Source organism: Corynebacterium sp. HMSC076D02 (assembly GCF_001813815.1).
Taxonomy (GTDB): domain Bacteria; phylum Actinomycetota; class Actinomycetes; order Mycobacteriales; family Mycobacteriaceae; genus Corynebacterium; species Corynebacterium simulans.
The window spans coordinates 142,620-184,505 of the sequence record NZ_KV814044.1 but is presented as its reverse complement, the minus strand read 5'-3'; the positions used below and the strand labels follow the sequence as shown (position 1 = coordinate 184,505).

Sequence of the window (41,886 nt, the reverse complement as noted above, 5' to 3'; positions counted from 1 at the left end):
GTAAAAGAAGCGGAACTAAACCCAGGACGCTTCATGCAGGTTCTGTCCGGTTTTGAGCAGGAATGGGGCTTTCGATGGTTGTTTTGGAGTGGGCCCCGCTTGGTTATAGCGCTTGTGGTGCGTAAAGTAGAGGTTTCTGTCTTGTCCTTTATGGCCTGTAAACTAGGCCGGTAGTAACGGACGAGTTTTAATCAAGAAGAGAGTAAGGCTAGATGTCTGAGCGCAGTTTCAACGATCGTAAGGGCGGCTCCGGCCGTGGGAACTACGGTGACCGCAAGAACGGTGGCCGTGACAACCGCCGTGGTGGTGGCCGTGGCTACGGTCGTGGTGAGGACCGCGATAGCCGTGATAGCCGTCGCGGCGGCCGCGATGGCTGGGATGGGGACCGCCGTAATGGCTTTCGTGACCGCAACGATCGCGGTGGCCGTGGAAATCGCGACGAGCGTCGAGGCAACGACCGTCGCAATGACGCACGCGGCAATGATCGCCGTGGTGGCGGTCGCGGACATGGCGGTAAGCGCTTCGATAAGGCACATCCGCAGAGTTCCGGTTACCGCGAAGAGCGCATTAACCGTCGTATGACTGACCCCGATCTGCCTTCCGATATCAACATCGAGGACCTGGATCCGTCGGTGCTGCAGGACCTGCGCTCCTTGTCCAAGGAGAACATGGAGGCCGTCGCCAAGCACCTGATTATGGCCGGCACCTGGATGGATGATGATCCAAAGCTGGCACTGCGTCATGCGCGAGCCGCCAAGGACCGTGCCGGCCGCGTTGCTGTTGCACGCGAGGCCAATGGTGTCGCGGCGTACCACGCGGGCGAATGGAAGGAAGCCCTGTCGGAGCTGCGCGCAGCGCGTCGAATCTCCGGTGGTCCAGGTCTGCTGGCTGTGATGGCCGACTGCGAGCGCGGGCTGGGTCGGCCTGAAAAGGCGGTCGAGCTCGGTCGCAGCGAGGAAGCACGCGAGTTGGATGGCGATTCCGCGATCGAGCTCGCCATTGTCGTCGCCGGCGCACGCATCGATATGGGTCAGGCAGAGTCTGCCGTTGTCACCATGCAGCGCGCTAACCCCAACAAGGAAGACCGCGGTGTTTCCGCATGCCGCTTGTCCTATGCCTACGCCAATGCGCTGCTGGAAGCAGGCCGCAAGGAGGAGGCCAAGGAGTGGTTCAAGCATGCAGTCAAAATTGATGAAGGAGACTGGACCGACGCCGCCGAACGCCTAGCAGAGATTTAGCTATGAATATTCTCAAAGCCCACGATTCGTTGTTGCTTGACCTTGATGGCACCGTTTGGGAAGGCGGCCAGCCGCTGCGCTGCGTCGTGGATGTTATTAACTCCTGTGGCGTTCCCGCCGTTTACGTCACCAACAATGCCTCCCGGAGCCCGGAGGCTGTGGCTTCGATGCTTTCTGAGATCGGTCTGCTAGCCGATCCGGAACACATCGTGACTTCCGCTCAGGCTTCTTTGGTGCTCATGGCCGTGGAAATCCCGGCTGGCTCCAAGGTTCTCGTTATCGGTGCAGAGTCCTTCCGCACGCTCACGCGTGAAGCTGGATACCAGGTGGTAGACAGCGCCGAGGATAAGCCCGCAGCAGTGGTCCAGGGAATGGATAAGGCGATTGGTTGGAAGGAGCTATCCGAAGCTGCTTACGCCATCAACAACGGCGCTAAGTTCTTCGCCACCAATCTGGATACCTCGTTGCCCACCGAGCGTGGCTTCGCCGTGGGCAATGGTGCCCTCGTGGGGGCAGTCGCGGCGTCGACTGGCGTGGAGCCCATCTCCGCCGGCAAACCGGAGCCTGCAATGTTTACCTACGCGGCGAAAAAGGTCGGGTCGAAGAAACCTCTTGCCGTGGGCGACCGCCTAGACACCGATATTGCCGGTGGCAATGCAGCGGCGATGGACACTTTCCACGTGCTCACCGGTGTATCGGGAGAGCTGGAGCTCATCGAGGCCCCGGTAGCCCAGCGCCCGAACTTCATCGGTGCGGGCTTCCACGAGCTGTCGCTGCCCGTTGCGGTGGCAAAGCCCGGCGCACAGGGCGATTTCCGCGCCCGCTGCGACGGATATGACATTGTGCTGCAGGGCGGAAACGAAAAATCCACCTCCATCCAGGCGCTGCGCACCGTTCTTGAGGTTGCCTGGGCCATGCCTGAGCCGCCACGCTATATCCAGCCGCGCAGCGAGTTTGCTGAGAAGGCAGTAGCTGCATGGCGATAAAGCCACACGATCCGCGCGCCGTCATGGCGACCGAGGAAGTCGACGCCGCGATGTCTGAAATCCTGGGCCAGCCCGCGACGTCGCTCAGCGAAGAAGTAGCCCAACTAGATAACGCCCACGCCGTGCTGCGTGAGGCCTTGCAGGAGAACTAATGCCACCACAACGGCGTCGTTTGGATGCAGAACTCGTCCGCAGGAAGATCGCTCGTTCTAGGGAACAGGCCGTCGAGATGATCAAGGCCGGCCGCGTTACCGTGGGCGGATTCAAGGCCAGCAAACCCGCGACCGTCGTAGAGCCGGAAGTCTCCATCAAGGTTGAGGCGGCTGACAATGATGACTGGGCTTCCCGCGGAGCACATAAACTGCTCGGGGCGCTTGAGGCCTTCGACGTCGACTTGAAAGATAAGCGTGTTCTCGACGCCGGCGCCTCCACCGGTGGTTTCACCGACGTGTGCCTGCGAAAAGGGGCTCGCGAGGTGCTCTCCGTCGACGTGGGCTACGGACAGCTGCTGTGGCGCCTGCAGAACGACGAGCGCGTAAAGGTACTCGACCGTACCAACATCCGCAATCTTGATCTAGACATCACCGAGGGGCCTTGTGATGCCATGGTGGGTGATCTTTCCTTCATCTCTTTGAAGCTGGTCTTGCCCGCCATCGTCGATGTGATGGCAGAGGGCGCATGGCTGCTGCCCATGGTCAAGCCGCAGTTTGAGGTCGGCAAAGACCGTATCGGCGCTGGCGGCGTCGTTCGTTCGTCGGAGCTGCGTCAGGAGGTCACTGAGGAGGTGGCGCGCTTTGCGCAGACCTTGGGGGTTAGCGTCAAAGGCGTGGCAGCCTCACCGCTCCCGGGACCTAGCGGAAACGTGGAGTATTTCCTGTGGCTGGTCAAAGACGGCCAGGTAACCAAAGATGAAGATATCGCTGAGATGGTGCGCACCGCCATTGAGGAAGGGCCACAGTGAAGCGCGAAATTCTGCTTGTCCCGCACGCCAGCCGTGCAGACAACCTCGAGTCCACTATCCGCGCTGCTGAGATTCTCCAGGAGGCCGGCATCACGGTCCGCGTCAGCGCGCCGGAACACGTGCTGCCAGAGTTGCAGCACGTTGAGCACACCCCGGCTGCGGCCGCAGGCTGCGAGCTCGTCCTCGTCCTAGGCGGCGATGGCACCTTCCTGCGTGCTGCCGACATGGCTCGCGCAGTCGATGTCCCGGTGTTGGGCATCAACCTGGGCCACGTGGGCTTCCTCGCGCAATGGGAAGCGGAATCCTTGGAGCGCGCGCTCGTGCGCGTTATCGATTGCGACTACGAGGTAGAGGACCGCCTTACTCTCGACGTCGAGGTCACTGACCGCTCAGGCAAGCTCATCGAGCGCGGTTGGGCACTCAACGAGGCCTCCATTGAAAACCTCAACCGTTCCGGTGTGCTGGACGCCATCTTGGAAATCGATGGCCGCCCGGTATCTTCCTTTGGCTGCGACGGCGTGCTAATTTCCACGCCGACTGGTTCCACCGCCTATGCCTTCTCCGCCGGCGGCCCGGTTCTCTGGCCATCCCTGGACGCACTCCTCGTGGTTCCCAACAACGCCCACGCGCTGTTTACCAAGCCGATGGTGGTCTCTCCACTGTCCAAGGTCGCGGTAGAGTCGGCCTCGGCTACCTCTCCGGCAATCGTCATCTTGGATGGTTTCCGCGAAATCGCGATGCCGCCTGGTTCGCGTGTGGAGGCGGTGCGCGGTGCGCATCCGGTCAAGTGGGTGCGCCTGGATGACCAACCCTTTACGGATAGGTTGGTATCTAAGCTCCGATTGCCAGTGCACGGCTGGCGCGGCCCGCAAAGCTAGGCTTTTTAAAAGAAAGGCAGGTGTGGCACAGACATGCTCGTTGATATCACTATCGAGGACTTAGGCGTCATTGAGCGCTCTGCGGCGGAGTTCGCGGAAGGCCTTACCGTCTTAACCGGCGAGACCGGCGCTGGTAAGACCATGGTTGTCACCGGCCTGCGCCTTCTGGCTGGCGGCCGTGCCGACGCCTCCCGCGTGCGTGACGGTGCACAGAAAGCAGCAGTGGAGGGGCGCTTTGCCACAGGTCGTGCGGCAGCCGCCGAGGTCGTGGAGTCCGTCGGTGGCGTCGCTGACGAGAATGGCGAATATATCGCCTCCCGAACGGTGTCGGCGGCTGGCCGCTCCCGCGCCTACCTGGGCGGGCGCGCGGTGCCTGCTGCAACGCTGGGTGATTTTTCTTCCCACGTTTTAACGGTGCACGGCCAAAACGATCAGCTGCGTCTTCTTGCCCCCGAACAGCAATTGGCCGCGGTTGATCGTTCGGAGCCTGCAGTTGCTAAGGTCCGCGAGACCTACACCGAGGCTTTTCGCACCTGGCGCGACCTAGCCAAGGACTATAAGCGCCGCACGGAATCGCGCCGCGAGCTGGCGCAAGAGGTAGATCGCCTGCAATTTGCAATCAATGAAATTGGTGAGGTCGCCCCAGAACCGGGCGAGGACACCGAGCTTGTTACCCTCATCCAGCGCTTGCAGGACGTTGATACCTTACGCGAGGCGGCAGCGACCGCGCTTTCGGCCGTAGACGGCGATGATTCTTTTGGCGAGGCCGAGGCTGCCTCCGCATTGTTGGGCCGTGCCAGCACCGCGTTGGTGGGCTCTAGCGATAAGGAGCTCGCGGCATTGGGTGAACGCTTGAGCGATATCACCAGCCAGGTCTCCGATATCGCCGCTGAGCTGGGCACGTACCTAGAATCGCTACCTGCCGACCCAAACCTGCTCGAAGAATCGCTGCGCCGTCAGCAAGATCTGAAGCAGCTGACCCGCAAGTATGCCGCTGACATCGACGGCGTTTTGGCTTGGCGTGACGCCGCGGCAGAAAAACTCGACTCCATGGATACCTCCGCCGAGGTTTTGGAAGAGCTCAAGGCTAAGGTCATGGAGGCCGAGAAACAAATGGTAGCTAAGGCCAGCGCGCTGACCAAGGCCCGCAAGAAGGCCGCGAAGAACTTAAGTATGCAGGTCACCGAGGAGATCCACGGACTTGCCATGCCGAATTCCGCGCTCAACGTGGAAATCCGGGAAGCGAAGTATTCCAAGACCGGTGCCGACGAGGTGGAGTTTCAACTCAACGGCAAGCCGCTGGCAGGCGCGGCCTCTGGCGGCGAGCTTTCCCGCGTCATGCTGGCGCTGGAGGTCGTGCTGGCGGATGGAGATGGCGCGACCATGGTCTTCGACGAGGTCGACGCCGGCGTGGGCGGCCGCGCCGCGGTAGAAATCGGGCGTCGCCTAGCGCGTCTAGCTACCTCCAACCAGGTCATCGTGGTCACCCACCTGCCACAGGTTGCCGCCTATGCAGATAGTCACCTGCATGTCTCGAAGGAGAAATTCACCTCCGGTGTCAGCGATCTCAGCGCTAGCGAGCGGGTAGAAGAACTTGCCCGCATGCTCGCAGGTCTGGATGATACTGAGACTGGCCGCGCGCACGCCCAGGAATTATTCGATCGCGCCCAGGCAGAAGTGGCAGCGTTCCGCGCGCCTTCCACAATTTAAGTTTGTGACGGGGGACAATGGCAAGTATGAGTCTGTTTTCCCGTAACTCCGATCTGCCTGGTGAACACGGTGCGCTGCGTGACTGCACCCCGGGCGGAAAGGGCATGAAGAAGTTCGTCGAAGGTGACTTTGCCGTCATCAATGCCGCCAATATTTCCCGCCAGGAAGCGCAGATGCTGGTCGATATCAAGCCTGCAGCTGTCCTGAACGTCGCAGAATTTACCACCGGGTCCATCCCGAACTACGGCCCACACATGCTGTTGGACGCTGGTGTGACCCTGATCGAGGGCGTGGGCGAGGAATTCGTCTCCAGCTTTAAGGACGGCAAAAAGGCGCGCATTAATGAGGAAGGCGCCGTCTTCATTGGCGATACCGAGGTGGCCACGGGCAAGGTTGTGAGCCGCGAGAAGGCCGAGAAGAATTTTTCCTCCGCACAACGCGAGCTGATTGACCATATGGAAGCTTTCTTCGGCAACTCCATCGAGTTCATCCATTCCGAGGGCCCGCTGCTTATCGACGGCCTGGGCGTTCCGGATTCCGGCACCGAGATGGCAGGCCGCAAGGTGTTGGTTGTCTCGCCGTCCACGGACCATCGCAACAAGGTGAAGCTGCTGCGCAACTTCATCCGCGAATACGAGCCGATCATCATTGGTGTGGATTCTGCAGCAGATACCGTGGTGGATTTGGGCTATAAGCCGCATTTTATTGTCGGTGATCCTTCCGAGATTAGCTCCGAGACTCTGCGCTGCGGTGCGCGCGTTATCTTGCCTGCAGATCCAGACGGCACCGCGGAGGGCCTTGAGCGCATCCAAGACCTAGGCATCGGTGCGATGACCTTCCCGGCGGCAACAGACTCCGCCACCGATCTTGCGCTGCTGCTGGCTGATTATCACGGCGCCCAGATGATTGTGCAGGTCGGGCGCTCCCTGGACCTGGACGATATCTTTGCTAAGCAAGAGCACGCTACTCCGGCTGCGATGCTTTCCCGTATGAAGGCGGGCACGCGCCTGGTGGATGCCGATTCCGTCATCAACCTTTACACCAACCCGAGCTCCGGCGGCATCGGATGGCTCTGGGCTCTGCTTGGCATCCTGGTTGCGCTGGCCGTGATAGTCATCATCGTGGGCTTGGGCGGCGACGCTTCCTTCGGTCAGAACCTCATCGATACCTGGAATAACTTTGCTTTGAGCGTGCAAGGATGGTTTAAGTAATGGCGGGGAAGTCACTTCTTGTTGCTGGTCTTGGTTTCGGCACCGCCGTGGGCGTGGCCTTGGGAGCGCTGGCGATTGCTCCGAATATGCCGTCGGGCGGCGCCGGGGGCGATTCATCGCTACGCGAGGAGTTCCAGAAGAAGGCTCAGAATGAGGAAGTGCTCAAGGCACAGGCAGACTCTAGCGACTCCGTCCTTGACAAACTGGCTCCCGTCGTAGTTGATGGCAGCTTGGCGCAGCGTCCCGTGCTAGTAATCTCGACTGGGGAAGCCAGCGAGGGCGACGTGCGCGCAATCCGCAGCTTGCTCAAGTCCGCGGATGCCGAAGATGCCGGCGAGATCAAGCTAACGGACGAGTTCTACCGCCAGGAGGGCGCGGATAAGCTGCTTTCTTTGGTTACTAGCGCATTGCCGGCGGGTGCCAAGCTTGATCCCAAGAAGGTAGATGCAGGCACGCACTCCGGCCAGGCCCTGGCCGCGGCCTTGCTGATGGATCCAAAGACCACCGAGCCACTGGCTTCAACCAAGGACCGCGCGAACCTGCTGCAGGCGCTGCGCGATGCAGGCTATATCGACTATGAAGACGGCACTATTTTGCCTGCACAGGCCGTGGTTTACGTCGGTGGTAAGGGCTTTCCTGGTTACTACACCGATCAGACGGTCAATTTCCTAGAGGCCCTAGACGCGGCCGGCGGAAACACTGTGGTGGCAGCACGCGTAGAGCAAGCTGCCGAAGGTCGCGTCATTGGCAAGCTGCGTGAGGCCAAATCCGCAATCTCGACGGTGGACTCCATCGACCGCACCACCTCGCGCATGGCCGCGGTTATGGCGGCAAAGGAGCAGCTCGACGGAGGCAAGGGTGCCTATGGTGCTGCTTCCTCAGCCGATGCGGCGGCGCCGAGCCTGCCGGAGGATCTCTAAATGGCTCATGACTTCGAGGTACGCAGCAGTGAGCTGCTTCTCGACGCCCCGATTATCGCAGTGCGCCGGGACGAAGTAGTGATGCCGGGCGGGACCACCGCCTACCGTGAGGTAGTAGAGCACTTTGGCGCTGTGGCTATCGTCGCGGTGGATGATGAAGAGCGCATCGCCATGGTCAATCAATATCGCCGTAGTGCGGATAGGCGCCTGTGGGAGCTTCCTGCTGGCTTGCTCGACATCAAGGGGGAGGACGAACTCACCGGAGCGAAGAGGGAACTGCAGGAAGAAGCCGGGTTGGCCGCTGAAGACTGGTCCGTGCTTGCGGATATAATCACCTCGCCGGGCTTCTGCGAGGAAGCCGTGCGCGTGTTTTTATCCCGTGGGTTAAGTGCTGTCCCGCGAATGGATGCTGAAGGCGATGAGGAAGCCGACATGGACTTCGCGTGGGTGCCGCTTGATGAGGCGGTCGATCGAGTGATTTCTGGTGACATCGTCAATTCGATAGCGGCCACCGGCATCTTGGCGGCCTATGTTGTTTATCGCGGCGGCCGCAAGACGCGTAGCGTGGACGAGCCTTTCGAGCTGCGCCCGACCGCGATGGCTGCGCGTCGCCCTGGCCCTGACTTGAAGAAGCTGTGAAGGCGGAGGGACTAGCTGCGACGTGGCTCAACCACCTAGCGGTGGAAAGAGGCGCTTCGGCCAATACCTTGAGCAACTATCGCAGGGATGTGCGTCGCTATTTGGGCTGGCTGGCTGACAATGGGGTGGATGATTTAGCGGCAGTCGACCGTGGCATGGTTGAAAACTACCTGAAGTTTTTGCGCGGCTCGATGGCCGCGTCGTCGGCAAGCAGGGCTCTCATCGTCGCCCGTGGGCTGCACAAGTTCGCCGTGGCTGAGGGCATCCTCGATGTGGATGTGGCTAGTGAAGTGACTCCTCCGAAGAATGCGCAGCACCTGCCGGAAACCCTGCAGATTGAGGAGGTAGAAAAGCTACTCGATTCGGTGCCTACGGGGGAAGTGGCCACTCCGATTGATATTCGCGACCGTGCGCTGCTGGAATTGCTCTACGGCACGGGTGCACGCATCACGGAGGTCACCTCTTTAACTGTTGATGATGTAACCGAAAACGATGGCATGTTGATGCTAACCGGTAAGGGCGATAAGCAGCGCTTGGTTCCGGTGGGATCACAGGCGCAAAAGGCCGTGGAGGAGTACTTGGTGCGGGGCCGGCCGGTTCTGTCGAAGGGCAAGTCCCATGCACTATTTCTCAATACGCGCGGTGGGAATCTGTCTCGCCAAAGCGCATGGGCGGTGTTGAAACAGGCCGCCGCGCGGGCCGGGATTAAAAAGTCAATCTCACCGCACACGCTGCGCCACTCCTTTGCCACGCACCTATTAGAAGGCGGTGCGGACGTGCGTACCGTGCAGGAGCTGCTGGGGCATTCCTCGGTGACAACGACTCAGATCTATACCCACGTCACTGCGGATTCTCTGCGCGAAGTCTGGCGCACGGCGCATCCCAGGGCTTAGGCTTAAACGAATTTAAAAATAGACAGGAAAGTAAGTAGAACATGCTGAAAAATCTTGCCGGTGTAACGCGCGGGGCAAAGCTGGCTGCCGCAACAGCGGTAGTGGCGATGGTGCTGGCGGTAGCGCCTGCGCAGGCACAGGACGCCTCAGTCTCTGTCCCAGCGGGCCAAACTTCGACCGTGTCTTTACCGGTCCCTGTGGACGTAAGTTATGCCGGTGAGGGCTGGAACATCAATGCCTCCGGCGGATCAGCCACGATTACCGCACCGCCCGAAGGCGGCCAAGTCACGGTGCCGGTAACCTACGAAGGCACGACCATTAGCCTGACGCTCGTGGCCGATGGTTCGGTCACCCAGGAAGACCTGAATAATGCAGGCGAGGACATCGCCAATGGCGGAGACGGCGGGGCAGTGCTGCATGGCGGCGGTGCTGGTGACGGTAGCGGTGAGGGCGCTGGCGGCGGTGATAACGGCGACGGTGGTTCTGCTGGTGAAGATTCTAGTTCCGGGACTGGCGCTGATGGTGGCGCTGCTAGTGACAATGGCGCCCAGGGCGGTGTGCCAGGCGGTGACCCTGCGAATAATCCGGCGGCAGCAGGTGGAGTCGATGTGTCGCAGGCGGAGTACATCAACCTGGACGCAACGATTGAAGGCCAGACCATCACGGCGCAGATGGGCGTGATGCAGGCGCTGGATCTGTATAACCGCTTCAAGGACACTGACGAGGCTGGCGTTACGTTGCGCTACCTCAATGCAAAAGGCGAGTTCATCAAGGGCGTTCAGTGGAAGGTAGATAAGTCCTCGCGCACGCTTGAACTGACCTATCCGGAAGGCCAAACCCCGGATAACCCGTTCATCATGGAGCTGGTCCGCGATTCCGATAACGCGGCGGTGCTCGTAGTGACGCTGACGGACCCAAATAAGGAAACTGCCGGGGAAGTGCCCAACCCTGACAATGGCTCCGGTGAAGGTGCCAATGCGGATTCGAAGAATGGTTCTTCGATTCTTCCGTGGGCTATTGGTGCCGGCGGCGTTCTGCTCTTAATTGTGCTGGGATGGCTGCTTTCGCGTCGCCGTAAATCAAGCCAAGAGGCTGGATAGGTACGCTTTATCGCGACAAAAGGGTCAAAGCGGGTACTCTATAATCACAACGTTGTAATCAGCCACTCGCATCGGGTGGCATTGGTGATCGATTTGTGGTCAAGGAAGCAGGTGTGACTGTGGGCGAAGAGGGACTGTTTGCAGCCTCTGAAGCGCAGGTAGGGCTGACCGGGCGTCCAATCCGTGAGCTGCCAGATCCAGCTCCGTTGGAAAAGCACGGGCCAGCAACCATCATTTCGATGTGTAATCAAAAAGGTGGCGTTGGTAAGACCACCTCGACCATCAACATGGGCGCGTGCCTTGCAGAGTTGGGCCGTAAAGTCTTGCTCGTTGACTTGGACCCGCAGGGTGCACTGTCCGCAGGCTTGGGCCTCACCCATGACCAAATTGAGGACACCATCTATGACGTGATGTTGGATAGCCAGACTTCTATCCACTCCGCCATCCAGCACACTGGTGTGCCGAACCTCGACCTTGTGCCGGCCAACATTGACTTGTCGGCCGCTGAGATTCAGATGGTCAACGAGGTTGGCCGTGAGCACACCTTGGCCCGTGCGCTACGCCCGATTCGCCGTGATTACGACTTCATCATCATTGATTGCCAGCCTTCTTTGGGCCTGCTTACGGTCAATGCTTTGGCCTGTTCCCAGGGCGTCATCATCCCGATGGAGTGCGAGTTCTTCTCCTTGCGCGGTCTGGCTCTTTTGACCGATACCGTGGACAAAGTTTCCGAGCGCATTAACTTCGACCTTGAGGTCATGGGCATCCTGGTCACCATGTTTGACCGCCGCACCAAGCATGCCCGCGAGGTCATGGACCGTGTTGTCGAGTACTTCGGTGACAAGGTCTTCGACACCGTCATCACGCGTACGGTCCGTTTCCCGGAGACTTCCGTGGCCGGTGAGCCGATTACCAGCTGGGCACCGAGCTCCCAGGCGGCGCAGCAATACCGCAACCTCGCTAAAGAGGTTATTGAGCGCTCCACCGTCTAGGAAGTTTATCCGTGACCCAACCGGAGATTACGGGCTTTCGAATTGCATTGCGCAACTTCGAGGGCCCTTTTGATCTGCTGCTCCAGCTGATTCAGTCGAAAAAGTTGGACGTAACTGAAGTGGCGCTTTCTGAGGTCACCGATGAGTTCGTCGCGTACACCCGCCAGCTGGGGGCTACCGCAGATTTGGATGAAACCACCGAGTTTCTTCTCGTGGCTGCCACTTTGCTCGATTTGAAGGCGGCCCGCCTCTTGCCACGCGGCGATGTCGACGATCTGGAAGACCTTGAGCTGCTCGAAACGCGCGACCTTCTCTTCGCCCGGCTTCTGCAGTACAAGGCTTATAAGCAAGTCGCCGACCAATTCGCCCAATGGCAGCGACAGGCGCGGCGTCGCTATCCGCGTGCTGTCTCCATGGAGAAGGCTTTCGTGGAACTTCTCCCACCCGTGCGCCTAGGGCATACGCCAGCCTCCTTTGCCGAGCTGGCTGCCAGCGTCTTCCGCCCCAAGCCACCGGATGAGGTGGCCACGGGCCATATTCACCAGGTTGCTGTCTCTGTCCCAGAGCAGGCCGGCAAGATCCTCAGCACACTGAAGTTGCTGGGCGAGGGCCAGTGGATGAGTTTTGCTGCTCTCACGCGTGATTGCACCGTCTCGATGGAGGTTGTCGGCCGTTTCCTGGCATTGCTGGAGCTCTACAAGGCCAAGGCTGTCGACGCCGAGCAGCCAGAGTCCCTCGGGCCACTGGAACTTAGCTGGACCGGTCTCGACGTGGACCCTGCCGTGGTGGCGGCTTCCAACTGGGATTAGACCGGTGGAGTAATTCCCGGCCTGGGATTAATGCCGGCTCGCAGTAGGCCAGCTGTGTCGGTGCAGTACAGTATCCGGCATGGAACTTCCGCTAATCTCGCAGCAACGTTCGCGCCTTGAATCGATTCTTCTGGTGATTGATTCGCCGGCCTCCGTTGAGTCTTTGGCTCGCGCGCTCGACCTAGAGGAGTCCGTGGTCAGTGATCACTTGCGGGCGATTCAGCGCGAGTTTGATTCCCGGGGCTCAGGCATTGATCTGCGCGAGACAGCGGAGGGCTGGCGCTTTTATACCCGCCAGGAGAATGCCGATGCAGTAGAAGAGTTTCTGCTTGATGGCTCGCAGACCAAGCTCTCCCGTGCGGCGCTGGAAACCCTTGCTGTGGTTGCCTATCGCCAGCCGGTCACCCGCGCCCAGGTTGCTGCGGTGCGTGGCGTCAACGTCGATGGTGTAATGCGCACGCTCACCGTGCGTGGTCTCGTGCGCGAGCTGCCGCAGGAAGGCCTAGCACACCGCTACGAAACCACCGAGCTTTTCTTGGAGCTGCTGGGCATTGACTCGCTGGAGCGTTTGCCGGATCTCGCACCGCTTTTGCCGGACATGGAACAGATCGATTCCGAGTATTAGGTATTCGCACGGTTCGCGGCAGTGGGGTAGCATTGCGCAGGTAACTTCATAACTTCTACTGATAAGGACACTTATTGTGACCCCACCCGCTCGCCGAGACGGCACACCGGAAAAGAAGCAGCGAGACAGCGAGATGCTTGTCTCCAATGCGAAGCCGGCCCGCCATCAACACGTCGACAAGCGTGAACGCGCAAATAGGAAAAAGAAGGCCACCGCAGATTCCGTCGCCCGCGAACTGGGCGCAGATTGGCTGACCGAAGGCAAGTCGAATAACTCCAAGGGCGAACGCCTCCAGAAGGTCTTGGCCAAGGCAGGCGTTGCCTCCCGCCGTCACGCCGAAATCATGATCGATGCCGGCCGCGTTGAGGTTAACGGCAAGATCATCATGCAGCAGGGCGTACGCGTCGACCCAAACGTGGACATCATCCGCGTCGACGGCGTGCGCATCAACGTCAATGAGGAAACCCAGTACTTCATCCTCAACAAGCCTCGCGGTCTGCAGTCCACCATGAGCGATGAACTGGGCCGCCCCTGCATCGGCGACCTCATCGGTGAACGCGTGGCCGCAGGCCAGCGTCTGTTCCACGTCGGCCGTCTGGACGCCGATACCGAGGGCCTAATCCTCATCACCAATGATGGTGAGCTGGCCAACCGCCTAATGCACCCGAAGTACGAGGTGCGCAAGACCTACCTCGCTACCGTTTTAGGCGAGGCTGGCAATGGCTTGGTACGAACCCTGAAGGAAGGGGTGGAGCTCGAGGACGGCTTGGCAAAGGCCGACTATGTCCAGGTCGTGGACAAGAACCAAGGCTATTCCTTGGTTCGCGTTGAACTGCACGAAGGCCGCAAGCACATCGTCCGCCGCATGCTCAAGGAAGCTGGCTTCCCAGTCCAGCGTCTGGTCCGCACCAAGCTGCACACCCTGCAGCTGGGCGAGATGAAGCCAGGTATCTTGCGTGCGCTCAACTCCAGCGAGTTGGCCAGCCTTTACAAGGCGGTGGGGATGTAATGGAAGGAAACATGATTTCAAACATGCCTGAAGGCGGCCTCATCCTGGCCGTCGACGGTCCCTCCGGCACCGGCAAGTCCACCACCTGCCGTGCTTTGGCTAAGCGCCTCGACGCAAAGTACGTCGACACTGGCGCCATGTACCGCGTTGCCACGCTCGCAGTTCTGCGCGCTGGCATCGACCCAGCTGACACGGATGCGGTCATCAAGACCACTACAGACTTGCCGCTGGAGGTCTCCGATGATCCGGATTCCAAGCAGGTCCTCTTCGACGGAGAGGACGTCTCCCGCGTCATCCGTGAGGACGAAGTCACCCGCAACGTTTCCGCAGTTTCGGCGGTCCCCGAGGTTCGCCAGAACTTGGTGGAGCTGCAGCGCAAGCTAGCCCGGGATGCGCACCGCGCCATCGTTGAAGGCCGCGACATCGGAACTGTGGTGCTTGCCGACGCCCCGGCGAAGGCATTCATGACCGCCTCCGCTGAGGTACGCGCCCAGCGCCGCCACGATCAGAACCTCGCCGCAGGCTTGGAATCTGATTTCTCCACCGTCTTGGCAGACGTTGAGCGCCGTGATGCCGCGGATTCTTCCCGCGCCACCTCGCCGCTGCGTCCAGCTGAAGACGCCACCCTCGTCGATACCTCTTTCATGAGCCTGGAAGAGGTCCTCGACGTTCTCACCGAAATTGTGAAGGAGTCTGCACATGTCTAAGGATTTTGCAGGTCAAGAAGACAATAACGCCGCAGGCGACTTCGATACCCAGTTCCACTACCCAGTGGGCAAGCTCGAAGAAGAAGTAGCCCGTGACCCGCACGGCGGCTGGGCCCCGAGCGATTTCGATGCCGAAGAATTCGACTACGAATTCGACGAGTCGGAGCTCGAGAACGGTGAGTTTGATGATTCCGAGTTCGGCGACGCCGACTTCGGTGAAGACTATGAGTCTGATGGCGAAGAGCCAATGAGCGAGGAGGAATGGGAAGAACTTTCCCGTGCCTTCGGCGTGCAGGATTCCCACACCGAGGAAAACCTCTGCACCGTGGCTGTTGTTGGTCGCCCAAACGTGGGCAAGTCCTCCCTCGTAAACCGTTTCTTGGGCCGCCGTGAGGCAGTGGTGGAGGACCACCCAGGCGTTACCCGTGACCGCGTTTCCTATATCGCGGACTGGAACGGCCAGCGCTTCCTCGTCCAGGACACTGGCGGCTGGGACCCGAACGTCAAGGGCATCCACGCTGCTATTGCTCGCCAGGCAGAGCAGGCCATGGCAACTGCAGATGTCATCGTCTTCGTGGTCGACACGAAGGTCGGCATCACCGAGACTGACTCTGTTATGGCACGCAAGCTGCAAAAGTCCGAGGTTCCGGTCATCTTGGTCTCCAACAAGTTCGATTCTGAGACCATGTACGCCGATATGGCCGAGTTCTACGCTTTGGGCTTGGGCGATCCTTGGCCGGTTTCCGCGCAGCATGGCCGCGGTGGCGCGGACGTTCTCGATGAGATCCTGCGTCTTTTCCCCGAGGAGCCGCGCCATTCTTCGATTACTTCCGGACCACGTCGCGTGGCGCTGGTGGGTAAGCCGAACGTTGGTAAGTCCTCGCTGCTGAATAAGCTGACCTCCGAGGAACGCTCCGTCGTGGACAATGTGGCGGGTACTACGGTCGACCCAGTTGACTCACTGGTGCAGCTTGACCAGCGTCTCTGGAAGTTCATCGATACTGCTGGCCTGCGCAAGAAAGTCAAGAACGCGCAAGGGCACGAGTATTACGCTTCGCTGCGTACCCGCGGCGTCATCGACGCTGCTGAGGTGTGCATCATGCTTATCGACGCCTCCGAGGAGGTCTCTGAACAGGACCAGCGTGTGCTTAACATGGTTCTCGAATCCGGCAAGGCTCTAGTCATCGCGTTCAACAAGTGGGACCTGATGGACGAGGACCGCCGCTACTACCTGGATCGTGAGATCGACGAGCAGCTGCGCCACCTGCCATGGGTTACCCGCGTCAACATCTCCGCGCAGACTGGCCGCGCGCTGCAGCGCCTGGAGCCGGCGATGATTGAGGCTCTGGAGAGCTGGGATCAGCGTGTATCCACCGGCCAGCTCAATAACTGGCTGCGTGAGGCCATCGCTGCGAACCCGCCGCCGATGAAGAACAACCGCCTACCGCGCGTGCTCTTTGCTACGCAGGCATCGACGCAGCCGCCAACAATAGTGCTGTTTACTACTGGCTTCTTGGACGCTGGTTATCGTCGCTATCTGGAGCGCAAGTTCCGCGAGCGTTTCGGCTTCCACGGTTCTCCGGTGCGCATCGCGGTGCGCGTGCGCGAGCGTCGCGGTAAGAACTCTAAGCGCTAACGCGATCAAAAGGCGAGCTATTTTCCACCCCCGCAAGGTGTGACGAATAGCTCGCCTTTTTGGTTCTGTGATGTTATGCCCGTTCGAATAATCTAAATATGTGTAATTGATTTGGTTTTCCGAAAGGCACGACATGTTAGCCTCAGTTCTCGATCCCGCCTCAGTAGTGGCGATCGTTCTTCAAGTCATCGTCATTCTCTCCGCGCTGTTGCTCGGCACCCGCTACGGCGGCCTCGGCTTGGGCCTTATCTCCGGCATCGGCCTTATCGTCATGGTCTTCGTCTTCGGCCTGGCTCCGGGCGAGCCACCGGTGGACGTGATGCTGACCATCATCGCCGTCATTGGCTGTGCGGCTACGCTGCAGCAGGCGAGGGGCCTCGAAGTGATGATGCAGTTCGCGGAGAAATTCCTGCGTGCGCATCCAGAACGCATCACCATCTTGGCTCCGCTTACCACCTGGTTCCTGACCGTTCTATGCGGTACCGGCCACGTGGTCTACACGATGTTTCCCATCATCGAGGACATCGCCCTGAAGAAGGGCATTCGCCCGGAGCGCCCAATGGCGGTTGCTTCGACCTCTGCGCAAATGGGTATCACCGCCTCGCCAGTTTCCGTTGCTACGGTGTCCCTTGCCTCCATTATTGCTGAGAACGCTGGTATCACCGGCACGTCTTATTCCATCCCGCAGATCCTCATGGTCGCCATTCCGGCATCGCTTTCCGGCGTCTTCCTGGCTGCCCTTTGGTCGCTGCGTCGCGGTAAAGACCTTGATAAGGACCCGGTCTTCCAAGAGAAGATGAAGGATCCAGAGTTTGCCAAGACCATCTCCGCCTCCAGCCACTCCCTGCTGGACGAGGTATTCCCGGCGTCGGCAAAGCGCTCCGTTGCGGTCTTCCTATCCGCCATTGCCATCGTGGTCATCTTGGGCGCATTCGACGTCCTGCGTCCTTCCTTCCCGAATGAGGACGGTGAGTTGAAGGCCCTGTCGATGAACCTGGTCATTCAAATGGTCATGCTGGTCGCCGGTGCAATCATCCTGATTTTCTGCGACGTCGACAACAAGAAGATCGCCTCCACGCCAGTGTTCAAGGCGGGCATGACCGCAGTGTTCTCGGTCTTCGGCGTGGCCTGGATGGCCGATACCTTCTTCGAAGCCCACATCGACTCTCTGGAATCTAATCTGGGCGGAATTGTGGAGTCCGCTCCGTGGGCTTATGCCATCGTCCTGATCGTCGTGTCCAAGCTGGTCAACTCCCAGGCCGCCGCTCTGGTAGCCATTGCGCCGATCGGACTGTCCCTGGGCATTGACCCAGCCATCATTGTTGGCTTCTACGGTGCCGCCTATGGCTACTTCATCCTGCCGACCTACCCTTCGGACCTTGCCTGCATCGGGTTCGACCGCACCGGCACCACGCACATCGGCAAGTTCGTGGTAAACCATTCCTTCATCATCCCCGGCGCGATCTCGGTGTTTACCTCCTGCGTCGTGGGCTCCCTGCTGGCGACAGTACTTCTCTAGTTCTAGACTCTTCTGGTTCTAGTGCGCTCGGCGCAGCAAAAAGGCATCCGTGCGATACGGGATGTCGATTAGCTGGCCGGGTGCAAAGCCCATGTGCTCGAAGAGGTACCAATTAAGGTTATAGGTCATGCGCTCATGGATCTTTTCTCCGTTGCGCAGCCAATAAGAGCGGGTGTGCATCAATTGATGTAGCTGTTCCGGGGAGAGCGTATGCGCCCAGTTAAGCCGCAGTTCGCGCTCGATTTCCCAGGGAGGGGCAAGCTCGGGGAGAAAGCCGGGGCGCTGGATATCGCCGGAGTGCATGATGCGGGCCAGGCGCAGGATCCACGGGTCGGCGCCGACGTCGAGGGTGTTCCACACTAGAAGCTCCTTGCCGCCTGGCCGCACGATGCGATCGAATTCTCTACAGGCTTTTTCCACTTCGACCCAGTGCCAGGTCTGGGCGCAGGCGACAGCGTCCACGGAGGCGTCGGCAAGCGCAGTGCTCTCCGCCACCGCCCGCCAGGCTGGAATACCAAGCTGGGTGCGCAACACACGCGTCATGTCGGGGGAAGGGTCGCAGGCCAGAACGACGGGATTGTGCAGCGTCTGCGTGAGCTTGCCGGTGCCAGCGCCGATATCGACCACCGTGTGGGCATCCGCTATTAGTGCGGCTACTTCGGCAGGGTAGCTGGGGCGCACGTCATGGTAGTTATCGGCACCCTGCACGAAGGCACGTGCGGAGGCTGCACGATGCTCCGCCCCCTTGAAGGTAGGGGTTTGCTTCTCCGAGGCCTTGCGGTAACTCGGATAGTGCGCGGGGTTGGGCAGTTGAGAAGTCATATGGACTTATAACCTACCGTGTTAGACGGTTCCGGAAAATTATCCAAGCTGAAATAGAATGGGTCACCATGTCGAGACTTCCCGTACCTCAGGATTCACGGTGGCTTTTAAAGACCGTGTTTTCTCGGCGCGAAAAGACGATCCCTGCGGCCGTATTGATGTCCGTTTCATTCTTGTGCAACGGCATGACCCCAGTTGTTGTAGGAAACGCTATCGATGGAGCGATTGCTTATCAGTCCTTTTCCTCTTTGCTGCGCTGGTTGGGGATTTTGCTTGCTATTTTTGCGTTAATGCGTCGGCGGCATGGTGCGCGCGCGGAATGTTTTCCCGAGCCATGCTGGAGGTTGGCCATGACTTGCGCATGGCGGTGACGGATCGCATTCAGGATCCCCGTGGGATTGCCGGTGCTAAACATACGGCGGGCGAGTTATTGTCCATCGCGTCCTCAGATACCAAGCGCGTGTCTGATGCGGTCATCATGACTGTCTTTCCCGTGGCGGAAGTTAGCGCCATTGTCTACGTCGCGGTGATGACTTCGCGCGTTAATTGGGCGCTGGGAATTGCCATCTTGCTCGGGGGACCGCTGGTGGTTTGGTTTTCTCTGCGTGCGGCAAAGCCTTTGCGGCAGAGCTCGGGCGCGCGTCAGGCCGCCCTAGCACAGGCTTCCGCGATGGCCACCGATGTGGTTCAGGGTCTACGCATTCTGAAAGGCCTAGGCGCTATCGCGACGGTGCGGGGCCGTTATTCGCAGGTATCGGACACGGCCTATACAAAGACGGTTTCTGCCAATGGCGCCCGCGCGCGGCTGAATGCCACGACCGAAGCTGTCGGTTCCATTTACGTCATCGTGGTGGCTCTGGCCGCCGGCGCGATGGCGGTAAAGGGCGCGATGAGCGTTGGACAACTCATCACAGTGGTCGGCCTAACGCAGTTCGTCATCACGCCGATGACGATGATGGGCAAGAATATTGCCTCGCGGTGGGCCGCGGCTCAAGCTAGTGGTCGCCGCATTACGGCTTTGCTCAACGCGCCTTTCCGTGAGGCGGCGGATGCTAGGGATCCTGGCTGGCAGCCTGGCCTGCACGTCATCAAGGGGGTGGCGCCGCAAGAGCTGATTGACCTGCCGCGAGACCGCTTCCTTGTGGCCCCGCATGCGGCGGACCTTTTTGCAGGTTCCGTTGCGTCCAACATTGCTGCGGATAAGGCTGCGGCGCAACGAGCGCTGCACGTCGCGGCGGCGGAGGATATTCCCGGCGGTCTGGAAAAGGAGGTCGGCGAAAACGGCGGTGCGCTGTCTGGTGGTCAGCGTCAGCGCGTTGCGTTGGCGCGCGCGATCGCTGCCGACGCCGAGGTGCTCGTCCTTCAGGACCCGACCACTGCGCTCGACTCGGTGACGGAACAGGTCGTCGCTGAGCGCGTGCGTGACGCCCGCCGCGGGATGACCACCGTGGTATATACCAACGCGCCGGCGTGGACCGCGGTGGCCGATAGTGTGAGCGAGCCTGCTGCAGCCGCGCATGCGAGCGAAGGGGAGGACATCTAATGCGTTTTCCTACTGCAACCTGGCCGCAGGTCCGCCGCAAGGTGGGCGAACACGTGAAGGCGTTGCCGAATGCGGGCAAGGTCTGTTTCCTGGCGCTGGCGTTGCTTACCGGTGGTGCGGTGGCCAATGTCTATATCCCGGTGCTGCTGGGCAAGATTGTCGACGCGGTGGTTGAGGGGAGCGGGCAGCTGCGCAGTCTCAGCGGTATTGGCATTGGGCTCATCGTGGTTGCGATTGCCTCGGCAGGGCTTTCTGCGGCCGGTTTTTATCTGCTTTCGCGCATTACTGAGCGAGTGATTGCGAACCTGCGCGAGGAGACTGTCGGCACGGCCTTGGGCCTGCCGGTCCACCGCGTGGAGGAGGCCGGATCGGGTGACTTGGTCTCCCGTTCCACGGATGACGTGGCTGAGCTTTCCTCGGCCGTAACGGAGACAGCGCCGGTCTTAACGAGCTCGCTGTTTGCCATCTGTACTACCGCCATCGCCCTGGTAACCCTGGACTGGCAGTTCCTACTGGTGGTGGTTTGTGCAGCGCCAATCTATTTCTTTGCTGCGCGCAACTACCTGCGCCATGCGCCGCAGCGCTACGCCGACGAGCGCGCCTCCATGGCGGAGCGTGCGCGCCGCATCTTGGAGACAATCCACGGACGCGCCACTGTGCGTGCCTATCAGATGGAGCCGCAGATGCGTGAGCGCATCAATGGCGCTTCCCGTGAGGTGGTTGAGCATGGCTTCGCCGCAAGGCGCACGATGATGGTCTTGCAGCTATGGATCACCACCGTGGAGCTGGTGATGTTGAGCGTCGGTCTTTTGGTGGGCTTTTGGGTTACAACGCAGGGCGCGATGACGGTGGGTTCAGTAACGGCGGCGATGCTGATGCTTATCCGCCTGCGTGGCCCGCTGCTCGGGCTTATGCGCGTGCTGGATACGGTGCAGTCGGGCTATGCCTCTCTCGCACGCATCGTTGGCGTTACTACGGATCCGCCCGCGGCAATTCCGTCCGCAGGAGCTCCGGCTCCGCGTGGTGAGGTCGCGATGGAGGACGTTAGCTTTAGCTACGGCGATAACGCGTGGGCGGTGCGCGACGTCAACGTCAGCATTGCGCCGGGGCAGTCCGTCGCACTGGTGGGTGCTTCTGGCGCGGGAAAGACTACAGTTGCGGCGCTGCTGGCTGGACTGCGCGTGCCGAGTGCTGGCAGCGTCAAGGTTGATGGGGTAGAGGTCTCGCGGCTTTCCGACCCCGAGCGAGTTACCCGCCTGGCCATGGTCTCCCAGGAAGTCCACGTCTTTTCCGGCACGCTGCGCGATGACCTGTCCCTGGGTAACCCCGATGCCAGTGACGAGGAGATTTGGCAGGCACTACGCGCAGTCCAGGCGCGCTGGGTTGAGGACTTGGCCGATGGCCTTGATACAGTCGTGGGCGCTTGGGGCATTCAGCTAGACCCCGTTGCAGCGCAACAGCTGGCGCTGGCTCGTATTATGTTGCTGGATCCGGCAATCGTGGTTCTTGATGAGGCAACTGCGGAGGCCGGTTCGCGTGGTGCGGGCGCACTCGACGCGGCTGCCGATGCCGTCACAAAAGGGCGCACTTCACTTATGGTTGCCCACCGTCTTGACCAAGCCGCCAAGGCTGATTGTGTGCTGGTTATGGAAGATGGCCGGGTGATTGAACAGGGCACTCATGCGCAGCTGCTAGATTCTAAAGGCCGATATCAACAATTGTGGAACGCGTGGCAGAAAGGACGTGACTGAGAAGGTGTCCCTTAATGCTCGTTGTTCTAACTTGCGGTGGGCTTTTGCCGGCTCTACTCGGAGCAGCCTAAAGAAATCACTGCTTGTGCTGCTTTGTCTAAATTTGGCTTTTGCCACAGCTTGTTCGGCAACGCCAACGCAGGAGCCTGCGCCAGAGTCCGGCACACTCTGGGATAAGGACTCTGACCTCGGCATCCCTGTCTCAGCGCCTTTGGATGGCCCGGAGCCAGGTCAAACCAAGCAGATTAATATGCCGAATGGCCGCACCTTCCTGCTGCATGTGCCGGAAGACTATGACGCGGATAAGCGCTGGCCAGTGGTGATGGTCTTCCACGGTTGGGGCGAGAAGCCCAAAACCATTGAGGGCTATACGGAGTTCAACTCCGCGAAAGCCATTCTGGTTTATCCAGAAGGTGAGGATAATGCTTGGACGCCGGCGCCTTATGCGAAAACGAGCGAGGAGGAAGACCTTAAATTCGTTGCAGACATGGTTGATAGCTTGCGTGCTACCTATGCGGTAGATGATGACCGTATCTTTGCCGCGGGCCTATCCAACGGCGGTGGATTTGCTGCCTTTTTGGCGTGCCGTATGCCGGAGACTTTCCGCTCTATCGCAACGGTGTCTGCGGCCTATTATGAGGGCATTCACAAGGGCTGTTCGGAAGCCCCGGTCGGCCGTCTCGATATGCACGGCACCGATGACCCCGTGGTGGAGTACTACGGGGGAACCCGCCATGACACTAAGTACGATTCGGTAGCGGAAGTCATGGAGCAAAACCGGCGCCGGAATGAATGCACCACGCAGATCTCAACGACGCAGCTGGTTAACAACGCTCTGCAGCAAACGTGGATTGGATGTAAGGCTCCGCTGCAGCACATCCGTATCGGCGGCGGCTCGCATATCTGGCCGGGCGGGCTTGCCGACGATCGCGCGGAGGTAGGCAAGGGCTTTGCCACCGACCGCGTTCTTGACTTCTTCGGTATTCCAGGTCGCCCCGCAGGCACCATTGACCCAGAATCTGGCAAGAAAACGAAGTAGTCTTGCTAATCCTGCAGGACGTAGTGTGCAAACTTAGCGTTTGGTACGGCGGCGACGCGGGCGATGCAAATGTCTGCGACCGTCTCGTACCCCGCGGCAAAAGCCGGGCCTTTGCTATCAGTAGGCTGCGGCATCTGGACCAAGTGAAAGCTGCGGGAGCCGCCGTCGCTGTCGTTGAGTTCTAAGACTGCCTGAGCGGTAGTGCCGGATCCGGCGAAGAAATCAAGCACCACGGCGTCGGGACCGCCGGCGATGGCGATGAGGTGCTTGATAAGGCGCACTGGCTTCGGGAAATCGAAGACGCCCTGAACTCCCATGACGTCCTCCGCATCGCGGCGTCCAGCGCGTGTGACGCCAAAGCGCTCACCGTCCAGGATGGAACGCGGCCGCGCGCCCTTTTTCTGATAGTTCTTCGTGTAGACAAAACCGCGTCGAAAGACCAATTGCTCATAGTTGGCCTCGACCTTGTCTTTGCCCCAGCGCCAGCGCGCGACCTTGTCTTTGCCGGCTGGCTGATGGGGCCAGTATTCGCGGCCTTGGGGATCTGCGATGGGAAAGTCTAGGGAAGGAAGATAACCCAGTGTTTTGGAGTCCAGGCGGACCAGCGAATAGCTTCCCTTCTCGTCGCTGAAGTTGTACTTGGTCGTGGTATGAGCTTCAGAATCGGCGTTGAAACCAGGGTTAGCTGGGGACTTGGCATAAGCCAGGATGTACTCGTGCTCGACCACCGCGTATTTGGAGTCGTTCTTCCCGGTCCCGCCCTTTTTCCAGATCAATTGTCCGGCAAAACAGTTCTCACCGAATATTTCATCCAACACTTTGCGTACGTTGGCACTTTCATCTTCACCGATGGAGACAAAGATAAAACCGGTGTCTTTGAGGACCTGTCGCGCGAGGATGAGCCGGGGGAGCATCATAGACAGCCACTGCGCATGCCAGCCGCTATAGCTGCCTGAGTTCATTTTGCGGCGGCTGCGGTAATTGTCCTTATAAACAAAGTCTTTGCCGGTGTTATACGGAGGGTCGATGTAGATGACATCGGCAGCAAAGCCATCTGCCACCATCAGCTTGAGCGCGTCGAGGTTGTCGCCTTCGACGATGGAATTGGAGCAAGCTGCCGGCGTTGACACTGCAATCTTTTGCTTGGTGGTCGCAATTTTTGCTTGTTCTGCTGCTTGCGCCTTGCCTGGCCAGACAAGCCCAAAGAATTCCTCTTGGGCTTGGGAATCGGCAGTTGGGGCGCTCGCGGAGTCGCTGTGGGTTGAGGTCATGACTGAAAAGCGGATGAGTTTTGGTGGTGGGGGAAATGATGGGGCTGGGTCATCCTCCCATGCCGCGGCTTTCATTTTTGCAAGTTTGCGCGCGTACCGATGGAAAACGCCAGAAAATGATCGCCAGGATCATTTGCGGCCGCCAGGATCATTTGCGTGATGTTCTGCTACGCTAGCATCCCCTAAATTTACTTAATTTGTTGACTCTTATATTGCTGGAACTAATACTTAAAATCGGGGGTGGACTCGGGGGTGTTATCGCAGGTAAAACCTGAGAAATCTGAAAATTTTAAGGAAAGGCGAATGGGCTGCGATTGTCCGAAAATGGCGAGCCTATTCCCGTCTATAAATAGTTCTTTATGGCATGAATTGGCAAACGCATGTAGCGTTGGAAAGGCATTCGCGATGAAGGGGTTTAGCCTTCATTGGGGGTGCGGTGAAAGATATATCGAAAGTATTTTAGAAAGGTTGGGATGCTAAATGGGTATCTTCGACAAGGCAAAGGACGCACTGAACTCCGACAAGGGCGAGCAGATTTCCGATAAGGGCCTCGACAAGGCTGCTGAGGTGGCAGAGCAGAAGCTCGGCGAGGACAAGGCTGACAAGATTCAGCAGGGTCGCGACAAGCTCGATGACCAGATCGGCAACGCTGGCGCCTAAAGCTTATTGCTTGATTGGGGCCTAGTCAGTGTCCCAATCTCGGTGAATTAATCCAAAGCTCCCGGCAACTTAGTTTGCTGGGAGCTTTGTGGGTTTTAGGGCGGCACCTCCATCGGATGACAAAGCTCGGACATGTTGACTATGTCATATGTGGTCATATGTGTTTGCTTAATTGATGCTGAGCGCATCAATTTTCCAGGAACGGATACCTAGACCAAAGTAGGGTGGATTGCGTGAAGACACCTGTAGATGCTTGCTTGGCCTCGGGCTCGCCACGACAGTGCATGCTAGATCTGGCAGTTCGCGTCATTGCGCGCGCCGGACGCGATGCCGTTGCAGTGTGTACCGTCGCTGAACAGACCGATGTTGAGGTCAAAGAGGCGAAGAAGCTTTTTGCATCTGATGAGCAATTGGCCGATGAGGCTAAAGCTTACCTCGACAAACTGGTCATCCACTATCTAGATGAGCAAGAAAAGTACTTAAGCCCTGATGCCACGGCGCTCGATCGTATGCGAGCCATGGCTACTGGCTTTTTCGAGTTCGCGCAGAAGCATCCGGTCTATTTCGACGCCTTCACGTTTACGCAAGCAGCTCCGAGTCTGCATTCTTTTGAGCTGAGCTTCGATGATTATCTCCAGCGCTCTGGCAAGCGCCCCACGCTGGATGTTCTGCTCAACATCGCACGCGATTGCATAGAGGAAGCTGGCGGACCGCGCGATGCAGACTTGGTCCGTATCCAAGCCGTGAGCTTTTTGGTTGGTGTCCATGGTATCTCCCATCTGTGTACCACGGGTGTGCTGCGACATCTCTCGCCAACCGCGAAGAAGCAGACTTTCAAGGCCTGTTTGGACTACCTAAGTGCCGGGTTGGCAGTAGGTTTCGCGCACGGTGCTATCCCGCCGCAGTATCCAGTTGCGATGGGAGGTGGCCTCCCAGCTGATAAAAGAATTCGCGCCAAAGATTTGCCACGAGGCAACGATGGGGAAGTAGTTAGGGCTCTACTGCGCGGCGCGGTGGAGGACATCGTCGACTCCGGCCTTAGCAATATGCATCTCGGCACTGCCGCCGAACGTGCTGGTATCGATTTCGACCGGGCGACGCATTTTATAGAAGGAGATCAAAAGCTCCTTTCCTTATTGGAAAAGCATATCGATGCCATCGCACACGAGCATCTCCGCGAACAGATGCGTTACGCAGGCGGGAAGAGTCTCGGTTTTAGCACGATGAAGGCGTGTGCTTTCGGATATTTAGGCTTTGCGCACCATGACCCAGTCGGCTTCTTAGGCCTGACGATGATTACCTCAGGTTCCATCGTGCCAGCGTCTTTTGAACGCAAGGACCTAATCAATTCGCGTTTCGAGATGGGCGAGACCTTCGGCTATTTCATGACGATTGCGCGCGATGCCCTCGACGAGGCCGGTGGCCCTCGTACTCCATGGGCGCTGTACACGATGGTCATGTCGATGTGGTCCACCATCCACGGTTTCGCGCACCTGACAACCTTTGGCGCGCTACGCGACCAACCCCGTGAATTCCTCTTTGACCTGGCCTCACGCATTTTCGACATCGAGCTCGTGGGCATCGCGGAGCACTTGGGAATCAAGGGTCAGATTCAAGGATTTTAGTGGTCGAAAAGAAGAAACCGGCTTTAGGCGGTAGATGACTACTGCCCAAAGCCGGCTTCTTTACCGGTTTGGTCGGACTAACAGGATTTGAACCTGCGACCCCTACACCCCCAGTGTAGTGCGCTACCAAACTGCGCCATAGTCCGCCGTCACATCTCAAGGATGCGACCTGAATAGATTACATCAGTAGTATTCACTGATTCCAATCGCCTGTGTGAGCTGGGTATTGCTTAAAAGTCGCCGGTGCTATATACCCACTGACACTGTGTGCGCCGGAACTGGGAGCGCTCACGCTGGGAGCCTGCGGCCGCGCCTTTGTAGAAAGCTTCGAACTCCACGATTCCCGTATCATCGAGCGGGCCGCCGTCGACGGTATCGATGATGTCCAGGCGATAAAAGTGGATACCGTTGTCTTCCAGGTGTAGGCGCTCTGGCCGGGTTTCCTGGTCCCAGGTGCGCAGCAGGTAATCCTCATCGCCGGTCACGAAGGCCGAAAAGCGTGAGCGCATGAGGGCCTCAGCGGTCGGGGCGGGCTTGCCGCCGTGGTACTTGCCGCAGCATTCGCCGAAGCTAAGCCCGAGCCCACAAGGGCACCGGGCTTCGGGGCTCAAGGGGTTGAGCACGATCATGCTTCGACGTCCACGATTTGGGCGGCGCCCAGCAACAGCTCAATAGGAGAGGACTTCGCGGCTTCGAGCAAGGTCGACTTCTGCTGCGCGGAAAGATCGCCCACAAGCTTTATGCGGCGCTCAAACGTCGTGTCCCCCACATAGGTGACGTTGACCTGGACGTCGTCGAGCGGCATGCCTTTGGAGGCTTCCTTGATTGTTTGCGTGGTCGATGCAGCCAGCGCGGACATCAGCAGGCCCTCCGCGGTGAAACCTTGGCCCTTTCCGCCCTGCTTCTTGGGGCGGTCAGCCGTGACGCTGCGCTCATTGTGGCGAACCACCACGCCGAACTTGGTGCCGACTGCAGGCTGCGCTTCAGCTGCGGTTTCATCGATGTGGGCTGGTACATTCTCCGGCACGATGAACTGCTCGAACCAAGCACCAATGAGGTCTGCGGCGCGGGCAGCGGCACCCTGCTTGGTGACGAGGTGGTCTGCCTTGTCCAGGGCCACTAAGGACTTGGGGTAGCGCGTCTTTAAGAAGATGTTCTGGGCATTGTCGATGCCAACGGTTTGGTCGATCGGGGAGTGCAAGATCATCAGCGGCTTGCGCAGCAGGCGCAGGTAATCCTCTGGGTTGGTATCCGCCAAGTCTTCGAGGAAGTGGCGGGAGATGGTCAGCGCGCGCCCGCCGAGGATGACCTCGACCTCGCCATTTGCGTCAACCTCACCAATCTTGTCGGCGTAGTGCAAAACAGAGTGGGCAGGATCAAATGGTGCGCCGATGGTTGCCACTGCCTTGAGCGAGCGAATACCGCTTGCCGCTGCCAGGGAGGCGGCGCCGCCCAAGGAGTGGCCCATCAGAAGCTGCGGAGCGGAGTAGTTTTCAGCCAGCCAGTTTGCTGCAGCCTGAATATCAGCAACATTTTGGCTGAAGTTGGTCTCACCGAAATTGCCCTCGGACTGGCCGAGGCCCGGGAAATCGAAGCGCAGGGTGGCTACGCCGAAATTGGTGAGCTGCTTAGATACGCGAGCCGCACCGGGAGTGTGGCGCGATCCAGCAAAGCAGTGCGCGAAGATCGCAAAGGCTTGTGGCGCGGAGTCAGGAAAGTCAATGGTACCCGCCATCATAGTTCCAGTGGAGGACGGGAGCTTCACGTTCACAGATTGCATAAAGACTAGGATATAGAGCCGTCGCTACATAGGCCACAGAGGGTTATCTAGAGTCGGTAGAGTTAAAGATTTACTAAGAAGCTTTTCAACAGTAACGGAGACGAACATGGGTGCATTTGGCTGGTTCTGGAAGGCCATGGGTGCGCAGACCGAGCGGAACGATAAAAAGTCGAAAGCCATCGTGGATAGATCCGGTGCTGTGACTCAGGAGCTTTCCGCGCTTGACGACGCCGCCGTGGCACAAGCCGCCCGTGACTCCGTGCGTGAGGGTGAAATCGCAGATAAAGCGCGATTTTTGGCAGCCCTTGCCGTGGCCAGCGAGCGTACGCTTGGCATGCAACCTTTCCATGTCCAGTCCCAAGCGGTGTTGCGCCTGCTTTCTGGAGACGTCATTCAGATGGCCACTGGTGAGGGCAAGACCCTCGTCGGAGCCATGGCCGCAACCGGCTTTGCGCTGACCGGTAAGCGCGTCCACCTTGTGACGGTAAACAATTATTTGGCCGATCGTGATGCTGAATGGATGCGCCCGCTGGTCGAATTTTTTGGCCTCACCGTAGACTCCGTGACGGAGAAGATGGATGCCGCGCAGCGTCGCAAAGCGTATTCCTGCGACATTATTTATGCCCCAGTCAATGAGCTCGGCTTCGACGTGCTGCGCGATAACCAGATCACCAGTCGCGAGCAGACCGTGCAGGCGCGAGCCGACGTCGCTTTGGTAGACGAGGCTGACTCTGTTTTGGTCGACGAGGCCCTGGTTCCGTTGGTACTGGCAGGAAACCGTCTAGGGGAGGCTCCCACGGGGCACATCACCAATGTGGTTTCGCGTCTTCGCGAGGACTTGGACTATGTCATCGCCGAAGATGGCCGTACCGTTGCTTTGACCGATGATGGCGCGGCACGCGTCGAGCGCGAGTTGGGCATTGACTCGCTGTATTCCGAGGACAACATCGGAACGATTCTGGTCAAAGTGAATCTGGCTTTGCACGCCAAGGCCTTGCTGATTCGCGATATCCACTACATCGTTGTAGATGGCAAGTTGCAGCTAATCGACGCCTCCCGCGGCCGCGTTGCTGACTTGCAGCGCTGGCCGGACGGCCTGCAGGCTGCGGTGGAAGCTAAGGAAGGCCTTGAAGTCTCCGAGGGTGGCCGCATCCTCGACACGATCACTCTGCAGGAGCTGATGCGCCGTTACCCAACGGTGTGCGGAATGACCGGCACCGCGGTTGAGGCGACTGACCAGTTGCGTCAGTTCTATGATCTGCGCGTTTCTGTAATCGAGCGCAATAAACAACTCCAGCGTTTCGACGAGGCCGACCGCATTTATGCCACGGTCGAGGAGAAATCGAAGGCTATTGTCGACGAAATCGTGGCCCTTAACGCTACTGGCCAGCCGGTTCTCGTGGGCACGCACGATGTCGCGGAGTCGGAGGATTTAGCCGAGGCACTTCGCGAACGCGGCGTCGAAGTCAGCGTGCTCAATGCCAAGAACGATGCTGAGGAAGCCCGCATCGTCGCCGAAGCCGGCGATATCGCACGCGTGACTGTCTCGACGCAGATGGCCGGCCGCGGTACAGACATCAAGCTGGGCGGTGCTACTGAGGCTGACCGCGAGAAGGTTGCGCAGCTGGGCGGTCTCGCCGTCATCGGTACTTCGCGCCATCGCACCTCCCGCCTGGATAATCAGCTGCGTGGGCGTGCTGGACGCCAAGGAGACCCAGGCCTGTCGTTGTTCTTCGTGTCTTTGGAAGACGACGTCGTCAAGCAAGGTGGGGAGGACGAAGCCCTCTCGGCGCAACCGGACGAAACTGGCCGTATTGAATCCAAGCGCGTTGCAGGCTTTGTGGCGCATTGTCAGCGCGTAACCGAAGGTCAGCTGCTGGAAATTCACGCGCAGACATGGAAGTACAACCAGCTGTTGGCGGATCAACGCGTCATCATCGATGAACGCCGAGCGAAGCTGCTTGACACCGCACAGGCCTGGGAGGAGTTAGCTGAGCGCGCTCCCGAACGTGCCGCGGAGCTTGTCGAACTTACCGCAGAGGTAAAGGAAAAAGCCGCCCGGGAAATCATGCTCTACCATCTCGACCTGGCGTGGGCCGACCACCTAGAGCTGATGGACGATGTCCGTGAGTCGATTCACCTGCGCGCGATCGCCCGTGAGACGCCGATCGACGAATATCACCGCATTGCGGTCCGCGAGTTCAAGGAATTAGCGCAACGCGCCGTGGAGGAGTCGGTGGCTACCTTTAAGTCGGTGGACATTGATGAAAAAGGTGCTCACATGGAAGATTCGGGGCTTGCGCGGCCGAGTGCCACTTGGACCTATATGGTCTCTGATAACCCCTTGTCTGGCGGAGGAAATTCCGTACTTAAAGGAATCGGTAATATTTTCCGTTAACGTAATTTATGAAACAAATCTGGTGAGGATGCTCGCGGAAGCGGGCGAGTCGCTAGTATGGAATAAGTCAACATTAATCCGACACTTCGGAGGTAAAAATGAGCGAGCATACCGGTACGCCGGAACCGCAGGTAGAAACCACTTCTGTATTCCGTGCAGACCTTCTCAAAGAGATGGAAAACGGCGCTGCCGCCGGTAATGGCACTTCCGTTGCAGGTGCGGAAAACCTTTCCGAGGGCCAGGCTCTCCTCGTTGTAAAGCGTGGTCCGAATGCAGGTGCCCGCTTCTTGTTGGACCGCCCAACCACCACCGCGGGCCGTCATCCAGAGGCAGACATCTTCTTGGATGATGTCACCGTTTCCCGTCGCCACGCTGAGTTCCGCGTGAACGAGGGCGAGTTTGAGGTCGTCGATGTCGGATCCCTGAACGGCACATACGTCAACCGCGAGCCGCGTAACTCCCAGGTTCTTCACGTGGGTGACGAGATCCAGATCGGCAAGTTCCGGCTGGTCTTCATCGCCAATCAATAAACACGTTTCGAGTCTTCAGAGAAATTCAAGAGAAGTATAGTGAGCGCAGCACAGTCTAAGGCCGCGGCCCTGTGGAAAGGGGCCGCTAAGGCCAAAAAAGCCAAGACCATGTCGATCGGCGTAGTCCTAGAGCAACTGAATCAGCAGTTCCCAGACGTCACCGTGTCGAAGATTCGATTCCTTGAATCTGAAGGTCTAATCACGCCGCAGCGTACTGCCTCTGGTTATCGTCGTTTCACTCAGGAAGACGTTGACCGACTTCTCTACATTCTCACCACTCAGCGTGACAACTACACTCCGCTGAAGGTCATCCGTGAGCAGCTGGAAGCTATGGATTCCGGCCAGGTCACTGCAATCGTTTCTGCTGGCAAGGCAGAAACGTTGCTGAGCCCGGACCAGTTCCGTGCTCCGGTTATTACGCGTCTTACTGACGCAGAGGTTGCTGAGCAAGCAGGCTCCACTGAGGCGGAGGTTGCCGGCCTCGTCAAGATTGGCCTGATTAGCCCAGACGCATCGGGATTCTTCGATGCGGATGACGTCTCCGTAGTATCTGCCGCAGTGGCTCTTAAGGCATTCGGTTTTGAAGAGCGTCAGCTGAAGTCGCTGCGCAACAATGCCCGCCGTCAGGCAGATCTCATCGCGCAGGTTGCCTCCCCGGTGGCCAACTCCAACTCGGATACTGCCGTGCAGAAGGCCGAGGAATTGTCACAGCAGATGACCGCACTGGTTGTCTCGCTGCACGCGACCATGGTCAAGACTGACCTGCGTCACGAATACAACTCCTAGATTTCCCGATTTCGCCGCTAGCGCCTGGTGCTAGCGGCCCACATTAAGCTCTCTGTCACCACGCAGCGGGCAAATGTGGGAGAGTGGAGAGCATGGGAAAAATTAGTCTTGAGTTCCACGGCATCCACGTTATGGAGCCGGAAAGCGAACTATGCGCTCTTATGCGCTGGGTAGAAGGAAACCGCATCCTTCCCGTTTGGCTCTCGCAACTAGAAGGCGCGCGCGTCATGCAGCGCCTCGACGGTTATAGCGAAACCCGCCCCACCACACACGACCTTCTAATCGAGCTCATTGAGCAACTCGGTGGCGTGGGTTCCATTGAGATTGTTAACTATTACGAAGGCACCTTTATGGTCGACATCGTCGATGCGGCGGGTGAGGCGCACGATTCAAAGCTTAGCGATGCTCTGGTGGTTTCGGAACACTTCAATGTGCCAATCACTGTAGAAAAAGAGCTGTTGTCTAAAGTTGCCGTCTTTGTCTCGGATGACGATATGGATGCTTATTTTGACTTCCATTTCGATCCGCCCGCCGACGATGTTGGTGAGGAAGTGGCGGAAACGTCCAGCTCAGATAGCTCCGCTTCAGGTAATCCGCAGGCAGATGCTGATTTCGAGGCGATGATGCGCTCGTTGGGTGTCTCTGAAGAGGACTTTTTTGAAACGGAAGTTAAAAAAGAATCTAATGACACGCGTGTGACTAATGATGACAATGGGGACGAAGAAGTCTAAAGTAAAGCTAGAGAGTTTGGCCAAGCCTTAGCCTCTAGCCTTGACGGGGTTAGGGCCGTGGCCTTTAATTAAGCCTTAGAGGCTTCCAACAAACCCCATTGGAGTAATTACGTGAGCATCAACGAGAACCTAGACGAGTACAACGCCTCCCACGGCGCAGGCAAGGGCTACGTGCAAGAGTCGCTCTTCGACGTCGGACCGGACGAAGAGCTCGGCTACCGTGTGCCGATCGCCTGCCAGGTAGCCGGCATTACTTATCGTCAGTTGGACTACTGGGCACGCACCAATCTGGTCAACCCGTCCATTCGCAACGCTCGTGGCTCAGGCTCCCAGCGTCTGTACTCCTTCAAGGACGTTCTGGTTCTCAAGATTGTCAAGCGTCTGCTCGATACCGGTATTTCCTTGCAGAACATTCGCCTGGCAGTTGAGTCCCTGCGTGACCGCGGCGTTAACGACCTTGCAGAGCTGACCCTCGTCTCCGACGGAACCACCGTTTACGAGTGCCGCTCCAACGATGAGGTCATTGACCTCCTGGCAGGCGGCCAGGGCGTTTTCGGCATCGCGGTCCCAGGCATCCTGAAGGAGCTTTCCGGCACTATCTCTTCTTTCCCGGCAGAGCGCCTGGACGAATTCAAGGACGAGACCGTCATTGGCATCGACGAGCTGGCTGCACGACGCAACCGCAAGTCCTCCTAGGTCCTAGGCCGCGTAAAGCGGCTTTGCTCCCGTGGGAACCCGCGGGGCAGTTTTAAGACGCTTACAGTCCCCAACTCGAGCTCACGTGAGTTGGGGACTGTAAGCGTTTGAGCGTTTTCTCTTATCTGTAGAACGGGCTAGTAAAGCATAAGCTCTGAGCGCACGGCAGCCGGATTTCCAAATGGTGAGGACTCGACGTAAAAGCTGAGCTAGATGTATAGCGCTGATGTTGGTGTTGCGCGACCTCACCATCTGATCCTCACCATTTGGACCTCACCATTTGCAGCGAAAGACGGAGACGCTACGGGGGGAGGCCCCGAGGTGGCGTAAGGCCAGCAACGGCGATTAAACTCCTGCGGCTTGATTTAGGGCTTTCTCGAGGGCGGACTGGTCGGCAGGGTCGGTAACTTCGGTGAAGGAATCGGCGGCGTCGTCAAGCACTGCGTCTTTTTCCCCAGGGCCAATATGCACGACGGAAAGCGAGACGTTGTCGCTCTTGGCATCGGCGAGAGCTTGCTGGAAAGTTGGATCATCCATGTCTTGGGCCGTACCGGTGGTAACGAGCAGAACCTTGGCCTTTTGCTCGGTGCCTGCGGCTTGGTCGGCTGCGTTTGCCACCGCTGCGGTCACGGCGCTGCGGGTCTGCGGAACGCCGCCGGTTCCAAACTGCTGCAGGGCAAAGGCCACTGGGGCGGCCTCCCCATAGCCGATGTTCTGGCGGTAGCCCACCGTCGCGGTCTCAGACAGTGGGGAAGAATAGTTCCACAGGCCTACCAAACCTGACTTTTCGCCAAGCGCGTTGGCGGTGTTGCCCAAGGCCTGCGTTACCTGGTTGAAATACGGTGCCAGACCCTCGGAGGTATCGAGGAGAACCAGGGTATTTTCGGCGAACGTGGCAGGCTTATTTTCCTCTGGTTGCTTCTCCGCGGAAGAAGGAGCGCTTTCTGAAGACTCAGGCGCAGAGCTTGCGGCGGCGCTGCTTTCTGCTTGCTCATCGCGCGCGGCAGCATCAGAAATTGCTGCGCCTGATTCCTCGGCTGGCTCTACTGCGGAAGACGCTGCTGCAGTGGCGGTCGAGGCGTCATCGTTGCCGCGGAAAAGGAAATAGGCGCCGACGGCGAGTGCGAGGATCAACGCTGCAAGGAGGGCCAATACCCAGCCTGCCACTGCGAATGTGTTTTTGCCGTTGGAATGTCTTGCCACGAAAGTTCCTTCCACACTGGGGCGGTAATAGCCGTTCTCACAACCGGATATCGAGCCTTAAGGAGGCCACATTAACGGTTGCTAATTGTAGCCGCCATGGCTTCGTCAACAATGGCGACAAGCCGTTGACGCAATGGTTTGGCTTTCTGGGCTAGCCCGCGCTGGCGCTCCACATATTCCGCCTTGCCGGCCGCGGTCTCGATTGGGACCACGCCGAAGCCCCAGCCACGGCAATCATAAGGTGAGGCCTCCATGTCGAGTGTTCTGGCTTCGATGGCAAGTTCCAGCGTTTCGATGAACAGTTCGCCTGGAACCAGCGGGCCGAGTTTCCAGGCCCACTTGTAAAGGTCCATCGTGGCGTGGACGCAGCCGGCCTGGTCGCTGTCTGGTTGGCCCTCACGGGTCAAGACCGTGAGGTTGAGCGGGCGCGCAGGCTCCGTGAAAAATCGGAAAGCATCATAGTGCGTGCAGCGAATGCGATGGGATTCCACTACCTCGTTGGTGCGTTCGGCACCAAGGCGTAGCGGCAGGTTATGGCGCGGTGAGTCCGTCTTGTAGACCATGGCCCACTCATGTAGCCCGAAGCAATCGAACTGAGCCGGATTCGTGGTTGTTTTAGCCATCAGGTTGCGGATATAAGTGATGGAATCGCCCCGCCGTGCCCAGAAGTTTCCCAGGTCAAGGGTTACGCCTTGCTCTGTGCGATGGTAGTCGCGCCATTCCTCATGCGGGATCGTGCCCGGCGTGCCGGCGAGCGTGACGTTAAAGCCAGGGTGCCAACGGCGCAAATGCGAGGGACGCACCGGATAGTACTCGAAGAGGAAGTCATAAACCGGGTGATAGTCACCGGGATGGCGGAACTGGGCTAGCAGCTCGTTGGCGCGGGAGACGTGGGCGTCATGCCGTGTCCGCCACTCCTGCTCAGTCAGCAGCATTAGCGCTGACCACCACCTCGGCGGCGAGAACCACCTGGCTTTCCGTTGCGGGAGCGGTAGCCCTTGCCGTTGCTCGAGGCTCTGCGGTCTGTAGAGTTGCGGCCCGAGCCCTTCTTCGGCTGATTAGGCTTACCCTGCGAGCCTTTCCGGGATCCAACCGGCTTTTTCTTCCCGCCTTGCTGGGAAGATGCATTCTGATTCGGTGGAGGAAGGGGGCTACCGCTTGGCTTACGCGCGCCGGTGATCTTGGCTAGCTCTGGGGCACCGGCGGGGGTGGGGCGATCGCTGAGATCGAGTTCTGCTGCCGCAACGCCGGCCTTCTTGATGAGCTTGGCAACTTCCTCACGCTGTTGGTCCATAACTAGTGTCACCACGGCACCTGATTCGCCGCCGCGCGCGGTACGGCCAGCACGGTGCAGATAAGCCTTGTGCTCAGCTGGTGGGTCAACGTGGACGACAAGGGAAACGTTCGCGATGTCGATGCCTCGGGCAGCGATATCGGTAGCCACGAGCACCGGCACGGATCCGTCGGCGAAGCCCTCAATCGCCTTGGTGCGTGCACCCTGGCCCTTATCGCCGTGCAGTGGAAATGCATTGATGCCCACACGGCGCAGCTTCTTGGCTTGGCGGTCGACGCCATGCTTGGTGCGCATGAACATGATCGTCTTGCCCTCACGTGCGGCGATTCGCACGACGACGTCGTTTCGCGCGTCGCGGTCGCCCACGAATACCAGGTGGTGTTCCATCGTGTCCACGGCAGCCTCAACAGGCGCAGTGGAGTGTGTTACTGGGGAGTGCATGAACTGGCGCACCAGCTTGTCCACGTCTCCGTCCAGCGTGGCAGAAAACAGCAAGCGCTGGCCGTCGGCAGGCGTGAGCTTTAAAAGCTTGCGCACCTGCGGCAGGAAGCCCATGTCCGCCATGTGGTCAGCCTCATCGAGCGCTGTGATGGAGACGTCCTCCAAGGAGAGCTTGCCCTGGTTGATGAGGTCCTGTGCACGGCCCGGCGTGGCAACCAAAAGGTCGACGGGACGTGCCAGAGAACGGATGTGATGATTGATGTTCACGCCGCCGACCACGGAAAGCACGCGCAGGCCCAAGGCATTAGCTGGGTCGTTGAGGCGCTCGTGGATCTGGGTGGCAAGCTCGCGGGTGGGCGCGAGCACTAAGCCGCGTGGCCGGGCAGGCTTCGAGGCGCCGGATTGAGCCAGGCGCGCGAGCATCGGCAGACCAAAGGTGAAGGTTTTGCCGGAGCCTGTCGGGCCGCGGCCAAGCACGTCCTTGCCAGCGAGCGCGTCAGGGATAGCCGCCTGCTGGATGGGAAAAGGTTCGGTGATGCCCTGTTTGTTGAGGACACACACGATTTCTTGCGGTAAGCCGAGTTCGGCGAAAGTAGTCATTGCCTTAAATCTTAGTGGCCAACGCTTCTTAGACCGCAATCCAGGCAAAGCAAAAGCGCTAGGCATCCTCCGCTGAAGAAGAGAACCTAGCGCCTTGAAAGAAGGCTGAAAAGCCTTTTTACATCTCAGTCAGGCTGCGGTCGCCGGACCACTCGATGTGGAAGGTGCCTTCCTTGTCCACGCGCTTGAAGGTGTGCGCACCGAAGAAGTCACGCTGACCCTGAATCAGCGCAGCCGGCAGACGCTCAGCGCGTAGGCTGTCGTAGTAGGACAGGGAAGAGGCGAATACCGGCACCGGCAGACCCATCTGGGTTGCGGCAACGACAACGCGACGCCACGGAGCGATGAGTTCGGCGAGCTCGCCCTTGAAGTATGGGTCGAGGATGAGAGCAGGCAGCTGCGGGTTGGTGTCATAAGCCTCGCGGATGCGATCCAGGAACTTCGCGCGGATGATGCAGCCGCCGCGCCAGATGGTGGCAAGATCGCGTGGGTCAACGTCCCAACCGAACTGCTCGGAGCCAGCCTTGATCTCATCGAAGCCCTGCGAGTACGCGATGAGCTTGGAGGCGTAAAGGGCACGGCGTACGTCCTCGATGAACGCCTGCTTGTCGACATCCGAGGGGATGAGGCCTGCTGGCAGCTCACCGTCTTGCGCAGCTGCGCGCTGAGTAGCAGAAGAAGACAGTGCGCGGGCGAAGACTGCCTCTGCGATGGCGGTGACTGGTACGCCGAGCTCTAGGCCGTTGATGGCGGTCCAGCGGCCAGTGCCCTTTTGGCCGGCGGCGTCCAGGATGACGTCGACAAGCGGCTTGCCCGTTTCTGGATCGTTCTGTGCGAGTACCTCAGCGGTGATCTCAATCAGGTAGGAATCGAGGTCGCCGGAGTTCCATTCCTTGAATACCTCAGCGATTTCTGCCGGCTCCAAGCCCGCGCCGTAGCGCAGCAGCTGGTATGCCTCGCCGATGACTTGCATGTCGGCGTACTCGATGCCGTTGTGGACCATCTTGACGAAGTGGCCAGCACCATCCGGGCCGATGTGGGTAACGCACGGGGTGCCGTCGACTTCAGCGGCGATGGACTCGAGAATTGGGCCCAGAGTCTCCCAAGATTCAGCCGGACCACCCGGCATAATGGAAGGACCGTTGAGAGCGCCCTCTTCGCCGCCGGAGATGCCCGCGCCGACGAAGTGCTTGCCCTTGGCAGCTACTTCCTTCTCACGGCGCATTGTGTCCGTGTAGAGGGCGTTGCCGCCGTCAATGATGATGTCGCTTTCATCCATGGCTTCTGCCAGCTGGTCGATGACTGCATCGGTAGCCTTGCCCGCCTGAACCATGATGATGGCCTTGCGTGGGCGCTCGAGAGAAGCGACGAAGTCCTCGATGGTCTCGGAAGGGATAAAGTTGCCTTCAGAACCGTGCTCTTCGATGAGCTTGTGGGTCTTTTCCGGGCTGCGGTTGTAGACGGCTACGGTGTTGCCGTTGTGGGCAAAGTTGCGGGCCAGGTTGGAGCCCATAACAGCCAAGCCGACAACGCCGATGTGGGCGAGTTCAGTCTTTTCAGTCATGGGCTCTATCCTACGTCAGAGTTTGCAGCTACTCTGTCATGGCATGAGCCAAGAAAACCCAGACAAGTTTGAACTCATGGCGAAAATGGTCGCCACCGTCCAAGAACGCCCGCTTTCCGCCGAGGAACTCGCGATTTTCAACGCCCACAACCACGGCTTTGGCGAGCTGCTCGGCCTGGATTTTACTTTTGTCTCGAAGGACGAAGTACGTGCCCAGCTTGAGGTCAAGCCTGAGCACCACCAGCCGTGGGGCGTTGCCAACGGCGGCCTTTATTGCTCCATCGCGGAATCCGTGGGCTCCATTGCATCCTTCGTTGCAGCGGCTGCACCGGTCGTTGGAATCAACAACAATACTGACTTCATCCGCTCAGTGTCTGACGGAATTCTGGAAGCCGTGGCAACACCAGTACAGCTGGGTCGGCGCACTCACATCTGGTGCATTGAGATGCGCCAAGCCGGCAAACTCATTGCGCGCACGAACCTGCGCACGATGGTCAACCCATAGTGCTGCGGACCCTAGGGAATGCTGTGTACTCCCTAGGGCGTTTGTTTCAGCCCTAGAGCCAGTGGTTGCGGCGGAACCACCACCACATGACCGCGACCACGAGCACCATGACGCCTAGCGCCATGAAGTAGCCGCCGCCCCAGTGCAGTTCCGGCATGACATCGAAGTTCATACCGTAGATGCCGGCGACCAGGGTAGGGGCAGCCCACATGCCGACCACCGCGGAGATGGTGCGCATGTCGCTGTTTTGCTGCATGGTCACCTTGGCAACGGAGGCGTCGATAAGCGAGGTTAAGCGCTCGTCGAAGCCCGCAACCTGGTCCTTGACCACAAGCTCGTGGTCGTTGACGTCGCGCAGGTAGGAACGGATCTGCTTGGAGATGAGATCCTTGTGATCATTGGTCATGGCCTTTAGCGCTACCGAAAGCGGGTCAATGGCGTGCTTCATCTCCAAGATCTCACGCTTAAACATGTAGATCCTGTCGATGTTGAACTTGGTCTGCGGGGTAAAGACCTCTTCCTCGATCTCATCGATCTCTATTGCGATGAGCCGAACGATCTCGGAGTAGCGGTCCACCAGCATATCCAGAATCTTCCAGGCCATGGCCACGGGGCCGAGCTCGACCAAGTCCTGCTCATCCTGCACCGTGTACGCGAGGTTCGGCAGCTTAGCCGAGTGGCGCACTGTAATGATGAAGTTATCGCCCAAAATCATCTGGACCTCACCAGTGGAGATGATCTGACGCTTATCGGCAACCTCATCGTGGTCGCGGTAGTTGACCGAGCGAGCGACAACGAAGAGCTGGTCATCATAACGCTCCAGCTTGGGACGCTGGTGCGCCTGAACGGCGTCTTCCACAATCAGCTCGTGAATACCGAACTCGGAAGCGACCTTCGTCATCTGGGATTCATAAGGCTCATGCAGACCCACCCAAACGAATCCGCGGCCGTATTCCTCGACGGTCCGGAGTGCGGAGTGAGGGGTGAACTCGCCCGGTAGTGCCTCGCCGTCGACGAAGACACGGCAGTGTTCTATCGCGCGCTCAGCTGGAACGGAGAAAGTGCGGGAGGAACTAGGAGGATCGTTTCTCTTGCGTGGCCTAAAGGGCGACGGGACAGACGGCATCGTTTCAGCCTCCTTCACTTCTATAACGTTTGCGCGCCAAAACAGGTTCGGCAGGCAGTTTTACTTAGCGGCTAAATCCTACACTGCTTAGGGCATATACTAGTTTTCATGCCTACCTGGAAAGAAGTAACCGCAGCTAACCCCGCGCACTCGGAGAATTTCGCACGCAAATGGAAGATGCTTGCTGCGCAGGGCAAAGACATCCACGGTGAAGCACGGCTTGCCGACGCCATGGTGGAACGCGGCTCTCGCATCCTCGACGCCGGCTGTGGCACGGGCCGCCTAGGCGGCGAGTTGGTGAGCCGCGGCCACACGGTGGTGGGCGTGGACGTGGACCCGATCCTGATTTCGCATGCCGAACATGACTTTCCGGATGGCCAGTGGGTTGTCGGCGACTTGTCTGAAGACGAGATTCCCGAAGGCGACTTCGACCTTGTGGTCTCCGCGGGCAACGTCATGACCTTCCTGGCAGTAGACGGCCGTGAGGCTGCACTGCGCAACATCTACAACTCCCTGCATTCCGACGGCCGCTTCGTCGTCGGTTTTGGTGAGGGCCGCGGCTGGGCATTCGATGACTTCCTGACCCTGGCTAAGGAGGTGGGCTTCCGCGTAGACTTCCTGTTTTCCTCGTGGGACATGAAGGTATTCAAGGAAAGCTCCACTTTCCTGGTGGCGGTTCTCACGCGCCCGGGCGCTGACCTTCTCTAAAACGCGCTTGAGTAGCTGATACGAGCTGCTAGAAAAGCCCCGCGAGGCGTCGCAGCATATGGCCATGGTCCACCGGGCCGTGGCCTTTTCCTACGTTTAGGGCATCTGCGTTGGCAATCGCCTCGTGCAGCCAAACGGTGGACCATTTCAAGGCGCTTGCTAGATTTTCGCCGGCGCCAAGGCGTGCGGCTAGCGCCGAAGACAGTGAGCAGCCAGTTCCGTGGGTGTTCTCGGTCTCTACGCGCGGGCTAGAGACCCGCGCCAGGACACCCTCAGCGTTCACGGCAGCGTTTCCGGCATCGCCGGATGGCAGGTGGCCGCCTTTGACGATGACGGCGGTGCCGGTATCAGCAGCCCAGCGCTGGGCGATGTCCGTAGCCTCCTCGAAGGTCTGGGCCTGCGGAGCATCTGTGAGCACCGCGAGCTCCTTCAAGTTCGGCGTAATCACGGTGGCCTTGCGGCACAGCTGCCGCACTGCGGCCTCAGCTTGCTCGTCCAAGAGGCGATCGCCACTCGTTGCGACCATGACCGGGTCGAGAACAACCGGCGTGGAAGGTGCTAGCTGGTCTAGAAACTTATCCACGGAGACGGTGATATCTGCATTGCCGAGCATGCCGATTTTGACGGCGTCAACCGTGACGTCGTCAAGCACTGCGTCCAACTGGGCCTGTAGGAACTCCAGCGGCGGCGTGTGCACCGAGCGCACGCCCTGTGTATTTTGCGCCACCAGCGCCGTTACCACGGACATGCCATAAGCACCCGCAGCCATAAACGCCTTCAAGTCCGCTTGGACGCCGGCGCCGCCTGTCGGATCCGTGCCCGCAATGGTCAATACGCGCGGCAAACTACCCCGTGGATGAGAATTCTCCACAACTATCCCTTCGCTAGTGCTAACTAAGTGCAGGTTCTAAGGGTCTAATCTCAGCCGCAGGCCTGCGGCACCCCTTGTTGTAGAAGTGAGATTAACAAAGACTGGGAGT

40 protein-coding genes, 1 tRNA gene and 1 riboswitch are annotated in these 41,886 nt (G+C 59.0%); of the genes, 30 read left to right on the top strand and 11 right to left on the bottom strand.

What is annotated here, in order from left to right; all coding sequences use genetic code 11:
- The first annotated feature begins 212 nt into the window (after positions 1–212).
- From HMPREF2935_RS05455 to HMPREF2935_RS05375, 18 genes are all read left to right on the top strand, one after another.
- Positions 213–1,238: a tetratricopeptide repeat protein gene (locus HMPREF2935_RS05455; RefSeq protein ID WP_070732294.1), complete on the top strand. Its 1,026-nt coding sequence runs from the start codon at positions 213–215 to the stop codon at positions 1,236–1,238.
- Positions 1,239–1,240: 2 nt separating this feature from the next.
- Positions 1,241–2,224 (top strand): HAD-IIA family hydrolase, encoded by a 984-nt coding sequence (locus HMPREF2935_RS05450; protein ID WP_070732292.1) that lies wholly within the window; start codon positions 1,241–1,243, stop codon positions 2,222–2,224.
- Positions 2,215–2,376, top strand: a complete 162-nt coding sequence (locus HMPREF2935_RS13180; RefSeq protein WP_168162613.1) for a hypothetical protein — start codon at positions 2,215–2,217, stop codon at positions 2,374–2,376. Before HMPREF2935_RS05450 ends, HMPREF2935_RS13180 begins: the two co-directional genes overlap by 10 nt.
- Entirely contained in the window at positions 2,376–3,185 is an 810-nt protein-coding gene (locus HMPREF2935_RS05445; RefSeq protein ID WP_061926114.1) for a TlyA family RNA methyltransferase, read from the top strand. The genes HMPREF2935_RS13180 and HMPREF2935_RS05445 overlap by 1 nt, the downstream gene beginning before the upstream one ends.
- On the top strand, positions 3,182–4,063 hold the full coding sequence (locus HMPREF2935_RS05440) for an NAD kinase (RefSeq protein ID WP_061926116.1): 882 nt from the start codon (positions 3,182–3,184) through the stop codon (positions 4,061–4,063). Before HMPREF2935_RS05445 ends, HMPREF2935_RS05440 begins: the two co-directional genes overlap by 4 nt.
- Positions 4,064–4,096: 33 nt before the next feature.
- Entirely contained in the window at positions 4,097–5,773 is a 1,677-nt protein-coding gene (recN, locus tag HMPREF2935_RS05435; RefSeq protein WP_070732290.1) for a DNA repair protein RecN, read from the top strand.
- Positions 5,774–5,799: 26 nt separating this feature from the next.
- Positions 5,800–6,984 (top strand): putative cytokinetic ring protein SteA, encoded by a 1,185-nt coding sequence (steA, locus tag HMPREF2935_RS05430; protein WP_070732288.1) that lies wholly within the window; start codon positions 5,800–5,802, stop codon positions 6,982–6,984.
- The gene (locus tag HMPREF2935_RS05425; RefSeq protein WP_070732286.1) at positions 6,984–7,904 is read left to right on the top strand and encodes a copper transporter; all 921 of its coding nucleotides are present in this window, start codon (positions 6,984–6,986) and stop codon (positions 7,902–7,904) included. The genes steA and HMPREF2935_RS05425 overlap by 1 nt, the downstream gene beginning before the upstream one ends.
- Entirely contained in the window at positions 7,905–8,543 is a 639-nt protein-coding gene (locus HMPREF2935_RS05420; RefSeq protein WP_070432945.1) for an NUDIX domain-containing protein, read from the top strand.
- Complete coding sequence (gene xerD, locus HMPREF2935_RS05415) at positions 8,540–9,436, top strand: site-specific tyrosine recombinase XerD (RefSeq protein WP_070455590.1); 897 nt, start codon at positions 8,540–8,542, stop codon at positions 9,434–9,436. Before HMPREF2935_RS05420 ends, xerD begins: the two co-directional genes overlap by 4 nt.
- 41 nt (positions 9,437–9,477) lie before the next feature.
- On the top strand, positions 9,478–10,536 hold the full coding sequence (locus HMPREF2935_RS05410) for a hypothetical protein (RefSeq protein ID WP_070732284.1): 1,059 nt from the start codon (positions 9,478–9,480) through the stop codon (positions 10,534–10,536).
- A 113-nt stretch (positions 10,537–10,649) separates the two neighbouring features.
- Positions 10,650–11,528 carry a ParA family protein gene (locus HMPREF2935_RS05405; protein WP_179294288.1) on the top strand — a complete coding sequence of 293 codons (879 nt, stop codon included), beginning with the start codon at positions 10,650–10,652 and terminating at the stop codon, positions 11,526–11,528.
- An 11-nt stretch (positions 11,529–11,539) separates the two neighbouring features.
- Positions 11,540–12,337 carry a segregation and condensation protein A gene (locus HMPREF2935_RS05400; RefSeq protein ID WP_061926140.1) on the top strand — a complete coding sequence of 266 codons (798 nt, stop codon included), beginning with the start codon at positions 11,540–11,542 and terminating at the stop codon, positions 12,335–12,337.
- Between the two features lie 79 nt (positions 12,338–12,416).
- Positions 12,417–12,962: an SMC-Scp complex subunit ScpB gene (gene scpB, locus HMPREF2935_RS05395; RefSeq protein WP_061926143.1), complete on the top strand. Its 546-nt coding sequence runs from the start codon at positions 12,417–12,419 to the stop codon at positions 12,960–12,962.
- 76 nt (positions 12,963–13,038) lie between these two features.
- Entirely contained in the window at positions 13,039–13,971 is a 933-nt protein-coding gene (locus HMPREF2935_RS05390) for a pseudouridine synthase (protein WP_062040699.1), read from the top strand.
- A gap of 11 nt (positions 13,972–13,982) precedes the next feature.
- Positions 13,983–14,678 carry a (d)CMP kinase gene (cmk, locus tag HMPREF2935_RS05385; RefSeq protein WP_070732305.1) on the top strand — a complete coding sequence of 232 codons (696 nt, stop codon included), beginning with the start codon at positions 13,983–13,985 and terminating at the stop codon, positions 14,676–14,678.
- Entirely contained in the window at positions 14,671–16,314 is a 1,644-nt protein-coding gene (gene der / locus HMPREF2935_RS05380; protein ID WP_061926149.1) for a ribosome biogenesis GTPase Der, read from the top strand. Before cmk ends, der begins: the two co-directional genes overlap by 8 nt.
- A gap of 133 nt (positions 16,315–16,447) precedes the next feature.
- Positions 16,448–17,833, top strand: a complete 1,386-nt coding sequence (locus HMPREF2935_RS05375; RefSeq protein ID WP_070455586.1) for an anaerobic C4-dicarboxylate transporter — start codon at positions 16,448–16,450, stop codon at positions 17,831–17,833.
- Between the two features lie 18 nt (positions 17,834–17,851).
- On the opposite strand, the gene HMPREF2935_RS05370 is transcribed toward HMPREF2935_RS05375, so the two are convergent.
- Positions 17,852–18,655, bottom strand: coding sequence for a class I SAM-dependent methyltransferase (locus HMPREF2935_RS05370; RefSeq protein ID WP_070732282.1), 804 nt, complete (start codon positions 18,653–18,655; stop codon positions 17,852–17,854).
- A 319-nt stretch (positions 18,656–18,974) separates the two neighbouring features.
- On the opposite strand from HMPREF2935_RS05370, the gene HMPREF2935_RS05365 reads away from it, so the two are divergent.
- The 3 genes from HMPREF2935_RS05365 to HMPREF2935_RS05355 all read left to right on the top strand — a co-directional run bounded on the left by HMPREF2935_RS05365 (position 18,975) and on the right by HMPREF2935_RS05355 (position 22,988).
- The gene (locus tag HMPREF2935_RS05365) at positions 18,975–20,198 is read left to right on the top strand and encodes an ABC transporter transmembrane domain-containing protein (RefSeq protein WP_168166291.1); all 1,224 of its coding nucleotides are present in this window, start codon (positions 18,975–18,977) and stop codon (positions 20,196–20,198) included.
- The gene (locus HMPREF2935_RS05360) at positions 20,198–21,949 is read left to right on the top strand and encodes an ABC transporter ATP-binding protein (RefSeq protein WP_070732280.1); all 1,752 of its coding nucleotides are present in this window, start codon (positions 20,198–20,200) and stop codon (positions 21,947–21,949) included. Before HMPREF2935_RS05365 ends, HMPREF2935_RS05360 begins: the two co-directional genes overlap by 1 nt.
- A gap of 103 nt (positions 21,950–22,052) precedes the next feature.
- Positions 22,053–22,988 carry a CE1 family esterase gene (locus HMPREF2935_RS05355; RefSeq protein ID WP_246817784.1) on the top strand — a complete coding sequence of 312 codons (936 nt, stop codon included), beginning with the start codon at positions 22,053–22,055 and terminating at the stop codon, positions 22,986–22,988.
- Positions 22,989–22,993: 5 nt separating this feature from the next.
- On the opposite strand, the gene HMPREF2935_RS05350 is transcribed toward HMPREF2935_RS05355, so the two are convergent.
- Entirely contained in the window at positions 22,994–24,259 is a 1,266-nt protein-coding gene (locus HMPREF2935_RS05350; protein WP_070732303.1) for a site-specific DNA-methyltransferase, read from the bottom strand.
- Positions 24,260–24,739: 480 nt separating this feature from the next.
- Between HMPREF2935_RS05350 and HMPREF2935_RS05345 the strand changes: the two genes are divergently transcribed.
- The gene (locus HMPREF2935_RS05345) at positions 24,740–24,919 is read left to right on the top strand and encodes an antitoxin (RefSeq protein WP_070732278.1); all 180 of its coding nucleotides are present in this window, start codon (positions 24,740–24,742) and stop codon (positions 24,917–24,919) included.
- 233 nt (positions 24,920–25,152) lie between these two features.
- Entirely contained in the window at positions 25,153–26,544 is a 1,392-nt protein-coding gene (locus HMPREF2935_RS05340) for a TetR-like C-terminal domain-containing protein (RefSeq protein WP_141756017.1), read from the top strand.
- 69 nt (positions 26,545–26,613) lie between these two features.
- On the opposite strand, the gene HMPREF2935_RS05335 is transcribed toward HMPREF2935_RS05340, so the two are convergent.
- From HMPREF2935_RS05335 to HMPREF2935_RS05325, 3 genes are all read right to left on the bottom strand, one after another.
- A tRNA-Pro gene (locus HMPREF2935_RS05335) sits at positions 26,614–26,690 on the bottom strand.
- A gap of 84 nt (positions 26,691–26,774) precedes the next feature.
- Positions 26,775–27,173 (bottom strand): YchJ family protein, encoded by a 399-nt coding sequence (locus HMPREF2935_RS05330; RefSeq protein ID WP_070732274.1) that lies wholly within the window; start codon positions 27,171–27,173, stop codon positions 26,775–26,777.
- A complete protein-coding gene (locus HMPREF2935_RS05325; RefSeq protein WP_062040724.1) occupies positions 27,170–28,324 on the bottom strand; it encodes a bifunctional alpha/beta hydrolase/OsmC family protein in 1,155 nt (384 codons plus the stop codon). Before HMPREF2935_RS05325 ends, HMPREF2935_RS05330 begins: the two co-directional genes overlap by 4 nt.
- Before the next feature lie 106 nt (positions 28,325–28,430).
- On the opposite strand from HMPREF2935_RS05325, the gene secA2 reads away from it, so the two are divergent.
- From secA2 to HMPREF2935_RS05300, 5 genes are all read left to right on the top strand, one after another.
- The gene (secA2, locus tag HMPREF2935_RS05320) at positions 28,431–30,722 is read left to right on the top strand and encodes an accessory Sec system translocase SecA2 (protein WP_062040727.1); all 2,292 of its coding nucleotides are present in this window, start codon (positions 28,431–28,433) and stop codon (positions 30,720–30,722) included.
- A 98-nt stretch (positions 30,723–30,820) separates the two neighbouring features.
- Positions 30,821–31,252 carry an oxoglutarate dehydrogenase inhibitor Odhl gene (gene odhI / locus HMPREF2935_RS05315; protein ID WP_062040730.1) on the top strand — a complete coding sequence of 144 codons (432 nt, stop codon included), beginning with the start codon at positions 30,821–30,823 and terminating at the stop codon, positions 31,250–31,252.
- 39 nt (positions 31,253–31,291) lie between these two features.
- Positions 31,292–32,038 (top strand): transcriptional regulator FtsR, encoded by a 747-nt coding sequence (locus tag HMPREF2935_RS05310; RefSeq protein ID WP_062040733.1) that lies wholly within the window; start codon positions 31,292–31,294, stop codon positions 32,036–32,038.
- A 92-nt stretch (positions 32,039–32,130) separates the two neighbouring features.
- The gene (locus HMPREF2935_RS05305; RefSeq protein ID WP_070732272.1) at positions 32,131–32,769 is read left to right on the top strand and encodes a bifunctional nuclease family protein; all 639 of its coding nucleotides are present in this window, start codon (positions 32,131–32,133) and stop codon (positions 32,767–32,769) included.
- A gap of 117 nt (positions 32,770–32,886) precedes the next feature.
- Positions 32,887–33,465 carry a MerR family transcriptional regulator gene (locus HMPREF2935_RS05300; protein ID WP_141748361.1) on the top strand — a complete coding sequence of 193 codons (579 nt, stop codon included), beginning with the start codon at positions 32,887–32,889 and terminating at the stop codon, positions 33,463–33,465.
- A gap of 345 nt (positions 33,466–33,810) precedes the next feature.
- On the opposite strand, the gene HMPREF2935_RS05295 is transcribed toward HMPREF2935_RS05300, so the two are convergent.
- The 4 genes from HMPREF2935_RS05295 to gndA all read right to left on the bottom strand — a co-directional run bounded on the left by HMPREF2935_RS05295 (position 33,811) and on the right by gndA (position 38,567).
- Entirely contained in the window at positions 33,811–34,668 is an 858-nt protein-coding gene (locus HMPREF2935_RS05295; RefSeq protein ID WP_061922558.1) for a VWA domain-containing protein, read from the bottom strand.
- A gap of 71 nt (positions 34,669–34,739) precedes the next feature.
- A complete protein-coding gene (locus HMPREF2935_RS05290; protein ID WP_061922555.1) occupies positions 34,740–35,603 on the bottom strand; it encodes a hypothetical protein in 864 nt (287 codons plus the stop codon).
- Complete coding sequence (locus HMPREF2935_RS05285) at positions 35,603–37,003, bottom strand: DEAD/DEAH box helicase (protein ID WP_062034990.1); 1,401 nt, start codon at positions 37,001–37,003, stop codon at positions 35,603–35,605. The genes HMPREF2935_RS05290 and HMPREF2935_RS05285 overlap by 1 nt, the downstream gene beginning before the upstream one ends.
- A 118-nt stretch (positions 37,004–37,121) precedes the next feature.
- The gene (gene gndA, locus HMPREF2935_RS05280; RefSeq protein ID WP_070732270.1) at positions 37,122–38,567 is read right to left on the bottom strand and encodes an NADP-dependent phosphogluconate dehydrogenase; all 1,446 of its coding nucleotides are present in this window, start codon (positions 38,565–38,567) and stop codon (positions 37,122–37,124) included.
- 43 nt (positions 38,568–38,610) lie between these two features.
- On the opposite strand from gndA, the gene HMPREF2935_RS05275 reads away from it, so the two are divergent.
- Positions 38,611–39,072: a PaaI family thioesterase gene (locus HMPREF2935_RS05275; protein ID WP_235591039.1), complete on the top strand. Its 462-nt coding sequence runs from the start codon at positions 38,611–38,613 to the stop codon at positions 39,070–39,072.
- Between the two features lie 52 nt (positions 39,073–39,124).
- On the opposite strand, the gene corA is transcribed toward HMPREF2935_RS05275, so the two are convergent.
- The gene (corA, locus tag HMPREF2935_RS05270) at positions 39,125–40,198 is read right to left on the bottom strand and encodes a magnesium/cobalt transporter CorA (protein WP_070732269.1); all 1,074 of its coding nucleotides are present in this window, start codon (positions 40,196–40,198) and stop codon (positions 39,125–39,127) included.
- 108 nt (positions 40,199–40,306) lie between these two features.
- Here corA and HMPREF2935_RS05265 point away from each other — a divergent pair, with 108 nt between their 5' ends.
- Positions 40,307–40,906 (top strand): class I SAM-dependent methyltransferase, encoded by a 600-nt coding sequence (locus HMPREF2935_RS05265; RefSeq protein ID WP_070732267.1) that lies wholly within the window; start codon positions 40,307–40,309, stop codon positions 40,904–40,906.
- Positions 40,907–40,934: 28 nt separating this feature from the next.
- Here HMPREF2935_RS05265 and thiD read toward each other — a convergent pair whose 3' ends face one another.
- A complete protein-coding gene (thiD, locus tag HMPREF2935_RS05260) occupies positions 40,935–41,777 on the bottom strand; it encodes a bifunctional hydroxymethylpyrimidine kinase/phosphomethylpyrimidine kinase (protein WP_070732265.1) in 843 nt (280 codons plus the stop codon).
- A riboswitch (TPP riboswitch) is annotated at positions 41,765–41,862 on the bottom strand. (Overlaps the previous gene by 13 nt.)
- Positions 41,863–41,886: the final 24 nt, after the last annotated feature.

Excerpts from the sequence above, each read along its gene's own strand:
- HMPREF2935_RS05425 (WP_070732286.1), top strand. The coding sequence starts at position 6,984 with ATGGCGGGGAAGTCACTTCTTGTTGCTGGTCTTGGTTTCGGCACCGCC.
- secA2 (WP_062040727.1), top strand. The coding sequence starts at position 28,431 with ATGGGTGCATTTGGCTGGTTCTGGAAGGCCATGGGTGCGCAGACCGAG.
- HMPREF2935_RS05365 (WP_168166291.1), top strand. The coding sequence starts at position 18,975 with ATGTTTTCCCGAGCCATGCTGGAGGTTGGCCATGACTTGCGCATGGCG.
- recN (WP_070732290.1), top strand. The coding sequence starts at position 4,097 with ATGCTCGTTGATATCACTATCGAGGACTTAGGCGTCATTGAGCGCTCT.
- HMPREF2935_RS05330 (WP_070732274.1), bottom strand. The coding sequence starts at position 27,173 with ATGATCGTGCTCAACCCCTTGAGCCCCGAAGCCCGGTGCCCTTGTGGG.
- gndA (WP_070732270.1), bottom strand. The coding sequence starts at position 38,567 with ATGACTGAAAAGACTGAACTCGCCCACATCGGCGTTGTCGGCTTGGCT.
- HMPREF2935_RS05360 (WP_070732280.1), top strand. The coding sequence starts at position 20,198 with ATGCGTTTTCCTACTGCAACCTGGCCGCAGGTCCGCCGCAAGGTGGGC.
- HMPREF2935_RS05420 (WP_070432945.1), top strand. The coding sequence starts at position 7,905 with ATGGCTCATGACTTCGAGGTACGCAGCAGTGAGCTGCTTCTCGACGCC.
- HMPREF2935_RS05290 (WP_061922555.1), bottom strand. The coding sequence starts at position 35,603 with ATGCTGCTGACTGAGCAGGAGTGGCGGACACGGCATGACGCCCACGTC.
- HMPREF2935_RS05345 (WP_070732278.1), top strand. The coding sequence starts at position 24,740 with ATGGGTATCTTCGACAAGGCAAAGGACGCACTGAACTCCGACAAGGGC.
- HMPREF2935_RS05275 (WP_235591039.1), top strand. The coding sequence starts at position 38,611 with ATGAGCCAAGAAAACCCAGACAAGTTTGAACTCATGGCGAAAATGGTC.
- HMPREF2935_RS05265 (WP_070732267.1), top strand. The coding sequence starts at position 40,307 with ATGCCTACCTGGAAAGAAGTAACCGCAGCTAACCCCGCGCACTCGGAG.
- HMPREF2935_RS05325 (WP_062040724.1), bottom strand. The coding sequence starts at position 28,324 with ATGCAATCTGTGAACGTGAAGCTCCCGTCCTCCACTGGAACTATGATG.
- HMPREF2935_RS13180 (WP_168162613.1), top strand. The coding sequence starts at position 2,215 with ATGGCGATAAAGCCACACGATCCGCGCGCCGTCATGGCGACCGAGGAA.
- corA (WP_070732269.1), bottom strand. The coding sequence starts at position 40,198 with ATGCCGTCTGTCCCGTCGCCCTTTAGGCCACGCAAGAGAAACGATCCT.
- steA (WP_070732288.1), top strand. The coding sequence starts at position 5,800 with ATGAGTCTGTTTTCCCGTAACTCCGATCTGCCTGGTGAACACGGTGCG.
- odhI (WP_062040730.1), top strand. The coding sequence starts at position 30,821 with ATGAGCGAGCATACCGGTACGCCGGAACCGCAGGTAGAAACCACTTCT.
- der (WP_061926149.1), top strand. The coding sequence starts at position 14,671 with ATGTCTAAGGATTTTGCAGGTCAAGAAGACAATAACGCCGCAGGCGAC.
- scpB (WP_061926143.1), top strand. The coding sequence starts at position 12,417 with ATGGAACTTCCGCTAATCTCGCAGCAACGTTCGCGCCTTGAATCGATT.
- HMPREF2935_RS05370 (WP_070732282.1), bottom strand. The coding sequence starts at position 18,655 with ATGACTTCTCAACTGCCCAACCCCGCGCACTATCCGAGTTACCGCAAG.
- HMPREF2935_RS05350 (WP_070732303.1), bottom strand. The coding sequence starts at position 24,259 with ATGACCTCAACCCACAGCGACTCCGCGAGCGCCCCAACTGCCGATTCC.
- HMPREF2935_RS05285 (WP_062034990.1), bottom strand. The coding sequence starts at position 37,003 with ATGACTACTTTCGCCGAACTCGGCTTACCGCAAGAAATCGTGTGTGTC.
- HMPREF2935_RS05305 (WP_070732272.1), top strand. The coding sequence starts at position 32,131 with ATGGGAAAAATTAGTCTTGAGTTCCACGGCATCCACGTTATGGAGCCG.
- HMPREF2935_RS05445 (WP_061926114.1), top strand. The coding sequence starts at position 2,376 with ATGCCACCACAACGGCGTCGTTTGGATGCAGAACTCGTCCGCAGGAAG.
- HMPREF2935_RS05375 (WP_070455586.1), top strand. The coding sequence starts at position 16,448 with ATGTTAGCCTCAGTTCTCGATCCCGCCTCAGTAGTGGCGATCGTTCTT.
- HMPREF2935_RS05455 (WP_070732294.1), top strand. The coding sequence starts at position 213 with ATGTCTGAGCGCAGTTTCAACGATCGTAAGGGCGGCTCCGGCCGTGGG.
- HMPREF2935_RS05450 (WP_070732292.1), top strand. The coding sequence starts at position 1,241 with ATGAATATTCTCAAAGCCCACGATTCGTTGTTGCTTGACCTTGATGGC.
- HMPREF2935_RS05410 (WP_070732284.1), top strand. The coding sequence starts at position 9,478 with ATGCTGAAAAATCTTGCCGGTGTAACGCGCGGGGCAAAGCTGGCTGCC.
- cmk (WP_070732305.1), top strand. The coding sequence starts at position 13,983 with ATGATTTCAAACATGCCTGAAGGCGGCCTCATCCTGGCCGTCGACGGT.